42 protein-coding genes, 1 tRNA gene and 2 pseudogenes (1 of these 45 running past the window's edge) are annotated in these 47,153 nt (G+C 72.1%); 31 read left to right on the plus strand and 14 right to left on the minus strand.

The genetic code is table 11. The annotated features are described in order from the left end of the window. From hisD to ACGFYH_RS02940, 10 genes are all read left to right on the plus strand, one after another. Positions 1 to 1,139, plus strand: the 3' portion of a protein-coding gene (gene hisD / locus ACGFYH_RS02895) for a histidinol dehydrogenase (protein ID WP_393801336.1). The gene continues 187 nt to the left of window position 1, outside the view; the window shows 1,139 of its 1,326 coding nt (coding positions 188-1,326); its start codon lies off the left edge, out of view; it ends in the stop codon at positions 1,137 to 1,139. Then, the gene (locus tag ACGFYH_RS02900) at positions 1,136 to 2,245 is read left to right on the plus strand and encodes a histidinol-phosphate transaminase (protein WP_393801337.1); all 1,110 of its coding nucleotides are present in this window, start codon (positions 1,136 to 1,138) and stop codon (positions 2,243 to 2,245) included. The genes hisD and ACGFYH_RS02900 overlap by 4 nt, the downstream gene beginning before the upstream one ends. Next, the gene (hisB, locus tag ACGFYH_RS02905) at positions 2,242 to 2,835 is read left to right on the plus strand and encodes an imidazoleglycerol-phosphate dehydratase HisB (RefSeq protein WP_393801338.1); all 594 of its coding nucleotides are present in this window, start codon (positions 2,242 to 2,244) and stop codon (positions 2,833 to 2,835) included. Before ACGFYH_RS02900 ends, hisB begins: the two co-directional genes overlap by 4 nt. Before the next feature lie 2 nt (positions 2,836 to 2,837). After that, complete coding sequence (locus ACGFYH_RS02910) at positions 2,838 to 3,002, plus strand: hypothetical protein (protein ID WP_393801339.1); 165 nt, start codon at positions 2,838 to 2,840, stop codon at positions 3,000 to 3,002. After that, complete coding sequence (gene hisH, locus ACGFYH_RS02915; protein ID WP_393801340.1) at positions 2,999 to 3,652, plus strand: imidazole glycerol phosphate synthase subunit HisH; 654 nt, start codon at positions 2,999 to 3,001, stop codon at positions 3,650 to 3,652. The genes ACGFYH_RS02910 and hisH overlap by 4 nt, the downstream gene beginning before the upstream one ends. A gap of 2 nt (positions 3,653 to 3,654) precedes the next feature. Beyond that, complete coding sequence (gene priA / locus ACGFYH_RS02920) at positions 3,655 to 4,380, plus strand: bifunctional 1-(5-phosphoribosyl)-5-((5-phosphoribosylamino)methylideneamino)imidazole-4-carboxamide isomerase/phosphoribosylanthranilate isomerase PriA (protein WP_393801341.1); 726 nt, start codon at positions 3,655 to 3,657, stop codon at positions 4,378 to 4,380. Further along, on the plus strand, positions 4,377 to 4,772 hold the full coding sequence (locus tag ACGFYH_RS02925) for a RidA family protein (RefSeq protein WP_393801342.1): 396 nt from the start codon (positions 4,377 to 4,379) through the stop codon (positions 4,770 to 4,772). Before priA ends, ACGFYH_RS02925 begins: the two co-directional genes overlap by 4 nt. Positions 4,773 to 4,804: 32 nt before the next feature. Beyond that, complete coding sequence (gene hisF, locus ACGFYH_RS02930; RefSeq protein ID WP_393801343.1) at positions 4,805 to 5,560, plus strand: imidazole glycerol phosphate synthase subunit HisF; 756 nt, start codon at positions 4,805 to 4,807, stop codon at positions 5,558 to 5,560. A 74-nt stretch (positions 5,561 to 5,634) separates the two neighbouring features. Beyond that, entirely contained in the window at positions 5,635 to 6,222 is a 588-nt protein-coding gene (locus ACGFYH_RS02935) for an ArsR/SmtB family transcription factor (RefSeq protein WP_393801344.1), read from the plus strand. Further along, positions 6,215 to 7,486, plus strand: coding sequence for an MFS transporter (locus ACGFYH_RS02940; RefSeq protein ID WP_393801345.1), 1,272 nt, complete (start codon positions 6,215 to 6,217; stop codon positions 7,484 to 7,486). The genes ACGFYH_RS02935 and ACGFYH_RS02940 overlap by 8 nt, the downstream gene beginning before the upstream one ends. A 10-nt stretch (positions 7,487 to 7,496) precedes the next feature. Here the strand turns inward: ACGFYH_RS02940 and ACGFYH_RS02945 are convergent, their stop codons facing one another. Continuing rightward, a complete protein-coding gene (locus ACGFYH_RS02945; RefSeq protein WP_393801346.1) occupies positions 7,497 to 8,132 on the minus strand; it encodes a TIGR03085 family metal-binding protein in 636 nt (211 codons plus the stop codon). Positions 8,133 to 8,213: 81 nt separating this feature from the next. Here ACGFYH_RS02945 and hisI point away from each other — a divergent pair, with 81 nt between their 5' ends. From hisI to lgt, 11 genes are all read left to right on the plus strand, one after another. After that, a complete protein-coding gene (hisI, locus tag ACGFYH_RS02950; RefSeq protein ID WP_393801347.1) occupies positions 8,214 to 8,627 on the plus strand; it encodes a phosphoribosyl-AMP cyclohydrolase in 414 nt (137 codons plus the stop codon). A 20-nt stretch (positions 8,628 to 8,647) separates the two neighbouring features. Next, positions 8,648 to 10,138, plus strand: coding sequence for an anthranilate synthase component I (locus tag ACGFYH_RS02955; RefSeq protein ID WP_393801521.1), 1,491 nt, complete (start codon positions 8,648 to 8,650; stop codon positions 10,136 to 10,138). A gap of 84 nt (positions 10,139 to 10,222) precedes the next feature. After that, positions 10,223 to 10,858 carry a TIGR02234 family membrane protein gene (locus ACGFYH_RS02960; protein ID WP_393801348.1) on the plus strand — a complete coding sequence of 212 codons (636 nt, stop codon included), beginning with the start codon at positions 10,223 to 10,225 and terminating at the stop codon, positions 10,856 to 10,858. Between the two features lie 107 nt (positions 10,859 to 10,965). Continuing rightward, a complete protein-coding gene (locus ACGFYH_RS02965; protein ID WP_393801522.1) occupies positions 10,966 to 11,217 on the plus strand; it encodes an HGxxPAAW family protein in 252 nt (83 codons plus the stop codon). 288 nt (positions 11,218 to 11,505) lie between these two features. Beyond that, positions 11,506 to 11,886, plus strand: coding sequence for a DUF2752 domain-containing protein (locus ACGFYH_RS02970; RefSeq protein ID WP_393801523.1), 381 nt, complete (start codon positions 11,506 to 11,508; stop codon positions 11,884 to 11,886). A gap of 118 nt (positions 11,887 to 12,004) precedes the next feature. After that, a complete protein-coding gene (gene trpC / locus ACGFYH_RS02975) occupies positions 12,005 to 12,814 on the plus strand; it encodes an indole-3-glycerol phosphate synthase TrpC (protein ID WP_393801349.1) in 810 nt (269 codons plus the stop codon). A 19-nt stretch (positions 12,815 to 12,833) separates the two neighbouring features. Next, the gene (gene trpM / locus ACGFYH_RS02980) at positions 12,834 to 13,058 is read left to right on the plus strand and encodes a tryptophan biosynthesis modulator TrpM (RefSeq protein ID WP_393801350.1); all 225 of its coding nucleotides are present in this window, start codon (positions 12,834 to 12,836) and stop codon (positions 13,056 to 13,058) included. 58 nt (positions 13,059 to 13,116) lie between these two features. Beyond that, the gene (gene trpB / locus ACGFYH_RS02985; RefSeq protein WP_393801351.1) at positions 13,117 to 14,400 is read left to right on the plus strand and encodes a tryptophan synthase subunit beta; all 1,284 of its coding nucleotides are present in this window, start codon (positions 13,117 to 13,119) and stop codon (positions 14,398 to 14,400) included. Continuing rightward, positions 14,397 to 15,212 (plus strand): tryptophan synthase subunit alpha, encoded by an 816-nt coding sequence (gene trpA, locus ACGFYH_RS02990; protein WP_393801352.1) that lies wholly within the window; start codon positions 14,397 to 14,399, stop codon positions 15,210 to 15,212. The genes trpB and trpA overlap by 4 nt, the downstream gene beginning before the upstream one ends. A gap of 96 nt (positions 15,213 to 15,308) precedes the next feature. Further along, entirely contained in the window at positions 15,309 to 16,082 is a 774-nt protein-coding gene (locus ACGFYH_RS02995) for a DsbA family protein (protein ID WP_393801353.1), read from the plus strand. A gap of 76 nt (positions 16,083 to 16,158) precedes the next feature. Then, positions 16,159 to 17,220 carry a prolipoprotein diacylglyceryl transferase gene (gene lgt, locus ACGFYH_RS03000; RefSeq protein WP_393801354.1) on the plus strand — a complete coding sequence of 354 codons (1,062 nt, stop codon included), beginning with the start codon at positions 16,159 to 16,161 and terminating at the stop codon, positions 17,218 to 17,220. A gap of 59 nt (positions 17,221 to 17,279) precedes the next feature. On the opposite strand, the gene ACGFYH_RS03005 is transcribed toward lgt, so the two are convergent. The 3 genes and pseudogenes from ACGFYH_RS03005 to ACGFYH_RS03015 form a co-directional block, all read right to left on the minus strand. Further along, entirely contained in the window at positions 17,280 to 18,104 is an 825-nt protein-coding gene (locus tag ACGFYH_RS03005) for an HpcH/HpaI aldolase/citrate lyase family protein (protein ID WP_393801355.1), read from the minus strand. Positions 18,105 to 18,234: 130 nt separating this feature from the next. After that, positions 18,235 to 18,819: pseudogene (locus tag ACGFYH_RS03010) on the minus strand (ADP-ribosylglycohydrolase family protein); the annotation flags it as partial. 265 nt (positions 18,820 to 19,084) lie between these two features. Continuing rightward, a pseudogene (locus tag ACGFYH_RS03015) lies at positions 19,085 to 19,612 on the minus strand (ADP-ribosylglycohydrolase family protein); the annotation flags it as partial. A gap of 233 nt (positions 19,613 to 19,845) precedes the next feature. Here ACGFYH_RS03015 and ACGFYH_RS03020 point away from each other — a divergent pair. The 3 genes from ACGFYH_RS03020 to ACGFYH_RS03030 all read left to right on the plus strand — a co-directional run bounded on the left by ACGFYH_RS03020 (position 19,846) and on the right by ACGFYH_RS03030 (position 27,028). Continuing rightward, on the plus strand, positions 19,846 to 20,577 hold the full coding sequence (locus ACGFYH_RS03020) for a VIT1/CCC1 transporter family protein (protein WP_393801356.1): 732 nt from the start codon (positions 19,846 to 19,848) through the stop codon (positions 20,575 to 20,577). Between the two features lie 372 nt (positions 20,578 to 20,949). Further along, entirely contained in the window at positions 20,950 to 25,572 is a 4,623-nt protein-coding gene (gene gltB, locus ACGFYH_RS03025; protein WP_393801357.1) for a glutamate synthase large subunit, read from the plus strand. Beyond that, positions 25,565 to 27,028: a glutamate synthase subunit beta gene (locus tag ACGFYH_RS03030; protein WP_393801358.1), complete on the plus strand. Its 1,464-nt coding sequence runs from the start codon at positions 25,565 to 25,567 to the stop codon at positions 27,026 to 27,028. Before gltB ends, ACGFYH_RS03030 begins: the two co-directional genes overlap by 8 nt. A 102-nt stretch (positions 27,029 to 27,130) precedes the next feature. Here ACGFYH_RS03030 and ACGFYH_RS03035 read toward each other — a convergent pair whose 3' ends face one another. Next, complete coding sequence (locus ACGFYH_RS03035; RefSeq protein ID WP_393801359.1) at positions 27,131 to 28,063, minus strand: chitosanase; 933 nt, start codon at positions 28,061 to 28,063, stop codon at positions 27,131 to 27,133. Continuing rightward, positions 28,060 to 28,995 carry a rhomboid family intramembrane serine protease gene (locus ACGFYH_RS03040; protein WP_393801360.1) on the minus strand — a complete coding sequence of 312 codons (936 nt, stop codon included), beginning with the start codon at positions 28,993 to 28,995 and terminating at the stop codon, positions 28,060 to 28,062. The genes ACGFYH_RS03035 and ACGFYH_RS03040 overlap by 4 nt, the downstream gene beginning before the upstream one ends. Positions 28,996 to 29,149: 154 nt before the next feature. On the opposite strand from ACGFYH_RS03040, the gene ACGFYH_RS03045 reads away from it, so the two are divergent. Beyond that, positions 29,150 to 29,872 (plus strand): vWA domain-containing protein, encoded by a 723-nt coding sequence (locus ACGFYH_RS03045; RefSeq protein WP_393801361.1) that lies wholly within the window; start codon positions 29,150 to 29,152, stop codon positions 29,870 to 29,872. Between the two features lie 89 nt (positions 29,873 to 29,961). On the opposite strand, the gene ACGFYH_RS03050 is transcribed toward ACGFYH_RS03045, so the two are convergent. Both ACGFYH_RS03050 and ACGFYH_RS03055 read right to left on the minus strand, forming a co-directional pair. After that, the gene (locus tag ACGFYH_RS03050) at positions 29,962 to 30,591 is read right to left on the minus strand and encodes an SIMPL domain-containing protein (protein WP_393801362.1); all 630 of its coding nucleotides are present in this window, start codon (positions 30,589 to 30,591) and stop codon (positions 29,962 to 29,964) included. 40 nt (positions 30,592 to 30,631) lie between these two features. Then, the gene (locus tag ACGFYH_RS03055; protein WP_393801524.1) at positions 30,632 to 31,528 is read right to left on the minus strand and encodes a hypothetical protein; all 897 of its coding nucleotides are present in this window, start codon (positions 31,526 to 31,528) and stop codon (positions 30,632 to 30,634) included. A gap of 120 nt (positions 31,529 to 31,648) precedes the next feature. Between ACGFYH_RS03055 and ACGFYH_RS03060 the strand changes: the two genes are divergently transcribed. The 4 genes from ACGFYH_RS03060 (at position 31,649) to ACGFYH_RS03075 (ending at position 38,116) form a co-directional block, all read left to right on the plus strand. Beyond that, entirely contained in the window at positions 31,649 to 32,011 is a 363-nt protein-coding gene (locus ACGFYH_RS03060; protein ID WP_393801363.1) for a chorismate mutase, read from the plus strand. Between the two features lie 130 nt (positions 32,012 to 32,141). Further along, a complete protein-coding gene (gene pepN / locus ACGFYH_RS03065) occupies positions 32,142 to 34,640 on the plus strand; it encodes an aminopeptidase N (protein WP_393801364.1) in 2,499 nt (832 codons plus the stop codon). A 708-nt stretch (positions 34,641 to 35,348) separates the two neighbouring features. After that, positions 35,349 to 36,707: a pyridoxal phosphate-dependent decarboxylase family protein gene (locus ACGFYH_RS03070; protein ID WP_393801365.1), complete on the plus strand. Its 1,359-nt coding sequence runs from the start codon at positions 35,349 to 35,351 to the stop codon at positions 36,705 to 36,707. Next, positions 36,704 to 38,116: a lysine N(6)-hydroxylase/L-ornithine N(5)-oxygenase family protein gene (locus ACGFYH_RS03075; RefSeq protein ID WP_393801366.1), complete on the plus strand. Its 1,413-nt coding sequence runs from the start codon at positions 36,704 to 36,706 to the stop codon at positions 38,114 to 38,116. The genes ACGFYH_RS03070 and ACGFYH_RS03075 overlap by 4 nt, the downstream gene beginning before the upstream one ends. A gap of 25 nt (positions 38,117 to 38,141) precedes the next feature. Here ACGFYH_RS03075 and ACGFYH_RS03080 read toward each other — a convergent pair whose 3' ends face one another. Continuing rightward, positions 38,142 to 39,950, minus strand: a complete 1,809-nt coding sequence (locus ACGFYH_RS03080; RefSeq protein WP_393801367.1) for a bifunctional metallophosphatase/5'-nucleotidase — start codon at positions 39,948 to 39,950, stop codon at positions 38,142 to 38,144. Between the two features lie 248 nt (positions 39,951 to 40,198). On the opposite strand from ACGFYH_RS03080, the gene pyk reads away from it, so the two are divergent. Beyond that, complete coding sequence (gene pyk, locus ACGFYH_RS03085; protein WP_393801368.1) at positions 40,199 to 41,629, plus strand: pyruvate kinase; 1,431 nt, start codon at positions 40,199 to 40,201, stop codon at positions 41,627 to 41,629. Positions 41,630 to 41,677: 48 nt separating this feature from the next. Here the strand turns inward: pyk and ACGFYH_RS03090 are convergent. Next, a tRNA-Leu gene (locus ACGFYH_RS03090) sits at positions 41,678 to 41,751 on the minus strand. Positions 41,752 to 41,852: 101 nt separating this feature from the next. Here ACGFYH_RS03090 and ACGFYH_RS03095 point away from each other — a divergent pair. Beyond that, a complete protein-coding gene (locus tag ACGFYH_RS03095) occupies positions 41,853 to 42,509 on the plus strand; it encodes an ANTAR domain-containing response regulator (protein ID WP_393801369.1) in 657 nt (218 codons plus the stop codon). Positions 42,510 to 42,577: 68 nt separating this feature from the next. Here the strand turns inward: ACGFYH_RS03095 and ACGFYH_RS03100 are convergent, their stop codons facing one another. Genes ACGFYH_RS03100 through ACGFYH_RS03115 form a run of 4 tightly spaced genes read right to left on the minus strand, consistent with a single transcriptional unit; the run spans position 42,578 to position 46,984 of the window. Beyond that, entirely contained in the window at positions 42,578 to 43,294 is a 717-nt protein-coding gene (locus ACGFYH_RS03100) for an ABC transporter ATP-binding protein (protein ID WP_393801370.1), read from the minus strand. Further along, the gene (locus ACGFYH_RS03105) at positions 43,291 to 44,214 is read right to left on the minus strand and encodes an ABC transporter ATP-binding protein (protein WP_393801371.1); all 924 of its coding nucleotides are present in this window, start codon (positions 44,212 to 44,214) and stop codon (positions 43,291 to 43,293) included. The genes ACGFYH_RS03100 and ACGFYH_RS03105 overlap by 4 nt, the downstream gene beginning before the upstream one ends. A 5-nt stretch (positions 44,215 to 44,219) precedes the next feature. Further along, positions 44,220 to 46,046, minus strand: coding sequence for a branched-chain amino acid ABC transporter permease (locus tag ACGFYH_RS03110; protein ID WP_393801372.1), 1,827 nt, complete (start codon positions 46,044 to 46,046; stop codon positions 44,220 to 44,222). A gap of 5 nt (positions 46,047 to 46,051) precedes the next feature. Continuing rightward, positions 46,052 to 46,984, minus strand: a complete 933-nt coding sequence (locus ACGFYH_RS03115) for a branched-chain amino acid ABC transporter permease (RefSeq protein ID WP_393801373.1) — start codon at positions 46,982 to 46,984, stop codon at positions 46,052 to 46,054. Between the last annotated feature and the right edge of the window lie 169 nt (positions 46,985 to 47,153).

Genomic DNA, 47,153 nt, shown 5'->3' on the forward strand with positions numbered 1-47,153 from the left:
TCGACCGGGTGCGCGTCCCGGCCGCGGAGCTGACCCGCGCGCTGGAGGGTCTCGACCCGGCCGTGCGTGCCGCGCTCGAGGAGTCCATCCGCCGCGCCCGCCTCGTCCACCGCGAGCAGCGCCGCGCCACCCGCACCACGCAGGTCGTCCCGGGCGGCGCGGTCACCGAGAAGTGGGTGCCCGTCGAGCGGGTCGGGCTCTACGTGCCCGGCGGCCGGTCGGTCTACCCGTCGTCCGTGATCATGAACGTGGTGCCCGCGCAGGAGGCCGGGGTCGGCTCCGTCGCGCTCGCCTCACCCGCGCAGGCCGAGTTCGGCGGGATCCCGCACCCCACCATCCTGGCCGCCTGCGCCCTGCTCGGCGTGGACGAGGTGTACGCGGCAGGCGGCGCCACCGCGGTCGCCATGTTCGCGTACGGCACCGAGTCCTGCCCGCCCGCCAACATGGTCACCGGCCCCGGCAACATCTGGGTCGCCGCCGCCAAGCGCTTCTTCACCGGAAGGATCGGCATCGACGCCGAGGCCGGCCCGACCGAGATCGCGGTCCTCGCCGACGCCACCGCCGACCCGGTGCACGTCGCCGCCGACCTGATCAGCCAGGCCGAGCACGACCCGCTGGCCGCCGCCGTCCTGGTCACCGACTCCGTGGAACTCGCGGACGCCGTGGAGAAGGAGCTGCGTCCGCAGGTCGAGGCGACCAAGCACGTCGAGGACCGGATCCGCCCGGCGCTCGCCGGCCGCCAGTCCGCGATCGTGCTCGTCGACGGCCTGGACGAGGGCCTGCGCGTCGTCGACGCCTACGGCGCGGAGCACCTGGAGATCCAGACCGCCGACGCCGCCGCCGTGGCCGACCGCGTCAAGAACGCCGGCGCGGTCTTCGTCGGCCCCTGGGCGCCCGTCTCGCTCGGCGACTACGCGGCCGGGTCCAACCACGTCCTGCCCACCGGCGGCTGCGCCTGCCACTCCTCGGGCCTGTCCGTGCAGTCCTTCCTGCGCGGCATCCACATCGTCGACTACACGCGCGACGCGCTCGCCGAGGTCGCCCACCACGTGGTGACGCTGGCGGAGGCGGAGGACCTGCCCGCCCACGGCGCGGCGATCAAGGCGCGGTTCGAGTGGAAGGTGCCCCAGAGCAAGTGACGTTCGGAATCGACGACCTCCCCGTACGGGACGAGCTGCGCGGCAAGTCCCCCTACGGCGCGCCCCAGCTGGACGTGCCGGTACGGCTGAACACCAACGAGAACCCCTACCCGCTGCCCGACGCGCTGGTCGAGCGGATCACCGAGCGGGTCCGCGAGGCCGCCCGCGACCTCAACCGCTACCCGGACCGGGACGCGGTCGAGCTGCGCACCGGGCTGGCCGAGTACCTGACGAACACCTCCGGCCACCGGCTGGACGTGAGCAACGTGTGGGCGGCCAACGGCTCCAACGAGGTCATCCAGCAGCTGCTGCAGACCTTCGGCGGGCCGGGCCGCACCGCGATCGGCTTCGAGCCGTCGTACTCGATGCACGGCCTCATCGCACGCGGCACCGGCACGGACTGGATCTCCGGGCCGCGCCACGAGGACTTCACGATCGACGTGCCCGCCGCCGGGCGGGTGATCGCCGAGCACCGCCCGGACGTCGTCTTCGTCACCACCCCCAACAACCCCACGGGCAACGCGGTCCCGGCCGAGACGGTCCTCGCCCTCTACGAGGCCGCACAGGCCGCGAAGCCCTCGATGGTCGTCGTGGACGAGGCGTACATCGAGTTCAGCCACGGCGCCTCGCTGCTGCCGCTGCTGGACGGCCGTCCGAACCTCGTCATCTCCCGCACCATGTCGAAGGCGTTCGGCGCGGCGGGCCTGCGCCTCGGCTACCTCGCCGCGCACCCGGCCGTCGTCGACGCCGTACAGCTCGTGCGGCTGCCGTACCACCTGTCGGCCGTCACCCAGGCGACCGCGCTGGCCGCCCTGGAGCACACGGACACGCTGCTGAAGTACGTCGAGCAGCTGAAGGCCGAGCGGGACCGGCTGGTCGCCGAACTGCGCGCCATCGGCTACGAGGTGACCGAGTCCGACGCGAACTTCGTCCAGTTCGGGCGGTTCGCGGACTCCCACACGGCCTGGCGCAGGATCCTCGACCGGGGCGTGCTGGTCCGGGACAACGGCGTACCGGGGTGGCTTCGGGTCACCGCCGGCACCCCGGAGGAGAACGACGCGTTCCTCGACGCGGTACGCGAAGTCAAGAAGGAGCAGAACACATGAGCCGCGTGGGACGCGTGGAGCGCACGACCAAGGAGACCTCGGTCCTCGTCGAGATCGACCTCGACGGCACCGGCAAGACCGACATCGCCACCGGCGTCGGCTTCTACGACCACATGCTCGACCAGCTCGGCCGGCACGGTCTGTTCGACCTGACCGTGAAGACCGACGGCGACCTGCACATCGACTCCCACCACACCATCGAGGACACCGCCCTCGCGCTGGGCGCCGCCTTCCGGCAGGCCCTCGGCGACAAGGTGGGCATCCACCGCTTCGGCAACTGCACGGTCCCGCTGGACGAGTCCCTCGCCCAGGTCACCGTCGACCTCTCCGGCCGCCCCTACCTCGTGCACACCGAGCCCGAGAGCATGGCGCCGATGATCGGCGAGTACGACGTGACCATGACCCGGCACATCCTGGAGTCCTTCGTCGCCCAGGCGCAGGTCGCGCTGCACGTGCACGTGCCGTACGGGCGCAACGCGCACCACATCGTGGAGTGCCAGTTCAAGGCGCTGGCCCGGGCCCTGCGTTACGCCTCGGAGCGCGACCCGCGCGCGGCCGGCATCCTGCCTTCCACGAAGGGCGCGCTGTAACCATGAACGGTACGTCCACCGCACTGATCGTCGTCGGCCTGTTCTTCCTCGGCGGCATCTACTCCTTCGTCAGGCAGCAGATGCCCAAGGGCCTGATCGTGCTGCTCTCCATCGGCGCCGCGATGTGTCTGTTCGCGGGCGTCCTGAGGCTGGAGGTGTGGAATTGACCGGCGCGACCTCCGCGGCCAAGCGGGTCGTCGTCTTCGACTACGGCTTCGGCAACGTCCGTTCCGCCGAGCGTGCCCTCGCGCGCGCGGGCGCCGACGTCGAGATCACCCGTGACTACGACAAGGCGATGAACGCCGACGGGCTGCTGGTGCCCGGCGTCGGCGCCTTCGCCGCCTGCATGGACGGCCTCAAGGCGGCCCGCGGCGACTGGATCGTCGACCGCCGGCTGTCGGGCGGGCGCCCGGTCATGGGCATCTGCGTCGGCATGCAGATCCTCTTCGCGCGCGGCATCGAGCACGGTGTCCAGGCCGAGGGCCTGGACGAGTGGCCCGGCACGGTCGGACCGCTCGAGGCCGACGTGGTGCCCCACATGGGCTGGAACACGGTCGAGGCGCCGGCCGACTCCCAGCTCTTCGCCGGCCTGGACGCGGACGCCCGTTTCTACTTCGTGCACTCCTACGCCGTCCACGACTGGACCCACGAGTCGCACAACCCGCTGATCGCCGCCCCCAGGGTCACCTGGTCCACGCACGGCAGGCCGTTCGTGGCCGCCGTGGAGAACGGCGCCCTGTGGGCCACCCAGTTCCACCCCGAGAAGTCCGGCGACGCCGGAGCCCAGCTCCTCACCAACTGGATCGAGACCCTGTAGCGATGAGCAAGCTCGAACTCCTCCCCGCCGTCGACGTCCGCGACGGCCAGGCCGTGCGCCTCGTGCACGGCGAGTCCGGCACCGAGACCTCCTACGGCTCCCCGCTCCAGGCCGCCCTCGCCTGGCAGCGCTCCGGCGCCGAGTGGCTGCACCTGGTCGACCTGGACGCGGCGTTCGGCACCGGGGACAACCGCGCGCTGATCGCCGAGGTCGCGAAGGCGATGGACATCAGGGTGGAGCTGTCCGGGGGTATCCGCGACGACGACACCCTCGCCGCCGCCCTCGCCACCGGCTGCACCCGGGTGAACCTCGGCACCGCCGCCCTGGAGACCCCCGAGTGGGTCGCCGAGGTCATCGCCGAGCACGGCGACAAGATCGCGGTCGGTCTCGACGTACGGGGCACGACGCTGCGCGGCCGCGGCTGGACCCGGGACGGCGGCGACCTCTACGAGACGCTGGACCGCCTGGACAAGGAGGGCTGCGCCCGCTACGTCGTCACCGACATCGCCAAGGACGGCACCCTTCAGGGCCCCAACCTGGACCTCCTGAAGAACGTCTGCGCGGCGACCGACCGCCCGGTCGTGGCGTCCGGCGGCGTGTCGTCCCTGGACGACCTGCGCGCGATCGCCGGACTCGTCCCGGCCGGTGTCGAGGGGGCCATCGTCGGGAAGGCCCTGTACGCGAAGGCGTTCACCCTGGAAGAGGCCCTGGAGGCTGTGTCCACATGACATCCGAAGCCGTACGGCGTGTGCAGAGCGGAAGTCCCTGGGAGGAGTCCTTCGGTTTCGCACGGGCCGTGGCGGCGGGCGACCGTGTCATCGTGGCGGGCACCACCGCCTTCAAGGGCGACATGCTGTACGGCGACGGCGACCCGTACGAACAGACCAGGGTGGCCTTCGCCACCGCCGTCGACGCGATCGGCGAGTTCGGGCTGGACATCTCGTCCGTGATCCGCACCCGGGTGTACCTGGCCCACTCGCGGGACGTCGACGAGGTGGGCCGGGCCCACAAGGAGCTGTTCCACGCGGTCCGCCCGGCCACGACCCTGCTGGTCGTGGAGGGCTTCATCGACTCCCGGGTCCTGGTGTCGGTGGAACTGGAAGCATTCAGAGAGCGGTAAGAGGCCTTGCGAGCTAGAGGAGCCGTGGATTCATGACCCTGGCGGTCCGAGTCATCCCCTGCCTGGACGTGGACAACGGCCGGGTCGTCAAGGGCGTCAACTTCCAGAACCTGCGCGACGCGGGCGACCCCGTCGAGATGGCCAAGGTGTACGACACCGAGGGCGCCGACGAGCTGACGTTCCTGGACATCACCGCCTCGTCGGGCAACCGCGAGACGACCTACGACGTGGTGCGCCGCACCGCCGAGCAGGTGTTCATCCCGCTGACCGTCGGCGGCGGCGTGCGCACCGCCGAGGACGTCGACAAGCTGCTGCGGGCCGGTGCGGACAAGGTGGGCGTGAACACGGCCGCCATCGCCCGTCCCGACCTGATCCGCGAGATCGCCGAGCGGTTCGGCCGGCAGGTCCTCGTCCTGTCGGTCGACGCGCGCCGCACCGGGGCGGGCACCTTCGAGGTGACCACCCACGGCGGCCGGCGCGGCACCGGTGCCGACGCGGTGGAGTGGGCGCACCGGGCGGCCGAGCTGGGCGCGGGGGAGATCCTGCTCAACTCGATGGACGCGGACGGCACGAAGGACGGCTACGACCTGGAGATGATCGAGGCCGTCCGCAAGCACGTGACCGTCCCGGTGATCGCCTCCGGCGGCGCGGGCCGCCTCACCGACTTCCCCCCGGCCGTCGCGGCGGGCGCGGACGCGGTCCTGGCGGCGTCCGTCTTCCACTTCGGCGACCTGCGGATCGGCGAGGTCAAGAGCACGCTGCGCGAGGCGGGACACCCCGTCCGGTAGCAGAACCGAGAGGTGGGAGTGGACTTGCGCAACAAACATTGCGCAAGTTTTCTTTCGTAATCTAGCCTGTGGGCATGCCGAGTCGGGAAAGCCGGTCCATCACCGACCTGGGGACCCTCAAAGCCCTTGCCCACCCCTTGCGCATGCAGCTCTACCGTGGGCTGTGCGTGGCGCGCACGGCGACCGCGTCGCAGCTCGCCGGGCAGGTGGACGAGGCCGTCTCGCTGGTCAGCTACCACCTGCGCAAACTGGCCGAGCACGGGCTGGTCGAGCAGGCCGATCCGCAGAGCCCGGACGGCAGGGAGCGGTGGTGGCAGCCCGCGTCGGACGGGGTGAGCATCCGCGACGAGAACTTCCGCGACGCACCCGAGCGGGCCGCCGCCCACCTCGCGGCGACCCGGCTCTTCCACGAACAGCGCGCCGACATGTACCGCCGCTACCTCGACGAACGCCCCGCCTGGGGCCCCGAGTGGAACTCCGCCGCCCCCGACAACGAGTCCCTGCTCCGGCTCACCCCCGCCGACCTGAGCGAACTGGGCGCGGAACTGCTCGCACTGGCGAAGAAGTACGAGGAGCGGGGCCGGGCCGCGGAAGCCGCGGGCGACGCGGAGGGACGCGAGAACGTCGCGCTGCACGTGTACGGATTCCCGTTCCGTGTCTGAGGCGGCCCCGGCCGTGCCGGACACGCTGATACCCCGGGCCGCCGTCACCGGCCGCCCCGCCCACCGCGACGCCAACGTCCTGCGGTGGGTCGCCGCCTACACCGCGTCCATGCTCGGGGACAGCGTCTTCTTCCTCGCGCTGTCCTGGGCCGCCGTGCGGCAGGGCAGCCCCGCCGAGGCCGGGATCGTCACGGCCGTGAGCGCGGTGCCGCGTGCGCTGCTCATGCTCGGCGGGGGAGTGGTCGTCGACCGGCTGGGACCGCGCAGGGTCGTCATCGGCAGCGACACCGTACGGTGCGCGGCGGTCCTCCTGGTGGCCGCGCTGCTCTTCGCGACCGACCCCGGACTGTGGCTCCTCGCCCTGCTCGCCCTGGTCTTCGGCGCGGTGGACGCCCTCTTCCTGCCCGCCGTCGGGGCACTGCCCGCGCGCATCACGGGCAAGGACCAGCTCGCCCGCGTCCAGGGCATGCGCGGCCTCGCCATCCGCTTCGCCTCCGTCGTGGGCGCCCCGCTCGGCGGCCTCGGCGTGGCGACCGGCGGCGCGGCGGCGGCCTTCGCCTGCGCCGGTCTGCTGATCGCCGTGTCCGTACCGCTGCTGGTCTCCGTACGGATGCGCGACCTGCCCCCGGACGACTCGGCGGCCGTTGCGGACGGCACCGCGTGGCGGGACCTGCGGGACGGACTCGCGTACATCCGCCGCCACCGCGTCCTCGGGCCGCTGATGCTGGTCATCGCCCTCGGCGACCTCGGCTTCGTCGGCCCGCTCAACATCGGCCTGACCCTGCTCGCCGACGAACGCGGCTGGGGCGCCTCCGGCATGGGCTGGGTACTCGCCGGCTTCGGGGTGGGCGCGGGGACGGCGGCCCTCCTGCTGACCGTCCGGGGACGCCTGCCGCACGCCGGGTACGTCGTCGCCGGCGCCCTCGTCCCCGGCGCCGCCGCGATCGGCGGGCTGGCACAGGCGCCCGCCCTTCCCGTGGCCGTCGGGACGGCGCTGCTCATCGGCCTGCTCGCCGGGCTCAGCGGCGCGCTGTGCGGAGCCCTGCTCCAGACCCAGTCCGCCCCCGCCCTCCTGGGGCGTGTCACGGCGGTCTCCGGGATCGTCAGCCTGGGGATCGCCCCGCTGAGCATGCCCCTGTCCGCCGCCGCCATCGGCGTCTGGGGCACCGGCCCGGTCTTCGCGGTCAGCGCCGCCGTCTGCGGCCTCGGCGGGGTCGTCGCCCTGTGCGCGCCGGGGGTGCGGCGGGCCGAACTGCCGAAGTGACCGGCGGGTCTCAGATCCCCAGCTGCTTCGTCTCCCGGAGCCTGGCGATCGCGTCCTCCTCGCCCTCCAGCCCCACCCTCGCGGCGCTCTGCCGGCCGTACGCGAACAGCAGCAGCTCGGACGGCTCGCCCGTCACCGTCACCACCGGCGTACCGCGGTGGGCGACCGTCGTCTGGCCGTTGGGGCGGCGCAGCACGAGGCCCGTGGGGACGCCCCGGCCCATCAGGCGGGCGGCGCGCTCCAGGCGGGACCACAGGGCGTCCTGGAAGACCGGGTCCAGCTCGCGCGGCGACCAGTCGGGCCGCGCACGGCGGACGTCCTCGGCGTGGACGTAGAACTCCACCGTGTTCGCCGCCTCGTCCACCTGCTTGAGCTGGAAAGGGGAGAAGCGGGGCGGGCCCGTGCGGATCAGCTGGAGCAGCTCCTCGTACGGCTTCGCGCGGTACTCCTCCATCACCCGGTCCAGCCGGGACGCCAGCTGCTTGATCAGACTGCCCCCCGCGGCGTCCGGTCGGCGCTCGCGCACCACCACGTGCGCGGCGAGGTCACGGGCCCGCCAGCCCTCGCACAACGTCGGGGCGTCCGGGCCCGCCGTCTCCAACAGGTCGGCGAGCAGAAGTCGTTCACGCTTGGCGAAAGTCGACATGGAGCCAGCCTACGGCGGCAGGCCGGGTCCGCCCAATGGACAGCCCCGGGGCGTGTCCGTCCCGCGCGGCACAATGGGCACATGACCAGCAGCCCCTCCACCGGCGGTTCCCCGCGGCGGCCCAGTCCGCTCGCCCCGGAGATCGCCGACCGCCTCAAGCGCGCCGCCGACGGCCTCCTGCCCGCCATCGCCCAGCAGTACGACACCGGAGAGGTGCTGATGCTCGGCTGGATGGACGACGAGGCACTGCACCGCACCCTGACCACGGGACGCTGCACCTACTGGTCGCGCAGCCGCCAGGAGTACTGGGTCAAGGGCGACACCTCCGGCCACTTCCAGTGGGTGAAGTCCGTCGCCCTGGACTGCGACGCCGACACCGTGCTGGTCAAGGTCGACCAGGTCGGCGCCGCCTGCCACACCGGCGCCCGCACCTGCTTCGACGCCGACGTCCTCCTGGAGGACGCGGGGGCCCACACGCCGGGCTCGGATCAGTAGGGTCTGCCGCCATGGATGACATGGACCTCGAGACCTTCCGCGAACTGGCCGCCGACCGCCGGGTGATCCCGGTCGGCCGCAAGCTCCTGGCCGACGGCGACACCCCGGTCGCGCTGTACCGCAAGCTCGCCGCGGAGCGCCCGGGCACCTTCCTGCTGGAGTCCGCGGAGAACGGACGGTCCTGGTCCCGTTACTCGTTCGTCGGCGTCCGCAGCGCCGCCACCCTCACCGAGCGGGACGGCGAGGCCCACTGGCATGGCACCCCGCCCGTCGGTGTCCCCACCGACGGCGACCCCCTCGCCGCCCTGCGCGCCACCGTCCAGGCCCTGCACACCCCGCGCGACCTCGCCCACGACCTGGGTCTGCCGCCCTTCACCGGCGGCATGGTCGGTTACCTCGGCTACGACATCGTGCGCCGCCTGGAGAGGGTCGGCCCCGGGGACCGGGACGACCTGAGGCTTCCCGAACTGACCATGCTGCTCACCAGCGACCTAGCCGTCATGGACCACTGGGAGGGCTCGGTCCTGCTGATCGCCAACGCGATCAACCACAACGACCTGGAGACCGGCGTCGACGAGGCCTACGCCGACGCCATCGCCCGCCTGGACGTCATGGAGGCCGACCTCACCCGCGCGGTCGCCCAGCCCCCGGCCGCGCTGCCGCCCTCCGAGCTGCCCGAGTACACCGCGCTGTGGGGCGGCCCCGACTTCCAGGACGCCGTCGAGGACATCAAGGAGCGCATCCGCGCGGGCGAGGCCTTCCAGGTCGTCCCCTCGCAGCGGTTCGAGACGCCCTGCACGGCGAGCGCCCTGGACGTGTACCGGGTGCTGCGGGCCACCAACCCGTCCCCGTACATGTACCTGCTGCGCCTCGACGGCTTCGACGTCGTCGGCTCGTCCCCCGAGGCGCTGGTCAAGGTCGAGGACGGACGGGCCATGGTGCACCCCATCGCGGGCACCCGCCCGCGCGGTGCCACCCCGCAGGAGGACCAGGCCCTCGCCGACGAACTGCTCGCCGATTCCAAGGAGCGCGCCGAGCACCTGATGCTGGTCGACCTCGGGCGCAACGACCTGGGACGCGTCTGCGAGCCGGGCTCCGTCGAGGTCGTCGACTTCATGTCCGTCGAGCGGTACTCGCACGTCATGCACATCGTCTCGACGGTCACCGGCCGGGTGTCCCCGGACCGCACCGCCTTCGACGTCCTCACCGCCTGCTTCCCGGCCGGCACCCTCTCCGGTGCCCCCAAGCCGCGCGCCCTGCAGATCATCGACGAACTCGAACCCTCCCGGCGCGGCCTCTACGGCGGCTGTGTCGGCTACCTCGACTTCGCGGGCGACTCCGACACCGCCATCGCCATCCGCACGGCGCTGCTGCGCGACGGAACCGCCTACGTCCAGGCGGGCGCGGGAGTCGTCGCCGACTCCGACCCGGTCGCCGAGGACACCGAGTGCCGCAACAAGGCGGCGGCGGTGCTGCGGGCCGTGCACACGGCCAACCGGCTGGCGCGGTAGGACCGAACCGACGGGGCGGTGGGGTCATTCTCACGCCCGCCAATCCGAACCCCGGGTCACTGCCGCCCCGGGGTTCGGGTGATAGTGGAGTACGTGACAGCCGTTCCTCACCCCCGTGACCCAGCCGCAGGACCCGCCCGGGCCGGCCGCCGGAGCCTCGCCGTAGCCCTGCTGTGCGGCGCGCTCGGCGCCGCCGTCGCCCTGCTCGCCACCCGGCAGGTGTGGGCGGAGGGCACCGCGACCGTGGCCGGCGGCGCGTTCTCGCTGTCCGCCAGGGGCAGCGACGTCACGGGCGTGCCCGCGGCGCTCGCCATAGTGGGCCTCGCCGCCCTCGTCGCCGTCTTCGCCGTCCGCCGGGCGGGCCGGTTCGCCGTCGCCGCCCTGCTCGCGCTGAGCGGCGCGGGCACCGTCGCCGCCGCCCTGGTGGGCGCCTCCGACAGTGCCGCACTGGACGACCAGGCCGCGAAGGCCGCCGGCGACACCTCGGCCGCCGTCGACGCGCTCTCCCACACCGCCTGGCCGTACGTGGCGGCGGTGGGCGGCGCCCTGCTCCTGCTGGCCGGACTGCTCGCCCTGCGCTACGGCCGCCAGTGGCCCGCGATGTCCGGCCGCTACGAACGGAGCGGCGCCCCGCGGCGCAGGCCGCAGACCGTCGACCCGGACCGCCCCGAGGACCTGTGGAAGGCCATCGACCGCGGCGAGGACCCCACGAGCGCCTGACCCCCCTTCACTCACCGGAGCACCCCCGCTCACGGCGTGTGCCCCCGTGCGGGACAATGGGGGCGAGCGTCTGCTCAGACATGGCACACAGCAACGAGGAGCAAGCAATGGCGGGCAGCAGCCACGGTCACACCCCGGCCGCCTGGACCGGTGTCATCATCGCCTTCATCGGTTTCTGCATCGCGGGCATGTTCATGGTGGCGGCCCAGCCGTGGGGCTTCTGGGCCGGCCTGGCGGTCGTGCTCCTCGGCGGTGTCGTCGGCTACGTCATGCGCATGATGGGCCTCGGCCAGCCGAAGGAGAACCACCCCGTGCACCAGGTCACCGATGACCGTGCGCAGGCCGGCGCCAAGGGCTGACCGGGTACGGGCCTCACGAGGGGCGGACCGGCACAGGCGTGCCGGGGCCGCCCCTCGCGTGCGGACGCGGACGGCCGGGGGCAGAATGCGGGCGTGGACGCCGAGAGCGGTAAGCCGACCCCGACCAGTACCCCGACCCGGACCCGGACCAGAATTCTGACCGGGCCGGGCGCTCCGACGGGTGCCGCCGCTCAGACCGGGCCCGGCGCTCAGACCGGGGCCGCCGCTCCGGCCCGGGCCGGCACCACGACTCGGGCCCGCGCCCCGAGGCGGGGTGCCCTCGCCCGCCTGGCCGTGCCCGCCGCGGTGCTCGCCGCCGTCGCCGGGGCCTTCGCGTACGTGGGCGGCGTGGATCCCTACGAGCCCGGCCACTACCCCGTCTGCCCCCTGCTGCGGTTCACGGGCATCTACTGCCCCGGCTGCGGCGGTCTGCGCAGCGCCCACGCCTTCGTCCACGGGGACCTGCCGGCCGCGCTGCACGCCAACGCGCCCGCCGTCCTCGGCTATCTGGGCTTCGCCGTCCTGTGGACCGTCTGGGTGATCCGCGCGTCCCGCGGCCGGCCCGTGCGAGTCGAGCTCGGCCCGGTCCACCTGTGGACGCTGGGGACGTTGCTGCTGGTCTTCACGGTGGTCCGGAACCTGCCGTTCGGTGACTGGCTCCTTCCTTGATCACTCGGCGAACGCCCAGGCAGGGGGGACCGGCGCCGGGCGGATGCGGGGACCGTGCCAGGCTCCGGATACCATCACAGCGACCACACGTTTTGCCGTCTGAAAGGGGGCCGCTCGCGTGAGTGTGCTCGACGAGATCATCGACGGAGTCCGTGCCGACCTCGCGGAGCGGCAGGCGCGCGTCAGCCTCGACGAGCTCAAGGAGCGCGCGGCCAAGGCCCGCCCCGCCAAGGACGGCGTGTCCGCGCTGCGCGGCGACGGTGTCAAGGTCATCTGCGAGGTCAAGCGCTCCAGCCCGTCCAAGGGCGCGCTGGCGGCCATCGCCGACCCGGCCGGACTCGCCGCCGACTACGAGGCGGGCGGCGCCGCCGTCATCTCCGTCCTCACCGAGGAACGCCGCTTCGGCGGCTCGCTGGCCGACCTGGACTCGGTCCGCGCGCGCGTGGACATCCCCGTGCTGCGCAAGGACTTCGTCGTCACCTCGTACCAGCTGTGGGAGGCCCGCGCGCACGGCGCCGACCTCGTGCTGCTGATCGTCGCGGCCCTGGAGCAGCCGGCCCTGGAGTCGCTGATCGAGCGCGCCGAGTCCATCGGTCTCACCCCCCTGGTCGAGGTGCACGACGAGGACGAGGTCGAGCGCGCGGTGGACGCCGGCGCCAGGATCATCGGCGTCAACGCGCGCAACCTGAAGACGCTCGAGGTCGACCGCGGCACGTTCGAGCGGGTCGCCCCGGAGATCCCCGCCCACATCGTCAAGGTCGCCGAGTCCGGCGTCCGCGGCCCGCACGACCTCATCGCCTACGCCAACGAGGGCGCCGACGCGGTGCTGGTCGGTGAGTCCCTGGTGACCGGCCGCGACCCCAGGACGGCCGTCTCCGATCTGGTCGCCGCCGGCGAACATCCGGCACTTCGGCACGGCCGGGGCTGACCCCGGTAGGCTGATCCCGATGACGCTCCCGCTCACCCTGGCGAACAGGGATCCGTACGCGCGCCTGGCCCGAGGCTGCCGCCCACGCGGCTGCCGCGCGCCCGCCCGCCGGATCCACGGCCGCCGCGTGCGATACGTCATCGGCGACGAACCGGGCCAGGTCAACGGCCGGCGATGGCAGCAGCGCCCCGTAAGGGGCGCGGGGAACTGCGCGAGCAACGAGATACGGCCCGCAGAGGCCTGACCACCCGCGCCCCCACGGCGAATGTGCCCATACCAGACACTCACCGTGAGGTACACGCATGCCCAGCACCTTCTTCATTCCCGACCCCGAGGGCCGGATCCCGAGCGCCGAAGGCTACTTCGGCGCGTTCGGCGGCAAATTCATCCCGGAGGCCCTCGTGGCCGCCGTGGACGAGGTCGCCGTCGAGTACGACAAGGCCAAGTCCGACCCGGAGTTCGCCCGGGAGCTCGACGACCTGCTCGCCCACTACACGGGCCGCCCGTCGGCGCTGACCGAGGTCCCCCGTTTCGCCGCCGAAGCAGGCGGGGCCCGGGTCTTCCTCAAGCGCGAGGACCTGAACCACACCGGCTCACACAAGATCAACAACGTGCTCGGCCAGGCCCTGCTGACCAAGCGCATGGGCAAGACCCGTGTGATCGCCGAGACCGGCGCGGGCCAGCACGGAGTGGCGACGGCGACCGCCTGCGCCCTCTTCGGCCTCGACTGCACCATCTACATGGGCGAGATCGACACCCGGCGCCAGGCCCTCAACGTGGCCCGTATGCGCATGCTCGGCGCCGAGGTCATCGCCGTGAAGTCCGGAAGCCGCACGCTGAAGGACGCCATCAACGAGGCCTTCCGCGACTGGGTCGCCAACGTCGACCGGACCCACTACCTGTTCGGCACCGTCGCCGGACCCCACCCCTTCCCGGCGATGGTGCGCGACTTCCACCGCGTCATCGGCGTCGAGGCCCGCCGTCAGCTCCTGGAGCAGGCCGGGCGCCTGCCCGACGCCGCGATCGCCTGCGTCGGCGGCGGCTCCAACGCCATCGGCCTCTTCCACGCCTTCATCCCCGACGCGGACGTCCGCCTCATCGGCTGCGAGCCCGCCGGGCACGGCGTCGGGACCGGCGAGCACGCGGCCACCCTGACCGCGGGCGAGCCCGGCATCCTGCACGGCTCCCGGTCCTACGTCCTCCAGGACGACGAGGGCCAGATCACCGAGCCCTACTCGATCTCGGCCGGTCTGGACTACCCGGGCATCGGCCCGGAGCACTCCTACCTCAAGGACTCCGGCCGCGGCGAGTACCGCGCGGTCACCGACGACGCCGCCATGCAGGCCCTGCGCCTGCTGTCGCGCACCGAAGGCATCATCCCGGCCATCGAGAGCGCCCACGCGCTGGCCGGCGCCCTGGAGGTCGGCAGGGAGCTGGGCGGGGACGGGCTGATCGTGGTCAACCTGTCCGGCCGGGGCGACAAGGACATGGACACCGCCGCCCGCTACTTCGGGCTGTACGACACCGACGCCGAGGTCGCCGCCGACGAGGCCGGCGCGGCGGAGATCGAGGGGGACGCCAAGTGAGCGGGAACGTGCGACTGCTGAACGACACCCTCGCGGCGGCGAGGTCCGAGGGCCGTGCCGCCCTGATCGCCTACCTCCCGGCCGGGTTCCCGACCGTGACGGGCGGCATCGAGGCGGTCAAGGCCGCGCTCGACGGCGGCGCCGACGTCGTCGAGGTGGGTCTGCCGCACAGCGACCCCGTCCTGGACGGCCCGGTCATCCAGACCGCCGACGACATCGCCCTGCGCGGCGGCGTGAAGATCGCCGACGTGATGCGCACCGTCCGGGAGGCCCACGAGGCCACCGGCAGGCCGATCCTCGTCATGACCTACTGGAACCCCGTCGACCGCTACGGCGTCGAGCGCTTCACCGCCGAGCTGGCCGAGGCGGGCGGCGCCGGCTGCATCCTGCCCGACCTGCCCGTCCAGGAGTCGGCGCTGTGGAGGGAGCACGCGGAGAAGCACGGTCTCGCCACCGTCTTCGTGGTCGCGCCCAGCAGCCGGGACACACGGCTCGCCGAGATCACCGCGGCCGGCAGCGGCTTCGTCTACGCCGCCTCCCTCATGGGCGTCACCGGCACCCGCGAGTCGGTCGGCGCGCAGGCCGAGGACCTGGTGCGCCGCACTCGCGCGACCACCGACACCCCGGTCTGCGTCGGGCTCGGCGTCTCCAACGCCGCACAGGCCGCCGAGGTCGCCCGCTTCGCCGACGGCGTGATCGTCGGCTCGGCGTTCGTCAAGCGCATGCTGGACGCCCCCGACGAGGCGGCCGGCCTGGAGGGCGTCCGCGCACTCGCCGCAGACCTGGCCAAGGGCGTGCGCGGACAGGCGTAGCGCGGACACGACGACAGCTAAGTCATACGGGTCCCTCGTACGGGTGGACCTGGGACCGGGGAGGCGCGCTGCGCCTCCCCGGTTCGTTCTGCGGGTGTGAGCGAGAAGAACCGACAGGGAAAGCGCACCGCCCGGGAGAAGCTGGCGGACCAGCGCGAGAAGCAGAAGTCCAGGGACAAGCGCCGGCGTGCGCTGATCGTCGGCGCGAGCGTGGTCTGCGTCCTGGGGCTCGCGGCGGTGATCGGCGTGGTCGCCGCCAACGCGGGCAAGGACGACGGCAGCGAGTCGGCCGGTCCGGTCGTGGTGCCCTCGGGCGCGCAGGGCAAGGACGGCCTCGCGATCCCGGTCGGTGAGGAGAGCGCCAAGTCGACGCTCACCATCTGGGAGGACTTCCGCTGCCCGGCCTGCAAGGCCTTCGAGCTGGCGTACCGCGACACCGTCCACGAGCTCACCCGTGCCGGACAGCTCAAGGTCGAGTACCACCTCGCGACGATCATCGACGGCAACATGGGCGGCACCGGTTCCCGCAAGGCGGCCAACGCCGCGGCCTGCGCCCAGGACGCCGGCAAGTTCCCGGCCTATCACGACGTGCTGTACGACAACCAGCCGCCCGAGACCGACGACGCCTTCGCCGACGAGGACAAGCTGCTCGACCTGGCGGGCAAGGTCGACGGCCTCGACACCACCCTGTTCCAGGAGTGCCTGAAGAACGGCAGGCACAACAGCTGGGTGGAGAAGTCCAACGAGGCCTTCCGAAGCGGCGGCTTCAGCGGCACCCCGACCGTTCTGCTGGACGGCAGGAACATCTACCAGGACCGCTCCATGACACCGGCCAAGCTGAAGCAGATGGTGGAGGAAGCCGCCAAGTAGCGCGCCCGCTCGTTACGGACCCGTAGCCGGGCTGCCCGCCGCGCGTCCCGTCCGACACGGTAGCGTCGACCCTGCCATGGAACTTGCCTTCATTCCCAGCCCGTCGCGCGGGGTGCTGCACCTCGGCCCCATCCCGCTGCGCGGCTACGCGTTCTGCATCATCATCGGCGTCTTCGTTGCCGTCTGGCTCGGCAACAAGCGCTGGATCGCCAGAGGCGGGCGGCCCGGCACGGTGGCCGACATCGCGGTCTGGGCCGTCCCCTTCGGCCTGATCGGCGGGCGCCTGTACCACGTGATCACGGACTACCAGCTGTACTTCAGCGAGGGCCGTGACTGGGTCGACGCCTTCAAGATCTGGGAGGGCGGCCTCGGCATCTGGGGCGCCATCGCGTTCGGCGCCGTCGGCGCCTGGATCGGCGCCCGGCGCCGGGGCGTCCCCATGCCCGCCTACGCCGACGCCGTCGCCCCCGGCATCGCCCTCGCGCAGGCCATCGGCCGTTGGGGCAACTGGTTCAACCAGGAGCTGTACGGCAGGGCGACCGACCTGCCGTGGGCCCTGGAGATCACCTCGACGGCCGACGGACGGGTGCCGGGCACCTACCACCCGACGTTCCTGTACGAGTCGCTGTGGTGCATCGGTGTCGCGCTGCTCGTCATCTGGGCCGACCGCCGCTTCAGTCTGGGCCACGGGCGGGCCTTCGCGCTGTACGTCGCCGCGTACTGCTCGGGCCGGTTCTGGATCGAGTACATGCGCGTCGACGACGCCCACCACATCCTGGGCCTCAGGCTGAACAACTGGACCGCGCTCTTCGTGTTCCTGCTCGCCGTGCTGTACATGGTGCTCTCGACGCGGATGCGGCCGGGCCGGGAGGCCGTGGTGGAGCCGGGTGCGGAGTCCGCCGGCGGCGACACCGGGGACGATCCGAAGCCGGACGCGACGGAGAAGGCGGGGGCCACCCCCGCGGGCACCGACGCGGGCACCGGAACCCCCGCGGGCACCGGAACCGACGGCGCGGACAGCGTGGCGGAGACCGAGGACACGGAAGTCCCGGGGGCAGGCGGGGCCGCCGGGGACCCGGACGAGGCGCAGGACGCCGGGCGCGTGAAGGACGGGGCCGAGTCCGCAGAGAAGGCCTGACCGCCCGCCGTGCGCACGCCGAGGGCGCCCGGAATCCCACCGGGCGCCCTCGGCGTGTGTCAGGACAGGGTGGGCCGCCGGGCCAGCGACAGGGTGCGCCGGGCCGTGGCCACCACCGCCGCGTCGATGAACCGGCCGTCCGGCAGCGCCTGCGCGCCCGGCTGGACCGTGGCCGCCTTGACGATCGTCTCCGCCTCCTCCAGCTCCCGTTCGGTGGGCAGATACGCCCGCTCGATGATCGGCAACTGGCGGGGGTGGATCGCGGCCCGCCCGAGGAAGCCCAGGGCGCGGCCGTGGGCGCAGGAGGCCGCCAGGCCCTCCAGATCCCGGATGTCGGGATGCACCGTCTGCGACGGCGGGGCCAGTCCCGCCGCCCGCGCGGCCACGACCACCCGCGAGCGCGACCAGTCCAGGCCGGTGTCCCCGCGCACGCCCAGGTCGGCACGGAGGTCCGCCTCGCCCAGGGCGATGCCGCGCAGCGCCGGGTGGGCGGCGGCGATCCGGTACGCCCGTTCCACTCCCAGGGCGGTCTCCAGCAGGGCGTACAGCGGCGGCCCGCCGGTGGCCGCGGCGACCTCGGTGACCTGCTCGGGTGACATCACCTTGGGCAGCCGCAGCCCGGACAGTCCCGGCAACGCGGCCAAGGCCGACAGGTCCGCGGCGGCGAGCGGGCCGTCCAGGGCGTTGACGCGGACGTGCACCGGCACCGGCTGCGGCTCGGCGAGCAGCTCGGCGGTGGCCTCGCGGGCGTACTCCTTGCGGTCGGCGGCGACCGCGTCCTCCAGGTCCACCACCACCACGTCGGCACCGGCGGCCAGCGCCTTGGCGACCACCCGGGGCCGGTCGCCGGGGGCGTACAGCCAGGTGAGCGGGGGTGCGGTCATACGACGCCCTCCTCGCGCAGCTCATTCACGTCCGCCGGTGTGAGTCCCGGCCCGGCCAGCACCTCCTCGGTGTCGGCGCCGTGCGGGCGCCCCGCCCAGCGGATCGCGCCCGGGGTGGCGGAGAGACGGAGTTGCCGAGCCCGGCCCGCACCGAGACGCGGGCGCGCAGCGGCAGTACCGCCGACTCGACCTCGGGGGCCCGGTCGGCCGCCGCGGCGACCTCGCCGGCGACGGTGTTCCAGATCAGGTCGATCGCGGCCCGCATCCGGCGGTTCCGGCTCAGGTCCCCGAGCGCGCCGTCGTCCCCGGCCCGCAGCACCGCCCCCGCCGCGAACGCCGCCCGCTCGGCATCGTCCGGGGGGCCCGGCCGCAACGGCTCCGGGGGCTGGTTCAGGGCGATCGGGACGGGAAGGGCGGGGGTCGCGTTCTGCTCGGCGAAGGTGTCCGGCCCGCGGGTGAGCCGGCGCGTCCACCCGGGCATCCGGGCGGCCCGGTGCCGGGCGGCGGGCCAGCCTGCGGCGGCCTCCACGGCGAGACCGAGGAGGAGTCCCTCGGGCCGGTCGGGGAACGGCACCGTGCCGGACGGCGCCGCCGCACCCGGCTCGGGCCCCGGCCGGTGCCCGCTCCCGGGGGGCGTGGCCTCCTCCGGCACGCCGGGCGCTTCGACGTACGCCGTGGTGCCCGTTGTCCCGGCGACGGGACGAAACCTGCTCACGGCCACACCTCCGCCGCCACCCCGGGCAGCCACGCCCTCCGGCCGGGTGGGGCCGCGGTGTCGCGGGGCGATGGCGTGTCGCGCCGCGGGTGGTGCGCTGTCCCGTCGGGGGTGCGGGGCATCGGGGCCGTCGCCGGGATGTCGGGTGCGGGGTGGGGTGTGCCCTGGCCGGTTGGGGTGGGGGGTTGTCCTGCGGCTGGAGTGTCGGCTGAGGGTGTTGTCGTGGTGTGCGGGGTGTGGGGCATCGCGGCTGTCGCCGGGGTGTCATGCCCTCGACCTCGTGGCTGACCGAGCCGTCGGTCGCCACCAGCCGCGCCGCCTCCGCGGGCCGCCTCGCCGCGAACGCCCCGTACGGCGCGGCCCGCATGGCCAGTCCGTCGCTCCAGGCGTGCCGGTGCTGGGCGGAGACGGGGGCGGCCAGCCCCCGGCGCAGGTTCTCCGGGGTGCCGCGCTCGCTGAAGCCCGCGCCCCGGAACGGGCCCTCCTCCCGGTCCGCGATCCACTCGTGCCAGGCCGTCTCCACATGGACCGGGGTGAGGGCGGCGCCGTACCGGGCCGGCAGCAGCCACGAGAAGATCGCGTACTCGGTGTCGTCGGTACCGGCGGGCCGGTCGGCCACGTACCCCGTGATGCGGCCCCAGCGGGCGCGGATCTCCGAGGGCTTCATGTTCTCGGACGGGGCTCCGAGGGCGTCCCCGACGGCCAGTCCCGGTAGCGCGCCCCGGGCCCGTTCGCGGAACCCGACGGCGGCCCGGGGCGCGGGGACCGGGGGAACGCAGGCGGTGGATGCCATGCGGCCTCTCCTCTCCCTCCGCACATCTGTCCCCGGTGCGGTGCGCACCGCAGCCTCACCGGGCGCAGCGTCACCCGGTCGACATACGTGCGGGCAAGATCACGGATGAGCGCTGAAAGGCAAAGCCGCAGCTAAGCCCAGCCTTTCCTTGCTGGCGGGACGGAAATGAACGGCGTAGATTATCTGTTGTTAAAAAGTAGAATGAGTCCAAACTAGTCTCCGGGGGAGCCCTCATGGCCATCATCGAGACCGAGGCGTCGCTGCACGAGGCGCACCGCGACAACCACACCCACCGCGATGTGAACGGCGGCTGGCTGCGCCCCGCCGTCTTCGGCGCCATGGACGGCCTGGTCTCCAACCTGGCCCTGATGACCGGTGTCGCCGCCGGCACCGCGAGCCAGCAGACCGTGGTGATCAGCGGGCTCGCCGGTCTGGCCGCCGGCGCCTTCTCCATGGCCGCGGGCGAGTACACCTCCGTCGCTTCGCAGCGCGAGCTGGTCGAGGCCGAGCTGGACGTGGAGCGCCGCGAGCTGAGAAAGCACCCGGCGGACGAGGAGGCCGAGCTGGCCGCGCTCTACGAGGCGCGCGGCGTCGAGTCCGGGCTCGCGCGCGAGGTGGCCCGCCAGCTCTCCAAGGACCCCGAGCAGGCGCTGGAGATACACGCCCGCGAGGAACTCGGCATCGATCCCTCCGACCTGCCGTCGCCCCTGGTCGCGGCCGTGTCGTCGTTCGGGTCCTTCGCGCTGGGCGCCCTGCTTCCCGTCCTGCCGTTCCTGCTCGGTGCCGGCGCGCTGTGGCCCGCCGTGCTGCTCGCGCTCGCCGGACTGTTCCTGTGCGGCGCGGTGGTCGCCAAGGTCACGGCCCGCAGCTGGTGGTACAGCGGCCTGCGGCAGCTCGCCCTCGGCGGCGCGGCGGCCGGTGTGACGTATCTCCTGGGCAGCCTGTTCGGGACGGCCGTAGGATAGTCCGGCTCGAACTTATGCGAGGGGCCGCATAAGTAGCCGTTACTCGCTGGTTTCGAGTACGTAATCACCGGGCATGAGCCGTAAGCGCTGCGGGCAATGAGGCCTGCCGCGCACCCCGAGGAGTGGGCGACGGCGCTCCCTCCGCGCCCTCGGGCCGACGGGCACCGATCTGTCCGCCTCGGCCTCCGGAGCTTCCACCACGGGTGCGGTACCCCCACCGCGACCCACCGGTGTCCGCATGCTGGAACGGATTGTCCCGTTTACCGAGAACCAATCCATCATGTAATCTGCACCAAATTTTGCACCCACGCAGAGGGCCAACGTCGTCCCTCGGCAGTTCGCACATGCCAGATGACGACGACGGGAGAGCCGATGCGTACGCCGCGCCAGCCGTCCCAGCACTCCGCGAATGGCCAGAACTGGTCCTTCATGGATGCTCGCCCTGCTGCGCAGGGTATGTACGACCCCCGCAACGAGCACGACGCCTGCGGCGTCGGTTTCGTCGCCACTCTCACCGGCGAGGCGTCCCACACCCTGGTCGACCAGGCACTCACCGTGCTGCGCAACCTGGAGCACCGCGGTGCCACCGGCTCCGAGCCCGACTCGGGCGACGGTGCGGGCATCCTTTCCCAGGTGCCCGACGCCTTCTTCCGCGAGGTGGCCGGATTCGAGCTGCCCGAGGCCGGGGCGTACGCCGTCGGTATCGCCTTCCTGCCGGTCGACGGCACCGAGGACGCCGTCTCGCGGATCGAGACGATCGCCGACGAGGAGGACCTCACCGTCCTCGGCTGGCGCGAGGTCCCGGTCGCCCCGCAGATGCTGGGCGCCACCGCCCGTTCGACCATGCCGGTCTTCCGCCAGGTCTTCGTCGCCGGGGGCGCCTCCGGGACGGAAGGCGCCTCACGGGGCATCGCCCTCGACCGCCGCGCCTTCGCGCTGCGCAAGCGCGCCGAGCGCGAGGCCGGCGTCTACTTCCCGTCGCTGTCCGCGCGGACCATCGTCTACAAGGGCATGCTGACCACCGGCCAGCTGGAGCCGTTCTTCCCGGACCTGTCCGACCGCCGCTTCGCCTCCGCGATCGCGCTCGTGCACTCCCGGTTCTCCACCAACACGTTCCCGAGCTGGCCGCTCGCCCACCCGTACCGCTTCGTCGCGCACAACGGCGAGATCAACACGGTCAAGGGCAACCGCAACTGGATGGTCGCCCGCGAGTCCCAGCTCGCCTCCGACGTGTTCGGCTCGTCCTCCGACCTGAAGCGGATCTTCCCGATCTGCACGCCGGACGCCTCGGACTCCGCCTCCTTCGACGAGGTCCTGGAACTGCTGCACCTCGGCGGACGTTCGCTGCCGCACTCCGTGCTGATGATGATCCCGGAGGCGTGGGAGAACCACGACTCCATGCGGCCCGACCGGCGCGCCTTCTACCAGTACCACTCCACGATGATGGAGCCCTGGGACGGCCCCGCCTGCGTCACCTTCACCGACGGCACCCAGGTCGGCGCCGTCCTCGACCGCAACGGTCTGCGCCCCGGCCGCTACTGGGTCACCGACGACGGCCTCGTCGTCCTCGGCTCCGAGGTCGGCGTCCTCGACATCGATCCGTCGAAGGTCGTCCGCAAGGGCCGCCTCCAGCCCGGCCGCATGTTCCTCGTGGACACCGCCGAGCACCGGATCATCGAGGACGACGAGATCAAGGCCCAGCTCGCCGCCGAGCAGCCGTACGGCGAGTGGATGGAAGCCGGTGAGATCGAGCTGTCCGACCTGCCCGAGCGCGAGCACATCGTGCACACCCACGCCTCGGTCACCCGCCGCCAGCAGACCTTCGGGTACACCGAGGAGGAGCTGCGCGTCATCGTCGCGCCGATGGCCAAGGCCGGTGCCGAGCCGATCGGCTCCATGGGCACCGACTCGCCGATCGCCGCGCTCTCCGACCGCCCCCGGCTGCTCTTCGACTACTTCACCCAGCTCTTCGCCCAGGTCACCAACCCGCCGCTGGACGCCATCCGCGAGGAACTGGTCACCTCCCTGCGCTCGTCGCTCGGCCCGCAGGGCAACCTGCTGGAGCCCACGGCCGCCTCCTGCCGCAGCGTCCTGCTGCCCTTCCCGGTCATCGACAACGACGAGCTGGCCAAGCTCATCCACATCAACGCCGACGGCGACATGCCCGGCTTCAAGGCCGCCACCCTCTCCGGTCTCTACCGGGTGCACGGCGGCGGTGACGCGCTGGCCGCGCGCATAGAGGAGATCTGCGCCGAGGCCGACGCCGCCATCGAGAACGGCGCCCGTCTCATCGTCCTGTCGGACCGCCACTCGGACGCCGAGCACGCGCCGATCCCGTCGCTGCTGCTCACCTCGGCCGTCCACCACCACCTCATCCGCACCAAGCAGCGCACCGAGGTGGGCCTGCTGGTCGAGGCAGGCGACGTCCGCGAGGTCCACCACGTCGCCCTGCTCATCGGCTTCGGCGCCGCCGCGGTCAACCCGTACCTGGCGATGGAGTCGGTCGAGGACCTGGTCCGCGCGGGCACCTTCCTGCCGGGCGCCGAGCCCGAGCAGGCCATCCGCAACCTGATCTACGCCCTCGGCAAGGGCGTCCTCAAGGTCATGTCCAAGATGGGCATCTCCACCGTCGCCTCCTACCGCGGCGCGCAGGTCTTCGAGGCCGTCGGCCTCGACGAGGAGTTCGTCACCAAGTACTTCAGCGGCACCGCCACCAAGGTCGGCGGCGTCGGCATCGACGTCATCGCCAAGGAGGTCGCCGCCCGCCACGCCAAGGCGTACCCGGCCAGCGGCATCGCGCCCGCCCACCGCACCCTGGACATCGGCGGCGAGTACCAGTGGCGCCGCGAGGGCGAGCCGCACCTGTTCGACCCGGAGACGGTCTTCCGTCTCCAGCACTCCACGCGCTCCGGCAAGTACGACATCTTCAAGAAGTACACCGAGCGGGTGAACGAGCAGTCCGAGCGGCTCATGACGCTGCGCGGCCTCTTCGGCTTCAGGACCGGTGCGGACGGCCGTCAGCCGATCCCCGTCGACGAGGTCGAGCCCGTCTCCGAGATCGTCAAGCGCTTCTCCACCGGCGCCATGTCGTACGGCTCCATCTCCCAGGAGGCGCACGAGACCCTCGCCATCGCCATGAACCAGCTGGGCGGCAAGTCCAACACCGGTGAGGGCGGCGAGGACCCGGAGCGCCTGTACGACCCGGCGCGCCGTTCGGCCATCAAGCAGGTCGCCTCCGGCCGCTTCGGCGTCACCTCCGAGTACCTGGTCAACGCGGACGACATCCAGATCAAGATGGCTCAGGGCGCCAAGCCCGGAGAGGGCGGCCAGCTGCCCGGCCACAAGGTGTACCCCTGGGTGGCCAGGACCCGGCACAGCACTCCCGGTGTCGGCCTGATCTCCCCGCCGCCGCACCACGACATCTACTCCATCGAGGACCTGGCCCAGCTGATCCACGACCTGAAGAACGCGAACCCGCAGGCGCGGATTCACGTGAAGCTGGTCTCCGAGGTCGGCGTCGGCACGGTCGCGGCGGGTGTGTCCAAGGCGCACGCGGACGTGGTGCTCATCTCCGGCCACGACGGCGGCACCGGCGCCTCCCCGCTCACCTCGCTCAAGCACGCGGGCGGCCCCTGGGAGCTGGGTCTCGCCGAGACCCAGCAGACCCTGCTGCTCAACGGCCTGCGCGACCGGATCGTCGTCCAGACCGACGGCCAGCTCAAGACCGGCCGCGACGTCGTCATCGCCGCACTGCTCGGCGCCGAGGAGTTCGGTTTCGCGACCGCGCCGCTCGTCGTCTCCGGCTGCGTCATGATGCGCGTCTGCCACCTGGACACCTGCCCGGTCGGCATCGCCACCCAGAACCCGGTGCTGCGGGACCGGTTCGCCGGCAAGGCCGAGTACATCGTGAACTTCTTCCGGTTCATCGCCGAGGAGGTCCGCGAGATCCTCGCCGAGCTGGGCTTCCGCTCCATCGCGGAGGCCGTCGGCCAGGCCGAGACCCTCGACGTGACCCGCGCCGTCGACCACTGGAAGGCGCAGGGCCTGAACCTGGAGCCGCTGTTCCACGTGCCCGCACTGGCCGAGGGCGCGGCGCGCCACCAGGCCGTCGGCCAGGACCACGGCCTGGAGAAGGCGCTCGACAACCAGCTGATCAGGCTCGCCTCGGACGCGCTGGCCGCCTCGGACGCCACCCAGGCCGCCCCCGTGCGCGCCCAGGTCGCGATCCGCAACATCAACCGCACGGTCGGCACCATGCTCGGCCACGAGGTCACCAAGAAGTTCGGCGGCGGCGGACTGCCCGACGACACCGTCGACATCACCTTCACCGGCTCGGCAGGCCAGTCCTTCGGCGCCTTCGTCCCGCGCGGCATCACGCTGCGCCTGGAGGGCGACGCCAACGACTACGTCGGCAAGGGCCTGTCCGGCGGCCGGATCGTCGTCCGCCCGGACCGGGGCGCCGACCACCTCGCCGAGTACTCCACCATCGCCGGCAACACCATCGGCTACGGCGCCACCGGCGGTGAGATGTTCCTGCGCGGCAAGGTCGGCGAGCGCTTCTGCGTCCGCAACTCCGGCGCGCTGGTCGTCTCCGAGGGCGTGGGCGACCACGGCTGCGAGTACATGACCGGCGGCCACGCGGTCGTCCTCGGCGAGACCGGGCGCAACTTCGCGGCCGGCATGTCAGGCGGCATCGCGTACGTCGTCGACCTCGACCGCGACAACGTCAACACCGGCAACGTCGACGCGATCCAGGAACCGGACGACGCCGACAGGGACTGGCTGCACGACGTGGTGCGCCGCCACGCGGAGGAGACCGGGTCCACGGTCGCCGGGAAGCTGCTCGCCGACTGGCCCGTCGCCGTGGAGCGCTTCAGCAAGATCATCCCCAGTACGTACAAGGCAGTGCTCGCCGCCAAGGACGCCGCCGAGCGAGCCGGTCTCTCCGAGACCGAGACCACCGAGAAGATGATGGAGGCGGCGACCAATGGCTGATCCCAAGGGCTTCCTGACCCACGGACGCGAGGTCGCCAGGACCCGCCCCGTCGAGGAGCGCGTCAAGGACTGGAACGAGGTCTACGTTCCCGGCTCCCTGCTGCCGATCATCAGCAAGCAGGCCGGCCGCTGCATGGACTGCGGCATCCCGTTCTGCCACAGCGGCTGCCCGCTCGGGAACCTGATCCCCGAGTGGAACGACTACGCCTACCGCGAGGACTGGTCGGCGGCGTCCGAGCGACTGCACGCCACCAACAACTTCCCGGAGTTCACCGGCCGCCTGTGCCCGGCCCCGTGCGAGTCGGCGTGTGTGCTCGGCATCAACCAGCCGCCGGTCACCATCAAGAACGTCGAGGTCTCGATCATCGACAAGGCGTGGGAGACCGGGGACGTCGCCCCGCGGATCCCGGAGCGCCTGTCCGGCAAGACCGTCGCCGTCATCGGCTCGGGCCCGGCCGGTCTCGCCGCCGCCCAGCAGCTCACCCGGGCCGGCCACACCGTCGCCGTCTACGAGCGCGCGGACCGCGTCGGAGGCCTCCTGCGGTACGGCATCCCCGAGTTCAAGATGGAGAAGCGGCACATCAACCGCCGCATAGAGCAGATGCGCGCCGAGGGCACCCGCTTCCGCACCGGTGTCGAGATCGGCCGCGACCTCAAGGCCACCGACCTGAAGAAGCGGTACGACGCGGTCGTCGTCGCCGCCGGCTCCACCACCGCCCGCGACCTGCCGGTGCCCGGCCGTGAACTCAGGGGCATCTACCAGGCGATGGAGTACCTGCCCCTGGCGAACAAGGTCCAGGAGGGCGACTACGTGGCGCCCCCCGTCTCCGCCGAGGGCAAGCACGTCGTCGTCATCGGCGGCGGCGACACCGGCGCCGACTGCGTGGGCACCGCCCACCGCCAGGGCGCGGCCTCCGTCACCCAGCTGGAGATCATGCCCAGGCCGGGCGAGGAGCGGAACCCGGTCGCGCAGCCGTGGCCGACCTTCCCGATGCTCTACAAGGTCACCAGTGCCCACGAGGAGGGCGGCGAGCGGGTCTACGCCGTCTCCACCACCCACTTCGAGGGCGACGAGGACGGCAACGTCCAGTGGCTGCACATGAGCGAGGTCGAGTTCGTCGAGGGCAGGCTGACCCCGAAGCCGGGCACCGAGCGCAGGATCCCGGCCCAGCTGGTCACCCTCGCCATGGGCTTCACCGGCACCGACCGGGAGAACGGTCTGGTCGACCAGTTCGGCCTGGAGCTCGACGAACGCGGTAACATCGCCCGTGACGCCGACTTCCAGACCAACGTGCCGGGTGTGTTCGTCGCCGGTGACGCCGGCCGCGGCCAGTCGCTCATCGTCTGGGCGATCGCCGAGGGCCGCTCGGCCGCGCGCGGCGCCGACCGCTTCCTGTCCGGAGCCAGCGAACTGCCGGCCCCGATCCGCCCGACGGACCGCGCCCTCGCGGTCTGACGGACGGAACAACCGAAAAGACGTCCCGCACAATGGCGTGCGGAACACTGATGGCGCCTGCCCTGTCCCCGACCGGACAAAGGGGCAGGCGCCGTCGCACGTTCAGGGCACCCGGTAGGTGTCCCCGTACATCTCCCACACCAGTGGCGTCGCCAGCTTCATGTTCCCGGCCGTCAGGAACCGGCGCTGGGCGGTGTCGACGCGGGAGGTGTCGATGCCCGGGCGCTTGGCCTCCATGGCCTGCTTGCGGATGTCCAGGAAGGCGCTCAGGTAGGCCTTCTCGGAGCCGCCCTGCCCCGGTGTCCCGGCCTCGCGCATGGCCCGCTCGCGCAGTCCGTAGAAGCCCTCGGCGTCCGTGTCGGGGCCGTGGAAGACCATCGCGTCGTAGTAGACGAACTGGCCGAGCGTGCCCAGGCCGTCCAGCTTGGCGAGGCGGACCGCCGGTTCGAAGTAGACCCGGTCGCGTTCCTCCTCCTGGGCCGCGCGGAACGCCGGGACCTCAGCCTCCGCCCGCCAGGCCGCCGTGAAGCCGGGGTCCAGGCCCTCGTGGGAGTCGCTGCCGTCGACCTCGCGCAGGGCGGGCAGGTACGCGGCCAGGCCGTTGTCCGGGTGGCCTTCGGTGTAGCGCTCGACCAGGGTGAGCAGATCGTGGGTGCCGGTGCAGAAGCCGATGATGCCCGCGGTGTACCCGTCGCCGTCCCCGAGGTCCTCGATGGTGCCGTAGGCGGTGCGCCAGTCGGTGGTCGAGTTCTCGGCACTGGACACGAGCTGCTCGGCCAGCTCCTTCTTCGCTGGTGCGGCCAGACCCGGCGGCAGGTCGGCGATCAGCGCGTCGTCCGCCTCCCGCTCGGCCTCCTCCCGCTTGTCCTCGGCCCGGTCCTTGGCGTCCGCGCGGGCCGACCCGGTGGCGGCCGACGACGAGGCCGCGGCGGCCGGGGCGCCCGCCGGGTCCGCCGAATCCCCGGGCACGACGAAATACACGCCCGCGGCGATCAGGGGAGCGGCACCGAGGAGGAGTACTCCGGCACGTTTCATAGGGGGATACCTCCGCCTGTCAGTTCGGACACCTTGATCGCCGCCGTCACCGCCATCAGCACCACCAGCCCGGCACCCACGCCGGCCTGCACCGCCACCCGGCGCCCGTCCCGCGGCGCGTACGCGAACGCCAGGGCCAGCGCCCCACCCACCAGCAGACCGCCGACATGGCCCTGCCAGGAGGTGACCGCGGCGGACACCACCAGCCACAGCAGCAGGAACGCCATGAAGCGGTTGACCGAGGCCATGTCCGCGCCCAGCCGGCGGTGCAGCACGTAGTACGCGGCCCCGACGCCGAAGACGGCGCCCGACGCGCCGACCGAGGACTGCCAGGGGTCGGTGAGCACCAGCTCCAGGACGGAGCCGCCGAGCGCCGAGAGCAGATACAGGACGGCGAAACGAACCCGGCCGAGCATCAGCTCCACCACCCGTCCCAGCTGCCACAGCGCGACCATGTTCATCGTGATGTGCAGGATTCCGAACGTCCCCTCGAAAGGCGACACGTGGAGGAACGCGCTGGTGAGCATCCGCTCCCACTCGCCTCCGGCGACACCCTCGATCCGTATCGGCCCCCAGACGAGGTGGGAGCCGTTGTCGGCATAGTAGGTGCCGTCCGGACCGACCAGCCGCGAACCGATCATGGCGAACCGGTCCACGATCTCCGGCCGCACCGTCTCCGCCAGATACGCGAGGACGTTGAGTGCGAACAGCGCGTACGTCACCACGGGCGTCGTCGAGACGCGGCCGCCGGCGATCGTCCGGGCCTGCCGCACCGACCGCGCCCCCTTCCGCACGCACTCGGGGCACTGGTGGCCGACGGGTGCCTCACGCATGCAGTCCGGGCAGATGTACCGCTCGCAGCGGGTGCAGCGGACGTGGCACTCCACCGCGGGATGGCGGTAGCACGTGGTGAAGGTGGACTCGGAATCCACGGGACCGGCTCCTCGGGACGGGCGGACGGTGAGCCGGTGGGGACGGCGGCGAACAAAATAGCGAACGCCGGTGGCACGGCCGGGAGGCGGGGTGGGCGGTGCCGTAGTCTCGGCAGCCGGATGCCGTACGCACGGCGTGACGGGGGGAGTCCACATGGCCGCGATCAGTCTCACCAAGGTGCGGGAGACGGCGCCCGCGCTGGTCGATCTGTACCAGCGCGCCGGAGTGTCGCTGACCAAGCACGGGATGGACGGGGAGCGGGCGGCGGTCTACCTCGTCGTCGACTATTCCGGCTCGATGAGGCAGTACTACAAGGACGGCAGCGTCCAGGGGCTCGCCGACCGGGTGCTCGGACTGTCCGCGCACCTCGACGACGACGGCACCGTGCCGGTGGTGTTCTTCTCCACGGACGTCGACGCCGTCACGGAGATCGCGCTCGCCGACCACCAGGGCCGGATCGAGCGGATCGTGGCCGGTCTCGGGCACATGGGCAAGACCAGCTACCACCTGGCCATGGACGCCGTCATCGACCACTACCTGGACAGCGGCTCCCGCCACCCCGCCCTGGTCGTCTTCCTGACCGACGGCGGGCCGATCAGCCGGCTCGCCGCCGAACGGTACCTGTGCAAGGCGGCGCCGCTGCCGCTGTTCTGGCAGTTCGTCGGCTTCGGCGACCCGGGCAGCCGCCAGTTCGAGTACTTGCGCAGGCTCGACGAGCTGGCGGTGCCCGGCAAGCGGGTCGTCGACAACGCCGGGTTCTTTCACGCGGGCCTCGATCCGCGCAAGGTCACCGACGCCGAGCTCTACGACCGGCTGGTGGGCGAGTTCCCCAAGTGGCTGGTGGCCGCACGCGCCCAGGGCATCGTGCGGCCGTAGCGGACCGGGCTCCGACGGCCGGTGCCCACGGCCGGTGCGGGCGGCCGGTGCCCACGGCCGACGCGGGCGGCCGCGGTCGGTGCCGGCGGTCAGTGCCGCAGGGAGAAGCCCAGCAGCACACCGGCGGACACCTCCACCGAGCCCGGAGCCAGGGCCCCCGACGGCCCGCCGCCCTCGGCGGCGCGGAACGCGGCGAAGGGCTCCGACTCCACGTCCTGGATGTGCAGCACCGGCCCCAGCCGCGCGTCCGCCGCCTCCGCGTACACCTGGGCCTTGCGGCGGGCGGCGGCCACGGCCCTGCGCCGTGCCTCGTCGTGCAGTTCCGGCTTGTCGCGCACGTCGAACTCGACGCCGTCGATCCGGTGCGCGCCCGCGTCGACCATGTCCACGATCAGCCGCTCGAGCTCGTCCAGTGCCTCGGTCTCCACCGAGTACGAGGCCTGGCACCGGTACCCGAGCAGGGTCCGGTCCCCGCCGTGACCGTCGTACTCCGAGCTGAGGCTGAGCCGGGAGCCGGAGACCGAGGCGTCCGGCACGCCGTGCCGGCGCAGCACCTGCCGCAGCCGGGCCACCGCCTCCTCGGCCTTCCGGAAGGCCCGGTCCGGCGACGGTTCCAGCACGTCCACGGCCGGCCGCACCCGTGCCAGCGCCGGTTCGGCCCTTACCGTCCCCGAGCCGAACACGCTGATGCCCCAGGGTTCTTCGATGGCCTGTGTCATACGGGCATTGAAGCAGCGCTCCCGCACCCGGCGGGCCGTATCACGTGTCGCACTCCAGGACCGTCCGGCACAGCCCGCACCGCGCCCGGACCCGCCCCCGCACCGGCACTCCGATCCGCTGGTGGCAGGTGGGGCAGGGGAACGCCACCCGAAGCTGTCCGGGCGCCTGGGCGGTGAAGGCGTACGGGCCGTGCGTCGCGGGGCCCGGGGCGTGCGGGTCCTGGGCGTCGCGGCGGTCCCTGGCATAGCGCCGGCGGCCCGCCCAGCCGGCCGCGGTGAGCGGCGGCTGCTGCCCGTCCCGGCGGGCCCTGGCCAGGCCCTTGCCGTACGCCGTGTAGGCCTGCGGACTCGTGAACCACACCGACGGGTCCTCGCCGAAGACCAGCGCCCGCTTGGCCAGCACGTACCCGAACTCCTCCGGTGTCAGGTACCCCAGCTTCTGCGAGGACGCCGCGTCCTCCCGGTAGGCGTCCAGCAGCAGCCAGCCGGCGCCCAGGTACGTCGTCGCCGTGTCGGTGAGGATCTCGTTGTCCCGGGTACCGGGGAAGGCCAGGCCGAGGCGGTGCAGGTACACGTGCATCACCTCGTGCGCGAGGGCCGCCCCGATGTCCCGGCGATGGGTGCGGAAGCGGTCGTTCAGCTCGATGAAGTACTCGGGGCCCGCCGTGAGTTCGACGTTCGCCGCGTGGGTCATCTCCCGAAAGGAGACGATCATGCGGGCGTCGGGCAGCCGGTAGTGCCGCACCAGCTCGTGGGCCACCCGCTGCGCGCCCGCATACAGGTCGTCGGTGTCGCAGAACGCCACGTCGGCCGGGGCCACGCTGGCCGAGAACTGCCGGACCGTGTCGTGCGACAGGCGCCGGTACAGCGCGGTGACGGCCTCCCGCACCGTCTCCAGGTGCGGGAACCCGTGCTCGACCGGTCCGCCGTTCGCCACGCCCGACCCCCAAGACGTTCGCATCCTGCTCCCACTGTACGAGCTGTACGAGGACCCCACGGCGTTCAGCGCCTGAGACGGTCTGCGGCAACCGGGGCCCCGGCCGTAGGGTGTGCGCCCATGACCACCAGCAACACCGGTACCGGCGCCGTCGACCCGGCCGTCCGCGAGGAGCTGACCCGGCTGCGGGACAGCATCGACAACATCGACGCGGCGGTCGTCCACATGCTCGCCGAGCGCTTCAAGTGCACGCAGCAGGTCGGCCACCTCAAGGCCCGCCACCGGCTGCCGCCCGCCGATCCGGCCCGCGAGGCCGAGCAGATCGCCCGGCTGCGCGCCCTCGCGGAGAGCGCCAAGCTGGACCCGGCGTTCGCCGAGAAGTTCCTGAACTTCATCGTCGCCGAGGTGATCCACCACCACGAGCGCATCGCCGAGGGCAACGGCGGCGGCAGTGGGACCGGCGCGGTGCGGGCCGCCGACTGAGACCGCGTGCGCCCCCGCCCACGGGGGCGCACGCCGGGGGGAGCCCGACGGCCGGCGCGAGGGGGCGGACATACTCCGCGTACCGAACCGCCTCTGTGCCCTGCCCACCGCATCAGGCAGCATGTCGTGCATGTCCGTACTGACGCGCGACGAAGCGCAGACCCGTTCCCGGCTCCTCGACGTCCACCACTACGCGATCGACCTCGATCTGACCCGTGGGGACGAGACCTTCGGCTCCCGGACCGTCATCCGGTTCACCGTCCGCGGCGACACGGACACCGCGGACACCTTCGTCGAGGTGAAGCCCGCCGAGCTGCGCTCCGTCACCCTGGACGGACAACCCCTGGACCCGGACGGCCTGGACGGGAACCGGCTGGCGCTGACGGACCTCGCCCCCGGCGAGCACGAACTGCGCGTCGACGCGGCCATGCGCTACTCCCGCACCGGTGAGGGCATGCACCGCTTCACCGACCCCAGCGACGGCGAGACCTACGTCTACACGCAGCTGTTCATGGACGACGTGCAGCGCCTGTTCGCCGCCTTCGACCAGCCCGACCTCAAGGCCGTCTTCGACCTCGCCGTCACCGCCCCCGAGGGCTGGACCGTCCTCGCCAACGGGATCACCGAGCACACCGGCGACGGCCGCTGGAAGGCCGCCACCACCCCGCTGATCTCGACCTACCTCGTCGCCGTCGCCGCCGGCCCCTGGCACTCCGTGCGCACCGAGCACCGCGGCCTGCCCTTCGGCATCCACTGCCGCCGCTCGCTCGCCCCGCACCTGGACGCCGACGCCGACGAACTGTTCGAGGTCACCCGCGGCTGCTTCGACCGGTACCACGAGAAGTTCACCGAGCCCTACCCCTTCGACTCCTACGACCAGGCGTTCGTCCCCGAGTTCAACGCCGGCGCCATGGAGAACCCCGGACTGGTCACCTTCCGCGACGAGTTCGTCTTCCGGTCCGCCGTCACCGAGACCCAGCGCCAGACCCGCGCCATGGTCATCGCCCACGAGATGGCCCACATGTGGTTCGGCGACCTCGTCACCCTGCGCTGGTGGGACGACATCTGGCTGAACGAGTCCTTCGCCGAGTACATGGGCTACCAGACCACCGCCGAGGCCACCCGCTTCACCGACACCTGGACCGACTTCGGCGTCACCCGCAAGGCCTGGGGCTACGACGCCGACCAGCGCCCCTCCACCCACCCCGTCGCCCCCGAGAACGTCGAGGACACCGCCTCCGCCCTGCTCAACTTCGACGGCATCTCCTACGCCAAGGGCGCCTCCGCCCTGCGCCAGCTCGTCACCTGGCTCGGCGAGAAGGACTTCCTGGCCGGCATCAACATCCACTTCGAGAGGCACAAGTTCGCCAACGCCTCCCTCGCCGACTTCATCGACTCCCTCGCCGCGGCCACCGACCGCGACGTCCACGCCTGGGCCGATGCCTGGCTGCGCACCACCGGCGTCGACACCCTCACCCCGAGCGTCACCGGCGACAACGGCAGCCGCGCCCTCACCGTCCACCGCACCGGCGAGCGGCCCCACCGCATCGCCGTCGGCCTCTACGACCAGGACCCCACCGACGAGGGCCGCCTCGCCCCGCGCGAGCGCCTCGACATCGACGTGCCCCAGGCCGGACCCCGGCCCATCGGCAAGCTCCCCGCCCTGGTCGTCCTCAACGACGGCGACCTGAGCTACGCCAAGGTGCGCTTCGACGCCGAGTCCTTCCGGACGATCCGCGACGGCCTGTCCGGCCTGCCCGACGCGCTCACCCGGGCCGTCGTCTGGAACGCCCTCAGGGACGCCGTCCGCGACGGTGAACTCCCCGCTCGCACCTACCTGGACATCGCCCGCGCCCACCTCCCGTACGAGACCGACCTCGCGCTCGTCGACGGCGTCCTCGCCTTCGCCGCCGGGCAGATCGCCGACCGCTACGTCGGCCCCGAGCAGCGGCCCGCCGCCCTGACCACCCTCGCCGAACTGTGCCGCGACCTCATCCGCCGCACCGAGGACGGCGACCACCCCGGGCTGCGCCTGATCGCCGTACGCCACCGCATCGCCACCGCCGCCCACCCCGACACCATCGCCGCCTGGCTAGCCGACGGCACCGTGCCCGGTGGCCCCGAGCTCGACCCGGAGCTGCGCTGGCGCGTCCTCACCCGGCTCGCCGTCCTCGGTGCCACCGACGAGGCCGCCATCGCCGCCGAGCTCGAACGCGACCCGAGCGCCACCGGCCAGGAGGGCGCCGCCCGCTGCCGCGCCGCGCTGCCCGACGCCGACGCCAAGAGCCGCGCCTGGGAGGCCCTGTTCGGCTCGGACGACCTCTCCAACTACCTGTTCACGGCCACGGCCCAGGGCTTCTGGCAGCCCGAACAGGCCGACCTGGTGCGCGCGTACGTGCCGCGCTACTACGCCGAGGCCGTCGCGCTCGCCGCCCGCCGCGGCCCCGCCATCGCCGACGCCGCCGGCCGCTGGGCCTTCCCCGCCCACGCCGTCGACGCGGACAACCTGCGCCTGGGCCGGGAGTGCCTGAACGACGCCGACCCGATCCCCGCCCTGCGCCGCAAGCTCGCCGACCAGCTCGACGACCTGGCGCGCGCGTTGCGGGTACGGGAGACGGGCACGCGCTGATCCCGCGGGCGGCCGGTGCGCCGTGCCGGGTCCGGTGACGGGCGGTGGGGAGTTCCCGGCCGTGCTCCGTGGCGGGGAGCCACCGGACCGGGTGCGGCGGGCGTGCGCTCGTCCGGGCAACGGCCGGTGTCCTCCCGGCGGTACGGGCGTCCGGCCGCAGGGGGCCGGCCGGCCGCCGGTGCGGGGCCGCGGGCGGCGGCACACGCCGACCGAGGCGGCGGCCGGTGCGGCAGGTGCGCGGTGTGCGGTGCGTGGTGCGGCACGTGCGGCCGGTGTGGCAGGCGGACCGCGTCGGCGGTGTGGGCCTGTGGGCGGTGTGGACTGTGTCGACCGCGTCGGCGGTGTGGGCGGTGAGGGCCTGTGGGCCGTGCCGACCGACCACTGCGACCGTCTCGACTGCGGCGACCGTCTCGGCTGCGGCGACCGCAGCGACCGCGGCAACCGTGTCGATCGCGGCAACCGTGTCGATCGCGGCAGCCGTGTCGACCGCAGTGACCGCAGTGACCACAGTGACCGTGTCGGCCGGTGCGGCCGGTGGGGCCGGTGCGACCGGTGTGGCCGGGCGGGCCGGGTCGGGTCCGGCGTGGGTCGCCTCCCTGGGCAGGCCGCCCGGATACCCCTTTCGGGTTGTGAACGTTGGGCTGTCCGGGCGTACGGGCGCGTTCGCGTCCAAGCTGGAGTCCCCGTCCCGCGCCCGGAGGACAGCCCATGGGCATGCCGCCCCTCGCCTCGGGCCCGCACGGCACCGACGCCCTGCGGCCCCTGCTCGACACCGTGCTCGACGCCCTGCGTACCGGCACGGCCGCACGCGGCGGCCCGCTGCCCGCGGGCGGCCCCGGCGCCGTCGCGGCCCGGGTGGCGGACGCGGCCGGTGAGATCCTGCCGGACCGGGGCGACCCCGAGGCGCTCCGTGCCCTCGTCACCGCGCTCGCCCAGGGCGCCGCCGACCCCGCCCACCCCCTGTGCGCCGCCCATCTGCACGGCCCGCCCCTCGCCGTAGCCGCGGCCGCCGACCTCGCCGCGAGTGTCCTCAACCCCTCCCTCGACTCCTGGGACCAGGCACCCGCCGCCTCCGCGCTGGAGGCCCTCGTCACCCACGCCCTCGCCCGGGAGACCGGCGCCGCCGACGCCGTCGTCACCACCGGCGGCACCGAGTCCAACCAGCTCGCCGTCCTGCTCGCCCGCGAAGCGCGCGGCGCCGGACTGCGGCTGGTCCACGGTGCCAACGCCCACCACTCGCTGCCCCGCGCCGCCTGGCTGCTCGGGCTGCCCGAACCCGTCGTCGTCCCCGCCCCCGCCGGCACCCTCGACCCCGCCGCCCTCGACGTGGCGCTCACCCAGGTCCCCGGACCGCACCTCGTCGCCGCCACCGCGGGAACCACCGACGCCGGGCTCATCGATCCGCTGCCCGAGATCACCGGCCGCTGCACCGCCCACGGCGCCCGCCTGCACGTCGACGCCGCCTACGGCGCGGGCCTCCTCTTCAGCGACCGGCACCGCGCACGGCTCGCGGGACTGGAGGGCGCCGACACCGTCGCCCTGGACCTGCACAAGCTCGGCTGGCAGCCGATCCCCGCCGGTCTGCTCACGGTCGCGGACGCCGGCGACCTCAGGGCGCTCCACCACCGCGCCGACTACCTCAACGCCGACGACGACACCGAAGCGGGCCTGCCCGATCTCCTCGGCCGCTCCCCGCGCACCAGCCGCCGCCCCGACCTCCTCAAGACCGCCGTCACCCTCAAAACCCTGGGCCGCACCGGACTCGGCGCCCTCGTCGACGCGGTCTGCTCCCTCGCCCAGGAGTTCGCCGGCCTGGTCGAGACCCGCCCCGGCCTCGAACTGCACGCCCCGCCCACCATCAGCACGGTCCTGTTCCGGCCAGTAGACGCCACCGACGACGCCGTCGCCGCCGTACGCCGCACGCTGCTCACCACCGGCCGAGCCGTCCTCGGCCGCGCCCGCGCCGACGGCCGGCTCTGGCTCAAGGCGACCCTCCTCAACCCCCACACCCGACCAGACGACCTCGCAGCACTCCTGACGCTCGTGGAAGGACACGTCCCGCGATGAACACTCCGGCGCACCACAGCCCCGACGCCCCCCGCGATCTCGTCGGCATCGGCATCGGCCCCTTCAACCTCTCCCTCGCGGCCCTCGCCGACCCCCTCGCCGGCCTCGACGCCGTCTTCTACGACCAGCGCCCCGCCTTCCACTGGCACCCCGGCCTGCTCATCGACGGCGCACGCGTCCAGGTCCCCTTCCTCGCCGACCTGGTCACCCTCGCCGACCCGGCGAGCCCCTGGACCTTCCTCAACCACCTCAGGGCCAGAGAGCGGCTCTTCCCGTTCTACTTCGCCGAGCGGTTCCACATCGAGCGCAACGAGTACGACGCCTACTGCCGCTGGGTCGCCGGTGGCCTGCCCTCCCTCCGCTTCCACCACCAGGTCGACGCGGTCCGCTGGAACCCCGAACGCGACCTCTTCGAGGTCGACTACACCCAGCTCGACGCCGACGGAGAGGCCGAGGCCCTCGGCCGCACCCACACCAGGAACGTCGTTCTCGGCGTCGGCACCGAACCCCACGTCCCCGACCCGCTCAGGCCCCTCGTCGACGCTCCCGGCGTCCCCGTCGTCCACGCCGCCGACTACCTCGGCCACCGCGACGCGCTCCTGGCCGCCGGGCACGTCACCGTCATCGGCACCGGCCAGTCCGGCGCGGAGGTCTTCCTCGACCTGCTCCGCCACCGGCCCGCCGGCCGGGAGCGGCTGCACTGGCTCGGCCGCACCGAGGCCTTCGCGCCCATGGAGTACTCCAGGCTCGGCCTGGAGCACTTCACCCCGGACTACACCCGCTACTTCCACGGTCTGGCCGAACCGGTCCGCGACCGCCTCGTGGCCGCCCAGTGGCAACTGCACAAGGGCATCGACGCCGACACCACCGCCGCCATCCACGACGAGCTCTACCGCCGCACCCTCGACGGCGGCTGGCCCGACGCCACCCTCACGCCCGGCGTCCAGGTCCGCACCGCCGGCCGCATCGCCACCACCCGGGTGGAACTCCACCTGGAACACGAGCAGCAGAGGACCCGCTCCCGCCTCACCACCGACGCCGTCGTGCTCGCCACCGGCTACCGCGAACGCCCCCTCGGCCGTGTCCTCGCCGGCCTCGACCCCTACATGCGGCGCGACAGCCGGGAGCGCCCCCGCGTCGACGACCGCTTCCGCCTCGTCCTCGACCCCTCCGTCACCGGCTCCGTCTACGTCCAGAACGCCGAGACGCACACCCACGGGGTCGGCGCGCCCGACCTGGGCCTCGCCGCCTGGCGCAGCGCGACCATCCTCAACGACCTGACGGGGCAGGAGCCGTACCCGCTGCCCGGCCGCACCGCCTTCACCACCTTCGGACTGGAGAACGGCCGGCCCCAGATCCCGTCCGCGCGCCACCACCGGGCGCTCACCCCGCTGGCGGACGGAATCTGAGGCCGGCCGAGGGCCGGGAGGCGGCTCAGAACACCGGCGTGCCGTTCCGCGTCAACGACCAGTCGAGGGACGCGAAGTCCTCCGGGTCCAGCACCCCCTTCGCGGTCGCCCACTCCGCGATCCGCGTGCGGATCTCCGTCGACTCCGACCACAGCTCCTTGGCCGACGCCACGTGCGGGAAGGCACCGCCGCCGTTGGCCCGGTAGTTGTTCACGGCCAGCACGAACTGCCCGCCGTCGTCCAGCGGAGCACCGCCGTGGGTGAGGTTCCTGATCCGCGACCCGGGAGCCTGGGCGACGTCGATCTCGTACTTCAGCCCCGACACGTAGTCGTAGTTGTAGTCCGGGCGGCCGTTCGCGTTCGTCAGCTTGTCCACGTCCACCGGCGCACCGGCGGCCGTCTGCACGTAGTACTCCGCCGAGTACTCCAGGTACGCCCGCAGCTGCGCGCCCGTCATCAGCTTCGCGACCAGCGTGTTGTCGTACACGTACAGGCCCGACAGGTCCCGGATCGTCACGTCGCCGGCCGGGATCTCGGAGGTGCGCGAGAAGGGCGAGGCCTGGGCCAGGACCGGCAGCGACGCGTACTCCGTGCCCGCCAGTGCCTCCTTGACCACGTCCTCCTGCACCTTGGTGATCAGGTCGATGATCGGGGCGTCCTTGTACCGGGCATCGAGCGTCGTCAGCGTCTCGGTGGCGGTGCCGACGACCTGGTTGACGTACGCCACGACCTTCGCGTGCTCGTCCGTCAGCAGCTTAGTGATCCTCGGGTCGTCGGCGACCGTGTTGGAGTTCCGCAGCGAGGCCCTGACCGACTCGACGTGCCAGCGGCCTCGCTCGAAGGCCAGTTCGAAGTCGAAGAGGGTGAGCCGTTCGGCGTAGCACAGCGGCTCCGACAGCACGACCGTCTTCCCGGTCTTCTCGTTGACGACCTTCAGCTCCGCGATCTCCTCGTGCGCGTGACCGACGAGGATCGCGTCGATGCCCGGAACCTGCCTGGCCACGTTGGCCGCCGCGTTCTCGACGTACGGGACCTGGTCACCGTAGGAGGACGTGCCCGACGAGCCGGAGTGCGCCGAGACGACCACCACGTCCGCGCCCATCGAGCGCAGCTTCGGCACCCACTTGGCAGCCTGCTCCTCGAGCCCGGGGAAGGCCAGCTTCCCCTGCACGTACGCCTTGTCCCAGATCGCGATGCCCGGGTTGGTCAGCCCCAGCACCGCCACCCTCACCGGCGGCGCGCCCTTCACCCGGAACGTCTTCATGAAGTACGGCGGGAAGGCGGGCCTCAGGGTCTTCGCGTCGACGGCGTTCGCGCCGAGCAGCGGGAAGTCGCACTGCTCCTCGAACTTGCGCAGCGTCTCGATGCCGTAGTTGAACTCGTGGTTGCCGAGCGCCACGGCGTCGTAGCCGATGGCGTTCATCGCCTGTGCCATCGGGTGCACCGGTCCGCCCTCGGCGGTGATCGGGTCCACCTTCGCGTAGTAGTACGTCAGCGGCGTGCCCTGGATGGTGTCGCCCGCGTCCAGCAGCAGCGTGTTGTGGCGGCCCTTCTCCTCGCGGACCTGGTTCACCAGGGTGGAGATCCGGCCGAGGCCCTGGGCGTTGCCCGCGGGGTCCTGGTACTCGGCGTCCTTGAAGTAGTCCCAGTTGAACACGTGTCCGTGCAGGTCGGTCGTGCCGAGCACGGTCAGCGCGTACCGCTTGGGCTTCCGGTGGCCCCGGTGCGCGGGGACCGCCGCCTCGGCCGCCGGAGCCGCCGCCGCGCCGGCCAGTGCGACCCCCGCCCCCGTCACGGCGGACCTGCTCAGGAACTTCCGGCGGTTCAGCGGCATGGCGGGTTCTCCTTGGCGGCACGGCATCAACAACGCGCGTAGATTCCTGCGTGATCACCGTGCGTGTCAACAGCTGGTCGCTCACTTGCCCGAAAGGCGCATTAAAAGCCGTCCGCAAGCCGTCCGGAATGCTCATCGGAGCGCCCAGGTGCGCAATTCAACACTTGTCAATAACCCTTTGCTCAAAGGTCGTTGCGTGGTCATACCCGGCCAATTCGCTACTGGTCGGTAAGTCTTAGGCTCGACTCATGCGCCGAGCGAAGATCGTCTGCACTCTTGGGCCCGCCACCGACTCGTACGACCAGATCAAGGACCTGGTCGACGCCGGAATGGACATCGCCCGCTTCAATTTCAGCCACGGCACCCACGCCGAACACGAGGAGCGGTACCACCGGGTCCGCAAGGCGTCCGACGAGACCGGCCGCAGTGTCGGCACCCTCGCGGACCTTCAGGGTCCGAAGATCCGCCTCGGCCACTTCGTGGAAGGTCCCGTACTCCTTGAACGCGGCGACCGTTTCACCATCACCGTCGAGGAGGGCGTCGAGGGCGACCGCCACACCTGCGGCACCACCTACGCGGGCCTCGCCGACGACGTCGCCCCGGGTGAACGCGTCCTCGTCGACGACGGCAAGGTCTGCCTGGAGGTGACCGGCGTCGACGGGCCCCGGGTCCGCACGAAGGTGGTCGAGGGCGGCATGGTCTCCGACCACAAGGGCCTCAACCTGCCGGGCGTCGCGGTCTCCGTCCCCGCCCTCTCCAAGAAGGACGAGGACGACCTGCGCTTCGCGCTGCGAGGCGGCTTCGACGTGATCGCGCTGTCCTTCGTGCGCAGCGGGCGGGATGTCCTCGACGTCCACCGCATCATGGACGAGGAGGGCCGCCGCCTCCCCGTCATCGCCAAGGTCGAGAAGCCGCAGGCCGTGGAGAACATCGAGGACATCGTCGCGGCCTTCGACGGCATCATGGTCGCCCGGGGCGACCTCGGCGTCGAGATGCCCCTTGAACAGGTGCCGATCGTCCAGAAGCGCGCCGTCAAGCTGGCCAGGCGCAACGCCAAGCCGGTCATCGTCGCCACCCAGATGCTCGACTCCATGATCGACCACGCCCGTCCGACCCGCGCGGAGGCCTCCGACGTCGCCAACGCGGTGATCGACGGCACGGACGCGGTGATGCTGTCCGGCGAGACCAGCGTCGGCAAGCACCCGACCGACACGGTGCGCACGATGGCCCGGATCGTCGAAGCGGCCGAGGAGGACATCCTGGCCAGGGGGCTGCCCCCGCTGACCGAGCGCAACAAGCCCCGCACCCAGGGCGGCGCCGTCGCCCGTGCGGCGGCGGAGATGGGCGACTTCCTCGACGCCAGGTTCCTGGTCGCCTTCACCCAGTCGGGCGACACCGTCCGCCGCCTCTCCCGCTACCGCTCACCCATCCCGCTGCTCGCCTTCACCCCCGAACCGGCGACGCGTTCGCAGCTGAGCCTGACCTGGGGTGTGGAGACCTTCCTGGGGCCGCACGTGGACTCCACGGACGCGATGGTCGACCAGGTGGACGAACTGCTCACCAGGTACGGGCGCTGCGAGAAGGGTGACGTCGTGGTCATCACGGCCGGCTCGCCGCCCGGGGTGTCGGGCACCACGAACCTGGTGCGGGTGCACCACATCGGGGAGGACGACAGCTGAACGGGTGCCCCCGCCACCTCTGGGGGTGCCTTCGAAACGAAGGTAAAGTGCCCCGGGTGGGACTCGAACCCACACTGAATGCCTTTTGAGGGCATCGTCTCTGCCGATTGGACTACCGGAGCCTCTTCGAACCGAAGGTCAGTGTAGCCCCTCGGTGACTCAAACATACAGGAGCTAGGTAGGCTCTTGTCAGCAGTACCCATGCCCCGAACGAGGAGCTCACGTGACCGCCCCCGAGCCGCCCCAGCCCGTAGACGTGCCCGACGACGACCAGTCGCACGTGCCTCCGCTGACGACCCGCGTCGTCATCGCCGAGGACGAGGCGCTCATCCGGCTGGACCTCAAAGAGATGCTGGAGGAGGAGGGGTACTCCGTCGTCGGCGAGGCCGGTGACGGTGAGCAGGCCGTGGAGCTGGCCCGCGAGCACAAGCCCGACCTGGTGATCCTCGACGTGAAGATGCCCAAGCTGGACGGTATCTCCGCGGCGGAGAAGATCGCCGAGGAGGGCATCGCGCCGGTGCTGATGCTGACCGCCTTCTCGCAGCGCGACCTGGTGGAGCGGGCCCGGGACGCCGGGGCGATGGCGTACCTCGTGAAGCCGTTCAGCAAGAGCGACGTCGTACCGGCGATCGAGATGGCCGTCTCGCGCTTCACGGAGCTGAAGGCGCTGGAGAAGGAGGTCGCCGACCTCAGCCTGCGCCTGGAGACCCGCAAGCTGGTGGACCGCGCCAAGTCGGTACTGCAGACGGAGTACGGCCTCACCGAGCCGGCCGCCTTCCGGTGGATCCAGAAGACCTCCATGGACCGGCGGATGTCGATGCAGCAGGTGGCCGAGGCGGTCATCCAGGACGCCGAGGAGAAGAAGGCGTCCAAGGGCTGAGCCCTCCGACCACGACGAGGCCCGCGTCCCCGGTGTGGGGCGCGGGCCTCGTCCGTCGCCGCGGAGGGTCAGTCCTCGCCGAGGTAGGCCTTGCGGACCGACTCGTCGTGGAGCAGGTCCTGGCCGCTGCCGGACAGGACGATGTTGCCGACCTCCATGACGTGGCCGTGGTCGGCCAGGGACAGCGCGGCCTGGGCGTTCTGCTCGACGAGCAGGATGGTGGTGCCCTGGGACTTCAGCTCGGCGATCGTCGCCATGATCTTCTGCATCATGATCGGCGAGAGGCCCATGGAGGGCTCGTCGAGCATGAGCAGCTTGGGCTGGGACATCAGGGCCCGGCCCATGGCGAGCATCTGCTGCTCCCCGCCGGACAGGGTGCCCGCGGCCTGTCTGCGGCGTTCACCGAGGATCGGGAAGAGGTCGTAGGCGCGCCGGATGTCCTTCTCGATGCCCGCCTTGTCGCTGCGCAGGAAGGCGCCGAGGCGCAGGTTGTCCGCGATCGTCATGCGCGGGAAGATGTGCCGCCCCTCGGGCGAGTGGGCGAGCCCCAGGGAGACGATCTGGTGGGCCGGGACCTTCTTGAGCGACTTGCCGCCGAACTTGATCTGGCCGCCGACCGGCTTCAGCAGGCCGGAGAGGGTGCGCAGGGTCGTGGTCTTGCCGGCGCCGTTGGTGCCGATGAGGGTGACCACCTCACCGGCGTCCACCTTGAAGGAGATTCCCTTGACGGCCTCGATCTTGCCGTAGGCGACGCGGAGGTCCTCGACCTCGAGCAGTGCGGTCATCGGTCGCTCTCCTTGCCGGCCGCGGTGTCCCCGGTGGTGTCGGCCTGGCCGGCCCGGCCGGTCTCGGCGGCCTCCACCTCGGCCGCCTCCGCGGCGCCGGGGTCGTTCTCGAAAGGTTCGCCGAGGTAGGCGGCGACGACGCGTTCGTCTCCCTGCACCGTGGCGCTGTCGCCCTCGACGAGCTTCTCGCCCTGCACGAGCACGGCGACGCGGTCGCAGAGATTGAAGATGAACCGCATGTCGTGCTCGATGACCAGGACGGCGATGCCCTTGTCACGGATGGCGAAGACCAACTCCTCGGTGGCCCGCGTCTCCTGGGGGTTCATGCCGGCCGTCGGTTCGTCCAGGAGCAGCAGCCCCGGCTCGCTGGCGAGGGCACGGGCGATCTCCAGCTTGCGCTGCTCGCCGTAGGGCAGATTGCGCGCGAGGTGCTCGGCCTTGCTCGCCAGACCCACGAAGTCCAGGAGCTCCATGGCGCGTTCCCGCGAGGCGGCCTCGGCCCGGTGGAAGCCGGGGCCGCGCAGGACGGCCGACCAGAAGCCCTCCCTGGTCCGCGTGTGCCGGCCGACGAGGACGTTCTCCAGGACCGTCATGTTGGCGAACAGACGGATGTTCTGGAACGTACGGGCGATGCCCGCGGCGGTGACCTTGAAGGACTTTGCGGGCAGGATCCGGTCCTTGTAGCGGACCTCGCCCTCGGTCGGTGTGTAGAGACCGGTCAGGCAGTTGAAGAAGGTCGTCTTGCCGGCGCCGTTGGGTCCGATCAGACCGACGATCTCACCGCTGTCGACGGTGAGGTCGACGTTGTTCACGGCGGTGAGTCCGCCGAAGCGCATGGTGACGCCGCGCGCGTCGAGGAGGGTGGCGCCGGGGGCCGAGGCGCCCGGGGCGGTGTCCTTGGTGGTGGTGTCGGTGGTCATGGTGGTCAGGCCCCTGTCTTGCTCAGGACTGTGGGCGCTTCGGCCTCTTCGTGGAACTCCAGCTTGCGGCGCCGGTTGGCGATGAGCCCCTCAGGGCGGAAGCGCATCAGCAGGACGAGCGCGAGTCCGAAGGCGAAGAGCTGGTAGTCGTCGAGGAACTGGAGCTTGTTGGGAATCAGGAACAGCAGTGCCGCACCGATGAGCGGACCGGCGATGGTGCCCATACCGCCGAGCACGACCGCGGCGAGCAGGAAGGCCGAGTTGGGCGGGGTGGTACCGGCGAAGAGGTACTGCTCGGGCGTGACGGTGTAGGTGACGTGCGCCTGGACGGTGCCGGCGAGCCCGGCGAGCGAGGCGCCGACGGCGAACGCGATGAGCTTCACGCGGAAGCCGTTGATGCCCATGGCGAGCGCGGCGGTCTCGTCCTCGCGGATGGCGACCCAGGCGCGGCCGATGCGGGAGTCGCCGCTGCGCCGGAAGACGAGGACGACGACGGCCGTGATGATGAGCATCAGCAGGAAGTAGTTGGCGAACCGGCCGAGGGTGAAGCCGCCGATGTCGTGCGCGACACCGAGGTCGAAACCGAGGACGTCGAGATCGGGGATGGACGAGATGCCGTTGGAGCCGTTGGTGACGTCCGGGCCCGAGGTGCCGTCCAGGTTGTTGGCGGTGATCCGGAAGATCTCACCGAAGCCGAGCGTCACGATGGCGAGGTAGTCGCCGCGCAGCCGCAGCGTGGGCGCGCCGATCAGGACGCCGAACACCAGGGAGGCGGCGGCGCCGACCAGGACGGCGGCCCAGAAGGGCAGGTGCAGGTCGAAGGGCGAGCTGGGGGAGCCGGAGACCATGGAGGCGGCGTAGGCGCCGACGCCGAGGAAGGCCACGTAACCGAGGTCCAGCAGGCCGGCGAGGCCGACGACGATGTTCAGGCCGAGCGCGACCGTGGCGAAGATCAGGATGTAGACGCCGAGGGTGGCGTACTGGTCGTCGGACTGGGTGAAGGGGAAGCAGGCCGCCGCGATGAAGGCGCCGCAGACGGTGATGTTCTGGTGCCGGGAGGTGATCTCGGTGGCCTGCCTGACCAGACCGGACCGGTGGAGGGCGGTGAAGCCGAAACCGGCGACGATCAGGAAGCCGACGAAGAGCTCGTCGTACTCGGTGCCGATGCCGTAGGTGAAGACGAGGAGGGCCAACGCGAGGACCGCGACGATGATCAGGATCTCGGCGTAGGAGGGCAGCGCGCGCACGGGGCGCGGGTCACCGGAGGAGAAGGCCGTTCTGACGGACTGCCAGTTGCGTGAGGCGGTGTGCTTGAACTGGTCCCAGCCGGTGTCGTCGGGGTCGAACGGGTCGGGCTCGGGCCGCTCGAAGGGCAGGGCGAGGGCGCCCAGGAACGCGACGAGGGTGACGGCCGCGGCGACGTACCCGCCGGGTTCGAGGTTGACGACGCCACCGAGCTGGGCGCTGATCGCGATGACCGTGTACCAGGTGGTGGCGAAGGCGGCGAGCGCGGCGAACTTGAGCGCAGCGTCGGCACCCGCGGGCGCGAGCCAGCGCAGCCCCTTGACGTCGTATGACGCGAGGCCGAAGAGGGCGGTGAGGGCACCGGCGATCAGCACCAGGACCTGCAGGCCGCCCGGGTAGCCGTAGACGGTGAGGTCACCGGGGAACTCGGCGGTCCACGTCCAGGCGAGGAACGTGGAGACGACGGTGAGGACGCCGCCGCCGGTGGCGAGGGCACGGCCGGTTGGCGCGGGTATGCCGATGAGGCCGGAGGTGTCGCCCGCGGCGGGGGCGCCGGTGCTCTTCGGCGCGGTGGTCTGTGTGGTCATCGGTGTCACGCCCTGTCCGCAACGCGTTCGCCGAGCAGGCCCTGGGGCCTGAACAACAGCACGAGGATGAGGAGGATGAAGGCCCAGACGTCTGCCCAGGACTGGCTGCCGAACTGGTCCAGGCCGGGTACGTCGGCGATGTAGGCCGTGGCCAGGGTCTCGGCGATGCCGAGGACGACGCCGCCGATCATGGCGCCGTAGATGTTGCCGATACCGCCGAGGACGGCCGCGGTGAAGGCCTTGAGACCGAGGATGAAGCCCATCTTGAACTCGATCTGGCCGTACTTGAGTCCGTAGGCCACGGCTCCGACGGCCGCGAAGACGGCGCCGAGCGCGAACGCGACGACGATGATGCGGTCGGTGTTGACGCCCATCAGCTTGGCGGTGTCCGGGTCCTGGGCGGTGGCCTGCATGCCCCGTCCCGTGCGGGTGCGCATCACGAAGAACCCGAGGATGGCCATGCTCACCGGGGCGGCTGCGAACAGGAAGATGTCGCCGGTCTGGAGGGTGACGCTGCCGATGTGGAAGGGGCCGCCGTCGATCTGCGGGAAGGTCCGTGCCGACTTGGCGTCCGGGTACCAGGCCCACACCGCCTGCTGGAGGGCGAGCGAGAGGCCGATGGCGGTGATGAGGGGTGCCAGGCGGGGAGCGCCGCGCAGGGGCCGGTAGGCGAACCGTTCCGCCCCGACGGCGACGGTGACGGAGACCATCACGGCGCCGAGGAGCATCAGGGGCAGGGCGATCAGCATGGAGGTGCCGTCGGGCAGGATGTACAAGTAGACCGTGAGCGCGCCGAAGGCGCCGGTCATGAAAATCTCGCCGTGGGCGAAGTTGATGAGCTGGACAATGCCGTAGACCATTGTGTAGCCGATGGCGATCAGCCCGTACATGGATCCCAGTAGCAGGCCGTTGACCAGCTGCTGCGGCAGTTCGTTCACCGCATGTCCTCCGAGACTTTCGGACGTTCGACGGATGTGGCCGGATGCGAGTCCGGGGGGGGGGGCGGGGGGACAGCGCCCCCCCCGGGGGGGGGGGGGTGGTGGGGGGGGGGGGGTGGGGGTGGGGGGGGGTGGCGGCCATCACGGCGCCCCACCCCCCCGGCGACGC

The sequence above is a fragment of the Streptomyces sp. NPDC048392 genome, from assembly GCF_043200575.1.
Lineage (GTDB): Bacteria > Actinomycetota > Actinomycetes > Streptomycetales > Streptomycetaceae > Streptomyces.

Coding starts and splice junctions, on each gene's coding strand:
- ACGFYH_RS03035 (WP_393801359.1), bottom strand. CDS start 28,063: ATGAAACGTGCCGGAGTACTCCTCCTCGGTGCCGCTCCCCTGATCGCC.
- ACGFYH_RS03020 (WP_393801356.1), top strand. CDS start 19,846: ATGGCCATCATCGAGACCGAGGCGTCGCTGCACGAGGCGCACCGCGAC.
- pepN (WP_393801364.1), top strand. CDS start 32,142: ATGTCCGTACTGACGCGCGACGAAGCGCAGACCCGTTCCCGGCTCCTC.
- ACGFYH_RS03045 (WP_393801361.1), top strand. CDS start 29,150: ATGGCCGCGATCAGTCTCACCAAGGTGCGGGAGACGGCGCCCGCGCTG.
- ACGFYH_RS02910 (WP_393801339.1), top strand. CDS start 2,838: ATGAACGGTACGTCCACCGCACTGATCGTCGTCGGCCTGTTCTTCCTC.
- gltB (WP_393801357.1), top strand. CDS start 20,950: ATGCGTACGCCGCGCCAGCCGTCCCAGCACTCCGCGAATGGCCAGAAC.
- priA (WP_393801341.1), top strand. CDS start 3,655: ATGAGCAAGCTCGAACTCCTCCCCGCCGTCGACGTCCGCGACGGCCAG.
- ACGFYH_RS03030 (WP_393801358.1), top strand. CDS start 25,565: ATGGCTGATCCCAAGGGCTTCCTGACCCACGGACGCGAGGTCGCCAGG.
- ACGFYH_RS03110 (WP_393801372.1), bottom strand. CDS start 46,046: ATGACCACACAGACCACCGCGCCGAAGAGCACCGGCGCCCCCGCCGCG.
- hisF (WP_393801343.1), top strand. CDS start 4,805: ATGACCCTGGCGGTCCGAGTCATCCCCTGCCTGGACGTGGACAACGGC.
- trpM (WP_393801350.1), top strand. CDS start 12,834: ATGACGCTCCCGCTCACCCTGGCGAACAGGGATCCGTACGCGCGCCTG.
- ACGFYH_RS03105 (WP_393801371.1), bottom strand. CDS start 44,214: ATGACCACCGACACCACCACCAAGGACACCGCCCCGGGCGCCTCGGCC.
- lgt (WP_393801354.1), top strand. CDS start 16,159: ATGGAACTTGCCTTCATTCCCAGCCCGTCGCGCGGGGTGCTGCACCTC.
- ACGFYH_RS03050 (WP_393801362.1), bottom strand. CDS start 30,591: ATGACACAGGCCATCGAAGAACCCTGGGGCATCAGCGTGTTCGGCTCG.
- trpB (WP_393801351.1), top strand. CDS start 13,117: ATGCCCAGCACCTTCTTCATTCCCGACCCCGAGGGCCGGATCCCGAGC.
- ACGFYH_RS03075 (WP_393801366.1), top strand. CDS start 36,704: ATGAACACTCCGGCGCACCACAGCCCCGACGCCCCCCGCGATCTCGTC.
- ACGFYH_RS03060 (WP_393801363.1), top strand. CDS start 31,649: ATGACCACCAGCAACACCGGTACCGGCGCCGTCGACCCGGCCGTCCGC.
- ACGFYH_RS03070 (WP_393801365.1), top strand. CDS start 35,349: ATGGGCATGCCGCCCCTCGCCTCGGGCCCGCACGGCACCGACGCCCTG.
- ACGFYH_RS03080 (WP_393801367.1), bottom strand. CDS start 39,950: ATGCCGCTGAACCGCCGGAAGTTCCTGAGCAGGTCCGCCGTGACGGGG.
- ACGFYH_RS02955 (WP_393801521.1), top strand. CDS start 8,648: ATGGACCTCGAGACCTTCCGCGAACTGGCCGCCGACCGCCGGGTGATC.
- pyk (WP_393801368.1), top strand. CDS start 40,199: ATGCGCCGAGCGAAGATCGTCTGCACTCTTGGGCCCGCCACCGACTCG.
- ACGFYH_RS03005 (WP_393801355.1), bottom strand. CDS start 18,104: ATGACCGCACCCCCGCTCACCTGGCTGTACGCCCCCGGCGACCGGCCC.
- ACGFYH_RS02945 (WP_393801346.1), bottom strand. CDS start 8,132: ATGTCGACTTTCGCCAAGCGTGAACGACTTCTGCTCGCCGACCTGTTG.
- hisB (WP_393801338.1), top strand. CDS start 2,242: ATGAGCCGCGTGGGACGCGTGGAGCGCACGACCAAGGAGACCTCGGTC.
- hisI (WP_393801347.1), top strand. CDS start 8,214: ATGACCAGCAGCCCCTCCACCGGCGGTTCCCCGCGGCGGCCCAGTCCG.
- ACGFYH_RS02935 (WP_393801344.1), top strand. CDS start 5,635: ATGCCGAGTCGGGAAAGCCGGTCCATCACCGACCTGGGGACCCTCAAA.
- ACGFYH_RS02925 (WP_393801342.1), top strand. CDS start 4,377: ATGACATCCGAAGCCGTACGGCGTGTGCAGAGCGGAAGTCCCTGGGAG.
- ACGFYH_RS03100 (WP_393801370.1), bottom strand. CDS start 43,294: ATGACCGCACTGCTCGAGGTCGAGGACCTCCGCGTCGCCTACGGCAAG.
- ACGFYH_RS02965 (WP_393801522.1), top strand. CDS start 10,966: ATGGCGGGCAGCAGCCACGGTCACACCCCGGCCGCCTGGACCGGTGTC.